Annotated in this window: 50 protein-coding genes and 1 pseudogene (1 of these 51 running past the window's edge); 17 read left to right on the top strand and 34 right to left on the bottom strand. The window is 66.7% G+C overall.

All coding sequences use genetic code 11. The features are described 5' to 3' along the window. The 14 genes from WS66_RS31935 to WS66_RS32000 form a co-directional block, all read right to left on the bottom strand. Nucleotides 1–409 carry the 5' end (the start) of an MFS transporter gene (locus WS66_RS31935; protein WP_059599620.1) on the bottom strand. Its footprint begins 923 nt before the window's first position, so the window shows 409 of its 1,332 coding nt (coding positions 1–409); the start codon lies at nt 407–409; its stop codon lies beyond the left edge, outside the window. A gap of 4 nt (nt 410–413) precedes the next feature. Continuing rightward, nucleotides 414–1,373 (bottom strand): amidohydrolase family protein, encoded by a 960-nt coding sequence (locus tag WS66_RS31940; protein WP_442859305.1) that lies wholly within the window; start codon nt 1,371–1,373, stop codon nt 414–416. Between the two features lie 196 nt (nt 1,374–1,569). Further along, nucleotides 1,570–2,250 (bottom strand): hypothetical protein, encoded by a 681-nt coding sequence (locus WS66_RS31945; protein ID WP_151047762.1) that lies wholly within the window; start codon nt 2,248–2,250, stop codon nt 1,570–1,572. 139 nt (nt 2,251–2,389) lie between these two features. Next, nucleotides 2,390–2,887, bottom strand: coding sequence for a cupin domain-containing protein (locus WS66_RS31950; protein ID WP_236872993.1), 498 nt, complete (start codon nt 2,885–2,887; stop codon nt 2,390–2,392). After that, the gene (locus WS66_RS31955) at nt 2,863–4,017 is read right to left on the bottom strand and encodes an alpha/beta hydrolase (RefSeq protein WP_236872994.1); all 1,155 of its coding nucleotides are present in this window, start codon (nt 4,015–4,017) and stop codon (nt 2,863–2,865) included. The genes WS66_RS31950 and WS66_RS31955 overlap by 25 nt, the downstream gene beginning before the upstream one ends. 32 nt (nt 4,018–4,049) lie before the next feature. Then, entirely contained in the window at nt 4,050–5,909 is a 1,860-nt protein-coding gene (locus WS66_RS31960) for a glycoside hydrolase family 3 protein (protein WP_236872995.1), read from the bottom strand. A 242-nt stretch (nt 5,910–6,151) separates the two neighbouring features. Further along, nucleotides 6,152–7,147, bottom strand: coding sequence for a porin (locus WS66_RS31965; protein ID WP_159086613.1), 996 nt, complete (start codon nt 7,145–7,147; stop codon nt 6,152–6,154). Nucleotides 7,148–7,974: 827 nt separating this feature from the next. Then, a complete protein-coding gene (locus WS66_RS31970; RefSeq protein ID WP_059599706.1) occupies nt 7,975–8,865 on the bottom strand; it encodes an alpha/beta fold hydrolase in 891 nt (296 codons plus the stop codon). 62 nt (nt 8,866–8,927) lie between these two features. Next, nucleotides 8,928–9,818, bottom strand: coding sequence for an alpha/beta fold hydrolase (locus tag WS66_RS31975; RefSeq protein WP_059599624.1), 891 nt, complete (start codon nt 9,816–9,818; stop codon nt 8,928–8,930). 32 nt (nt 9,819–9,850) lie between these two features. Next, nucleotides 9,851–10,636 (bottom strand): substrate-binding domain-containing protein, encoded by a 786-nt coding sequence (locus WS66_RS31980; protein ID WP_059599625.1) that lies wholly within the window; start codon nt 10,634–10,636, stop codon nt 9,851–9,853. Between the two features lie 79 nt (nt 10,637–10,715). Next, on the bottom strand, nt 10,716–11,552 hold the full coding sequence (locus WS66_RS31985) for an amidohydrolase family protein (RefSeq protein WP_059599626.1): 837 nt from the start codon (nt 11,550–11,552) through the stop codon (nt 10,716–10,718). Then, nucleotides 11,552–12,379: an SDR family NAD(P)-dependent oxidoreductase gene (locus WS66_RS31990; protein WP_059599627.1), complete on the bottom strand. Its 828-nt coding sequence runs from the start codon at nt 12,377–12,379 to the stop codon at nt 11,552–11,554. The genes WS66_RS31985 and WS66_RS31990 overlap by 1 nt, the downstream gene beginning before the upstream one ends. 11 nt (nt 12,380–12,390) lie before the next feature. Then, complete coding sequence (locus tag WS66_RS31995) at nt 12,391–12,951, bottom strand: carboxymuconolactone decarboxylase family protein (RefSeq protein ID WP_059599628.1); 561 nt, start codon at nt 12,949–12,951, stop codon at nt 12,391–12,393. A 23-nt stretch (nt 12,952–12,974) separates the two neighbouring features. Continuing rightward, a complete protein-coding gene (locus WS66_RS32000; RefSeq protein WP_059599629.1) occupies nt 12,975–14,300 on the bottom strand; it encodes a cation:dicarboxylate symporter family transporter in 1,326 nt (441 codons plus the stop codon). A gap of 254 nt (nt 14,301–14,554) precedes the next feature. Here WS66_RS32000 and WS66_RS32010 point away from each other — a divergent pair, with 254 nt between their 5' ends. Together WS66_RS32010 and WS66_RS32015 are read left to right on the top strand one after the other, a co-directional pair. Further along, nucleotides 14,555–15,493, top strand: a complete 939-nt coding sequence (locus WS66_RS32010; protein ID WP_059599631.1) for a LysR family transcriptional regulator — start codon at nt 14,555–14,557, stop codon at nt 15,491–15,493. A gap of 87 nt (nt 15,494–15,580) precedes the next feature. Next, on the top strand, nt 15,581–16,387 hold the full coding sequence (locus WS66_RS32015; RefSeq protein WP_059599632.1) for an IclR family transcriptional regulator: 807 nt from the start codon (nt 15,581–15,583) through the stop codon (nt 16,385–16,387). Between the two features lie 24 nt (nt 16,388–16,411). Here WS66_RS32015 and WS66_RS32020 read toward each other — a convergent pair whose 3' ends face one another. After that, complete coding sequence (locus WS66_RS32020) at nt 16,412–17,743, bottom strand: MFS transporter (protein ID WP_059599633.1); 1,332 nt, start codon at nt 17,741–17,743, stop codon at nt 16,412–16,414. A 273-nt stretch (nt 17,744–18,016) separates the two neighbouring features. Here WS66_RS32020 and WS66_RS32025 point away from each other — a divergent pair, with 273 nt between their 5' ends. After that, the gene (locus WS66_RS32025) at nt 18,017–18,793 is read left to right on the top strand and encodes an enoyl-CoA hydratase/isomerase family protein (RefSeq protein ID WP_059599707.1); all 777 of its coding nucleotides are present in this window, start codon (nt 18,017–18,019) and stop codon (nt 18,791–18,793) included. Between the two features lie 19 nt (nt 18,794–18,812). Continuing rightward, nucleotides 18,813–20,912, top strand: a complete 2,100-nt coding sequence (locus tag WS66_RS32030) for an acetate--CoA ligase family protein (RefSeq protein WP_059599634.1) — start codon at nt 18,813–18,815, stop codon at nt 20,910–20,912. A gap of 60 nt (nt 20,913–20,972) precedes the next feature. Here the strand turns inward: WS66_RS32030 and WS66_RS32035 are convergent, their stop codons facing one another. Further along, on the bottom strand, nt 20,973–21,848 hold the full coding sequence (locus WS66_RS32035; protein WP_059599635.1) for an aldo/keto reductase family oxidoreductase: 876 nt from the start codon (nt 21,846–21,848) through the stop codon (nt 20,973–20,975). A gap of 99 nt (nt 21,849–21,947) precedes the next feature. On the opposite strand from WS66_RS32035, the gene WS66_RS32040 reads away from it, so the two are divergent. Beyond that, nucleotides 21,948–22,850: a LysR family transcriptional regulator gene (locus WS66_RS32040; protein WP_059599636.1), complete on the top strand. Its 903-nt coding sequence runs from the start codon at nt 21,948–21,950 to the stop codon at nt 22,848–22,850. A 58-nt stretch (nt 22,851–22,908) separates the two neighbouring features. On the opposite strand, the gene WS66_RS32045 is transcribed toward WS66_RS32040, so the two are convergent. The 5 genes from WS66_RS32045 to xylA form a co-directional block, all read right to left on the bottom strand. Continuing rightward, a complete protein-coding gene (locus WS66_RS32045) occupies nt 22,909–24,108 on the bottom strand; it encodes a sugar ABC transporter permease (protein ID WP_059599637.1) in 1,200 nt (399 codons plus the stop codon). Continuing rightward, nucleotides 24,105–25,664, bottom strand: coding sequence for a D-xylose ABC transporter ATP-binding protein (gene xylG / locus WS66_RS32050; RefSeq protein ID WP_059599638.1), 1,560 nt, complete (start codon nt 25,662–25,664; stop codon nt 24,105–24,107). The genes WS66_RS32045 and xylG overlap by 4 nt, the downstream gene beginning before the upstream one ends. A 73-nt stretch (nt 25,665–25,737) precedes the next feature. Beyond that, nucleotides 25,738–26,766, bottom strand: a complete 1,029-nt coding sequence (gene xylF, locus WS66_RS32055; RefSeq protein WP_059599639.1) for a D-xylose ABC transporter substrate-binding protein — start codon at nt 26,764–26,766, stop codon at nt 25,738–25,740. Nucleotides 26,767–26,875: 109 nt separating this feature from the next. Further along, complete coding sequence (gene xylB, locus WS66_RS32060) at nt 26,876–28,354, bottom strand: xylulokinase (RefSeq protein WP_059599640.1); 1,479 nt, start codon at nt 28,352–28,354, stop codon at nt 26,876–26,878. Nucleotides 28,355–28,358: 4 nt separating this feature from the next. Beyond that, nucleotides 28,359–29,681, bottom strand: a complete 1,323-nt coding sequence (gene xylA, locus WS66_RS32065) for a xylose isomerase (protein WP_059599708.1) — start codon at nt 29,679–29,681, stop codon at nt 28,359–28,361. Between the two features lie 266 nt (nt 29,682–29,947). Between xylA and WS66_RS32075 the strand changes: the two genes are divergently transcribed. The 3 genes from WS66_RS32075 (at nt 29,948) to WS66_RS32085 (ending at nt 33,588) form a co-directional block, all read left to right on the top strand. Next, a complete protein-coding gene (locus WS66_RS32075) occupies nt 29,948–31,141 on the top strand; it encodes a XylR family transcriptional regulator (protein ID WP_059599641.1) in 1,194 nt (397 codons plus the stop codon). 27 nt (nt 31,142–31,168) lie between these two features. Next, a complete protein-coding gene (locus tag WS66_RS32080) occupies nt 31,169–32,257 on the top strand; it encodes an aldose epimerase family protein (RefSeq protein WP_059599642.1) in 1,089 nt (362 codons plus the stop codon). 170 nt (nt 32,258–32,427) lie between these two features. Further along, a complete protein-coding gene (locus WS66_RS32085; protein WP_059599709.1) occupies nt 32,428–33,588 on the top strand; it encodes a glycoside hydrolase family 53 protein in 1,161 nt (386 codons plus the stop codon). Nucleotides 33,589–33,632: 44 nt separating this feature from the next. Here WS66_RS32085 and WS66_RS32090 read toward each other — a convergent pair whose 3' ends face one another. From WS66_RS32090 to WS66_RS32115, 6 genes are all read right to left on the bottom strand, one after another. Further along, nucleotides 33,633–34,931, bottom strand: a complete 1,299-nt coding sequence (locus WS66_RS32090) for a sugar efflux transporter (RefSeq protein WP_059599710.1) — start codon at nt 34,929–34,931, stop codon at nt 33,633–33,635. A 4-nt stretch (nt 34,932–34,935) separates the two neighbouring features. Beyond that, nucleotides 34,936–36,906 (bottom strand): beta-galactosidase, encoded by a 1,971-nt coding sequence (locus WS66_RS32095; RefSeq protein WP_059599643.1) that lies wholly within the window; start codon nt 36,904–36,906, stop codon nt 34,936–34,938. 36 nt (nt 36,907–36,942) lie between these two features. Continuing rightward, entirely contained in the window at nt 36,943–37,794 is an 852-nt protein-coding gene (locus WS66_RS32100; protein ID WP_059599644.1) for a carbohydrate ABC transporter permease, read from the bottom strand. Between the two features lie 11 nt (nt 37,795–37,805). After that, the gene (locus tag WS66_RS32105) at nt 37,806–38,723 is read right to left on the bottom strand and encodes a carbohydrate ABC transporter permease (protein ID WP_059599645.1); all 918 of its coding nucleotides are present in this window, start codon (nt 38,721–38,723) and stop codon (nt 37,806–37,808) included. Between the two features lie 97 nt (nt 38,724–38,820). After that, on the bottom strand, nt 38,821–40,059 hold the full coding sequence (locus WS66_RS32110; RefSeq protein WP_059599646.1) for an ABC transporter substrate-binding protein: 1,239 nt from the start codon (nt 40,057–40,059) through the stop codon (nt 38,821–38,823). A gap of 63 nt (nt 40,060–40,122) precedes the next feature. After that, nucleotides 40,123–41,277 carry an ABC transporter ATP-binding protein gene (locus WS66_RS32115; protein ID WP_059599647.1) on the bottom strand — a complete coding sequence of 385 codons (1,155 nt, stop codon included), beginning with the start codon at nt 41,275–41,277 and terminating at the stop codon, nt 40,123–40,125. 234 nt (nt 41,278–41,511) lie between these two features. Between WS66_RS32115 and WS66_RS32120 the strand changes: the two genes are divergently transcribed. Then, nucleotides 41,512–42,525: a LacI family DNA-binding transcriptional regulator gene (locus WS66_RS32120; RefSeq protein ID WP_059599648.1), complete on the top strand. Its 1,014-nt coding sequence runs from the start codon at nt 41,512–41,514 to the stop codon at nt 42,523–42,525. 205 nt (nt 42,526–42,730) lie between these two features. On the opposite strand, the gene WS66_RS33980 is transcribed toward WS66_RS32120, so the two are convergent. After that, a complete protein-coding gene (locus WS66_RS33980; RefSeq protein WP_162499698.1) occupies nt 42,731–42,892 on the bottom strand; it encodes a hypothetical protein in 162 nt (53 codons plus the stop codon). Here WS66_RS33980 and WS66_RS34600 point away from each other — a divergent pair. The 3 genes and pseudogenes from WS66_RS34600 to WS66_RS32135 form a co-directional block, all read left to right on the top strand. Continuing rightward, nucleotides 42,825–42,983, top strand: a pseudogene (locus tag WS66_RS34600) (LysR family transcriptional regulator); the annotation flags it as partial. The gene WS66_RS33980 and the pseudogene WS66_RS34600 sit on opposite strands and share 68 nt — an antisense overlap. Before the next feature lie 111 nt (nt 42,984–43,094). Further along, nucleotides 43,095–43,370, top strand: coding sequence for a formaldehyde-responsive transcriptional repressor FrmR (gene frmR / locus WS66_RS32130; protein WP_059599650.1), 276 nt, complete (start codon nt 43,095–43,097; stop codon nt 43,368–43,370). 55 nt (nt 43,371–43,425) lie between these two features. Next, complete coding sequence (locus tag WS66_RS32135) at nt 43,426–44,535, top strand: S-(hydroxymethyl)glutathione dehydrogenase/class III alcohol dehydrogenase (protein ID WP_059599651.1); 1,110 nt, start codon at nt 43,426–43,428, stop codon at nt 44,533–44,535. 207 nt (nt 44,536–44,742) lie between these two features. On the opposite strand, the gene WS66_RS32140 is transcribed toward WS66_RS32135, so the two are convergent. After that, a complete protein-coding gene (locus WS66_RS32140; RefSeq protein WP_059599652.1) occupies nt 44,743–45,936 on the bottom strand; it encodes an NnrS family protein in 1,194 nt (397 codons plus the stop codon). 176 nt (nt 45,937–46,112) lie between these two features. Then, the gene (locus tag WS66_RS32145) at nt 46,113–47,138 is read right to left on the bottom strand and encodes an AraC family transcriptional regulator (protein ID WP_059599653.1); all 1,026 of its coding nucleotides are present in this window, start codon (nt 47,136–47,138) and stop codon (nt 46,113–46,115) included. A 354-nt stretch (nt 47,139–47,492) separates the two neighbouring features. On the opposite strand from WS66_RS32145, the gene WS66_RS32150 reads away from it, so the two are divergent. From WS66_RS32150 to WS66_RS32170, 5 genes are all read left to right on the top strand, one after another. After that, nucleotides 47,493–48,722 carry a dienelactone hydrolase family protein gene (locus WS66_RS32150; RefSeq protein ID WP_059599654.1) on the top strand — a complete coding sequence of 410 codons (1,230 nt, stop codon included), beginning with the start codon at nt 47,493–47,495 and terminating at the stop codon, nt 48,720–48,722. Between the two features lie 67 nt (nt 48,723–48,789). Beyond that, nucleotides 48,790–49,575, top strand: coding sequence for an SDR family oxidoreductase (locus WS66_RS32155; protein WP_059599655.1), 786 nt, complete (start codon nt 48,790–48,792; stop codon nt 49,573–49,575). 66 nt (nt 49,576–49,641) lie between these two features. Beyond that, nucleotides 49,642–50,880 carry a styrene monooxygenase/indole monooxygenase family protein gene (locus tag WS66_RS32160; RefSeq protein WP_059599656.1) on the top strand — a complete coding sequence of 413 codons (1,239 nt, stop codon included), beginning with the start codon at nt 49,642–49,644 and terminating at the stop codon, nt 50,878–50,880. Between the two features lie 5 nt (nt 50,881–50,885). After that, nucleotides 50,886–51,413 (top strand): flavin reductase family protein, encoded by a 528-nt coding sequence (locus tag WS66_RS32165; protein WP_059599657.1) that lies wholly within the window; start codon nt 50,886–50,888, stop codon nt 51,411–51,413. A 33-nt stretch (nt 51,414–51,446) separates the two neighbouring features. After that, nucleotides 51,447–52,406: a SphA family protein gene (locus WS66_RS32170; protein WP_059599658.1), complete on the top strand. Its 960-nt coding sequence runs from the start codon at nt 51,447–51,449 to the stop codon at nt 52,404–52,406. Nucleotides 52,407–52,629: 223 nt separating this feature from the next. On the opposite strand, the gene WS66_RS32175 is transcribed toward WS66_RS32170, so the two are convergent. From WS66_RS32175 to WS66_RS33920, 4 genes are all read right to left on the bottom strand, one after another. Continuing rightward, nucleotides 52,630–53,622, bottom strand: coding sequence for a hypothetical protein (locus WS66_RS32175; protein WP_059599659.1), 993 nt, complete (start codon nt 53,620–53,622; stop codon nt 52,630–52,632). Further along, the gene (locus WS66_RS32180) at nt 53,619–54,137 is read right to left on the bottom strand and encodes a (2Fe-2S)-binding protein (protein WP_059599660.1); all 519 of its coding nucleotides are present in this window, start codon (nt 54,135–54,137) and stop codon (nt 53,619–53,621) included. The genes WS66_RS32175 and WS66_RS32180 overlap by 4 nt, the downstream gene beginning before the upstream one ends. Next, nucleotides 54,134–56,866, bottom strand: a complete 2,733-nt coding sequence (locus WS66_RS32185; RefSeq protein ID WP_059599661.1) for a xanthine dehydrogenase family protein molybdopterin-binding subunit — start codon at nt 56,864–56,866, stop codon at nt 54,134–54,136. Before WS66_RS32185 ends, WS66_RS32180 begins: the two co-directional genes overlap by 4 nt. A 340-nt stretch (nt 56,867–57,206) precedes the next feature. Further along, entirely contained in the window at nt 57,207–57,611 is a 405-nt protein-coding gene (locus WS66_RS33920) for a hypothetical protein (protein ID WP_151047702.1), read from the bottom strand. Nucleotides 57,612–57,671 lie beyond the last annotated feature (60 nt).

Here is a 57,671-nt window from a genome sequence, read left to right on the forward strand (position 1 = left end):
GAAAGAAGCCCGCTTCGGCCGCACCGGTCAGCACGCGAAGTACGTAGAAACTGGTCGGCCCCTGGATGAACGCACAGGCGGCCGACAGCAGCCCCCAGCTGATCATGATGCGGGCCAGCCAGCGCCGCGCGCCGAACCGATAGAGTGCGAGATTGCTCGGCACCTCGAGCACGCAGTAGCCGACGAAAAACAGACCGGCGGCCATGCCGAACTGGCTACCGGTCAGGCCGAGATCGCGGTTCATCGTCAGCGCAGCAAAGCCGATGTTGGTGCGATCGATGTAATTGAAGAAATAGCCGATCGCCAGCAGCGGGACGAGACGGATCAGGTTCTTGCGCAACGCGCGCTGAAGCGCGGCGTCTTTCGTCACATCCGGCCGGTCGTGCGCAATAGAGAGCGTCGATGCCATGGGTTCACCTGAATCCGAAGAAGTGAGCGGGATTGTCGACCAGCATCTGCGTGCGGCGCGTCTCGTCCGGCACGATCCGTGCGATCAGATCGACCAGGTCGCCGTCGTCCGGCATCGGATGGCTCAGGTTGACGTGCGGCCAGTCGCTGCCCCACAGAACGCGCTCGGGCGCGTGTTCGGCAAAGCGGCGCGCGACAGGCAGCGTGTCCTCGAATGGCACCCCGGCCTTCGACATCCGGTCTGCGCCCGACAGTTTGACCCATACGTTTCCCGTATCGAGCAACGCGCACAACGCCCGCACTGACGGACTGTCCGCCCCTTCGTCGATGTCGAGACGCGCCATGTGATCGATGACCACCGGCATGTCGAGCGAACGGATGAACGGCGAAAACTCGATGATGTCCTGCCCGGCCACGTGAATCGCCAGATGCCAGCCGAGCGGCCTGATGCGTGCGGCAACCGTCCCGACTGCATTCAAATCCGGACGGCCGCCGAGATGCGCAAGGAAGTTGAATCGTGCGCCGCACACCCCATTCGCGTCGTACTCCGCGAGGAGCTCATCGGAATCGCCCGGCCGAACGAGTGCGACACCCTTGTAACGCCCGGCTCCGTCGCGCAACGCGTCGATCATCGGCCGATGATCGAACCCATGGCCCTGGCTCTGTACGATCACGGCGCGCGAGAAGCCGATGCGCTCGTGCAGTCGTCGCAACGCAGTTTCGGGTGCCGCAGACGGATCGAAACTGCGGTCGTCGGGCAGCGGATAGCGGTCGAACGGCCCGAACACATGACAATGCGCGTCGCAGCTGTTTGCCGGCAGGCGCAAGACCGGGCGGCGCGGTTCCGCCAGCGGCGGCGGAGAAAACTTGAGTGAATGCCCCGAGGAATTCGGAGAAGGCATGGTCATGTCGACAGATTCCTTGAAGGTAGGCGAAAGGTATGGGTACCGCACCGGAGAACGCATCGTTGGGCGCGCGCGTGTGGTGCGAATCCGGCATTCATACGCACGTAGTCGGGCGCGAGATTGCGCGTGTCCGATCGAGGCGATCGAGGCGATCGAGCTGTGCGATCAAGTCTTGACTGGCAGTTCGGAATCCTGTTTTCAAGGCCGAACTGGTTGCAGATCGGGCACTCCGATCCGACACAAACCCCATCTGCATTTACGGGTCGGCTGACAGGCCGGCATCACGCAGGTACGGCGCATAGACATTGAATACCGTCAGGGAGTGGCCGGCTGCGCCCCGGCGCGTCGCGTCGAGAAGTGCGTGCTCCAAGGGCGCGACGAGCGCGACAATGAACCATGCGATGCCTGCCGGTACTGCGCTTTGATGCGGGCCGTCGCGCGTCGGCTGAGCGCGTGATTCGAAAAATCCGCGAAGCTGAAGCACCTCGTTCGACGAGGCCAGTTGGCGTTGCAGCCCCCCGGCGACATCCAGCGCGTCGCCATGCGTCTCGACCGGAATGCCCATCACGACGAGCCGCGAAGTTTCCCATCCGGCATGCTGGGTCGCCGTGGTCTCGGCAAGCGCCGTGGCCACGACGCGGCGTCGGCCCACCGTGCGCGACAGGATCCGGCGTGTCCAGGGCGTCGATTGCCTGCCCGACATCGAGCGATACGCGTCGCTTCGCAGCACGTCGACGCTCGCCAGATCGTAAAGCGCCATCCAGCGGGGCCACCCGTGCACACATACCCATCGCGAAGCCGCGATGCATCCAGGCAGCGATCGGCGCTGGGGGAAATGCTCGGTGTCGTACCAGTCGTTGAACTCGTCCTCGAGATCGGACGGTGGTTCCATCATGACCATCAACATGGCGCTCGGCAGCGTCGTGGCATCGTGCAAGCTCGTCTCCTGTTTATGCCAGTCACTGTGAACACTTTTCCCGGGCTTGACCAAAACCTTTTATCGATAGAAACCTATAACCGGAATGAATAGGTCCGCACGGATCTGCCGTATGCGGACCGTCTCGACAAACGTCGAGCTATTTGGCAGGCGGCAGGTCGACCTCGAGAAACACCGCCGGAACCGAGCCGGTATTGCGCAGCGCGTGCGCGCGCGGGCCGGAAGTGGTGTAGGCCTGACCTGCCAGCGCTTCCCGCGGCGCCGGGGCGCCGTCGAGATACTCGGTCACGGTCCCGCTCAGAACATACGAGACGGACGGCCGATCGCGATGGCTGTGCATCGGTAGTACGCCGCCGGGCTGTATGGTGACTTCGCGCATTCGCAGCTCGCGACTGCCGGCCGCCGCCAGGAACTCGACGCTCAACGGGATCGACCCGAGCGTCTTCCCCTCGACGCCGACCCGCTGCGAGGGCAGCGCCTGCGCATGCGAGATGCTCCAGCCCAGTGCCAGTATCGCGCCGACGAGAGGGTGCCAACGCAGCTTGTCCAATTTACGATGCATGATCGATTCCTCAAATGGTCTTTCATTATCCGAATGCACGCGCGCGCGCATCATTGCATCGTCTTCGCGATCCACGAGTGGATCACGGCGGCGACGTCCAGGTTGTTTTTTTCCTGCATCATCAAGTGCCCGTTGCCGTGAATGCCTATTGCGTCGAGGCGCACGAATGTCGTCTTCACACCGGCCTGTTCGAGAAATGACGCCGTACAGTGGTCATAGGGCGCGTGATAGGACGCCTCGCTGGTCAACACCAGCACCGGCACATGCTGAAGATTCACGAGCTTGCGGGCTGGCTCCTTCTGGAGCCAGCATTTCGTCAGATCCCTTCCGTCTGGTGTGTCCTGCTGTTCGATCGCCAGCTGCGCCGGATCGGTGACGGGCGGGTCGTACTGAACGGGAATGTTCGTCAGCCCCCACGCGAGTTCGGGTTTCGCTTGCGTGGCGTTCTGGAACGGCGGTCCCGACGGCTCGACCGATACGATCCCCTTGACAAGCTGCGGCCTGGCGTCGGCAATCGACCAGCCGAACAGGCCCGCCTGTGAATGGACGAGCAGGATGGCGGGTCCGATCTTGTCCAGCAGCGCGGCCGCCGCATTTTTGACGAGCAGTTCACTCTGCACGTTGTCGGCAAGCGACGGCACGAGTCCGGCATAGAACGCATCGAACACCGGGTCGCCACGCCGCCCGGCATCGGGCCATTGCATGTGCTTTTCCGCCTGCGGCCACCCCTTGTCGCGCTCCGGCGACGTAAAGAGGCGCTGCGCCATCGCGACATCGGTCACCCGAAACCGGTGATCGGCGTCCGTCGACCAGGACGAGCGGCCGCGATCGGGCTGATCGACCATGTAGACCACGTAACCCTGATCGACAAAGTAGTCGGCCCACCCTTTTCGCCCGTCCGCCGTGCTCATCCAGTTCGTCGCCGTCTGGCCGAGACCGTGAAGAAACACGATCGGATACCGATGCGTGATGCGTGCGGGCGCCCAGCCCTCGACATACATCTGTCCGTCCATCGTCGTCTTGCCGTCCTTCTCGACATACCGCCCGCCGACATAGAACGACGCATGCCGTGTGACTTTCGTCGGGATGAACTGCTGCGGGCCGAACTCCGCCGCCGACGCCATACCGCCTGCGGCGGACGTGATCGCCACGGCCGTCGCCAGGCAGGCCAGCGTCCGGCATCGTCTGAGATGACTGAATACCATCGATATGTTCCTCGCTAACAATGCAAAACAGGTTAGTACTCGAGCCCTTCACCCATTCGATAGGACACCGGCTCGTTCGTTTGCTCGTGAAGGCGATCGCTCCATACCAGGTCGTACGGCAGGCGAGCGACAGGACTGGACTCGCCGGTCAGGACATCGACGATCGCGTCGGGCGCCGCACCGAAATTGGCGACGATCGCTGTCGCGCGGGTCGCGATACCGGACAGGTCGATCGGGCGCTCCATGTATATCGACGCGATGGTCGGCACGACGGCGGCGGCTTTCTCGAGCATGGCGAACGCCGGATCGTCCGCCCTGAAACGCGTGCTGCCTTCGCGGTACCGTGCACCGAAGAAAAAATTCGGATGCAGCACCTCGAACGGCGTCGCCATACCGACGACGGCAAAATCCGCTTCCTCCGGACGCTGCACGACCGTGAACCCGCGCCGTCGCATTACGTCCGCGTCGAATCCGTACACGAATACCTTCGTCATCCTCCGGCTCACCGGCAGCAGATGTCGGCCGTTCTTCAGCAGTACCTGCGAGCGATGCTGCGCATCGAGTGCGATCCGCCTGAATTCGGCATTTCCCACGATCGACGAGGCACGGCCGGCATCGACGTACGGATCCTCGAAGAGCCCCTGCTCGAACTTCTGCGTCATGATTCGCCGCACCGCTGCATCGACCCGCGACACGTCGAGTCTTCCGCTCCTGACGAGACCTACGACGATCTCCGGGTCGCTCGTGCCGCCGAACTGGTCGACCCCTGCATCGATCGCCTTCAGGAAGCGCCCGGCCTTGTCGAGTGCTTCGACACCCCACGGCATCGCGATGTCGGAGAACTGTGGCTTCTCGCCGGGATTCGCGCCGTTCCGGCATACCCGCGTGCAATCGTCAGTGATCTGCCAGTCGGACAGCACGACGCCGTCGAACCCCATGCGGCCGCGCAATACATCGGTCAGCATGGCTCGGTTGAATCCCATGCCAACCGGATCGACCGGTCCGGCGCTGCCGCGCACGCGAAATGGCGCCGCAGGCATCCCGTACGAAGGCATCACCGCGCCGACTCGCGCGGCGAATGCGCCGGTGAACGGCATAATGTGCCGCTCGATGTTCGCCCCGTCGATATCGAGCAGACGTCCGTAGTAGTTATGTGCGTCCGCCCCGTCGTTCATCGTCGCGCCATAGCCGACCCAGTGCTTGACGACCGACACGACGCTGCTCCGGTGAATCCCGGATTCGCCGTCCTGCATGCCGGCGACATAAGCGCGAACGAATCGAGCGGAGGCCGCCGGATCGCTTCCAAACGTTCCGCTGCTGCGATGCCAGCGCGGATTGACGGCCAGATCGGCTTGCGGCGACAACGCCATCCGGATACCGACTGCCAGGTATTCCCGGCGCACGCTGTCGGCGAACCGACGGACCAGTTCCGGATCGCCCGTCGCCGCCATTCCGGCGGGATCCGGCCATTTCGTGAAGGCGCCGGCGTCGACGCTTACACCCTGTGCATACGAGAACTGGCTGCGCGGATCGCTGCTGACCGTGACGGGAATCCCGAGGCGCCCCTGCTCTGCAATCGCCTGCAGCGCGTTTTGCTGATTCGCCAGGCTCGCCGGGTCGGCTTTGAGCCGGTTCAGAAAAAACGTCACGTGCCGGTCGAGCACGAGGCGGCCGACGGCAGCCATGTCCCATGCCGAGCCGGCTCCCGGCACGCCCGCCGCCTCTTTCGCCGGTGGATTCGCGTGCATCATCGCGCCGGCCTTTTCCTCGAGCGTCATTCTTGAAACGAGATCGGCAGCCCGCACTGCAGCGGGCCGGCGCCAATCCTTGTACGGCTCCAGCACGCCGCTGCGGTCCAGATCGCGGAACAGCAATCCGTCGGCGTGGATCAACGGAATTGCACCGCCGGCGAGTTTGACCTGCTTCGAGGATTCCGGGCGCGAGGTTCCGCACCCGGACGCTGCCAGAGTGGAAAGCAACAGTACGCCGACCACACCAGAGATGGATCTCGATCGAATCACCTGGATTTCATCCTTTTTCGAAAGGTACTGAAGGAGAAATTCGCCGAAGTGAACTGCAACCTGCCAGTCGCTCCGGCACGATATGCGCCGCCTTTACAATCGAATGCCGTACATCAGAAGCGATGGCTGACGCCGAGCTCCGCACCCACGAGCAGGCGCCCGACCGGCTGCGTGCCGAAGCCGAATGCATCGCCGCCCTTGTTGCTCAGTCGCACGACCGTTCCATACGTGCTCGTCCTCTTGGAAAGCGCGTACGTGTAGCCCACAGCGACCTGGGTGGCGTGATTTGCATCGATCGAGGTCTTGCCCAATGCACCGGATTCACTCACACGCGTGAAGTTGGCGCGAAGGGAAAGAAACGGATTAACGGGTACGATTACCCCGGCCTGTGCTATCAGGCGGGACGCTTCGAGATACTGATTGCGCACCGCCGACCCCAGTAATTTCAGGTACTTGAGGTCATAGCTGACCGCAAAACCGGTGCGCTTGAGCGGCCCCTGCAGACCGTCGAATACGCCGAACGCCGCCGTGACGTTGACGGTGTCGTTCGCATAGCCGACGCGGCCGCCTGCATACCGCTTCGCCCGCTCGCCTCCACCCAGCGCATAGGCAGCCTGCGCGTAAAACCCGCCGAGACCGGGCGGCGTGTAATACGCGATCATGTTGTCGGCACGAGCCCAAAGCCCGGTCGCCTCGATGCCACTGCCGAACGCCGTCGAATAGAATTTCCCCTGGTCGGCCAGACCGCTGACGCCGAAGGTGTCGAACTCCCCGAACGACGTGTAGCTCGGCGTCAGGTCGTGGCCCACCCGCAGTTCGCCGTAGCGGTCGATCACGCTCAACGTCGAACGACGGTTCCAGTAGCGGGACGGATTGCCCGTGCCGTTATTGAAGTTCACCGTGCCCTCCAGCCAGGCGCGCACCCTCGTTCCTCCTCCGATATCCTCGTCCGCCCGAAAGCCGAGCCGGCTCGCGGCAAGTCCCCCGCTTCCGATCGAGTAGACGGCATCCGCCCCGTTGCCTATCCGCCTGACCGACGCGTCTGCCACGCCGAAGAGTGTCGCACTGGATTGTGCGGCAGCAGCTCCTGAAATCATCAGCAGTCCCATTATCTCGATCCTTCGACGTTTCATCGACCATCCCCAAACATTTGTATCGCTGTACTAATTTATCTGATATCGCCAGCAGAACTTTGAGGTCCATGCGCCGATCCTGATCGACCATGCCACTGCACCTGAGAGTGCAAGGGGCATGCCATCTGCGCCCCATCTAATCCGATCACCATGCGATCAGGCCGGTGTCGCGCAGTTGCCGGCGCAAGCATCGAACTCCACCGAAACGTCGCTCGCCCTAGCTCGTCGACCGCGTGCCCGTTCATGGTGCGACATCGGTTTCCGGAACGTGCGCTGCGCACCGCAATTCACCGAGATACCGGCGCGCAGCATGTCTACAGTCCGCGGACGATACTCATGTCGAACTCGAACTGCATTTACTGACAATCGCAGCTCGAGTCAGAACGATAAACGATCCCTTATTTCTCTCAATGGTGCAGTTTCATTCCTTGAAACAACGGCATTGACTCTTATGTAGTTGCATAAATTAATCGGCGCCATACGCACATCTCCGTCGCTTGCGCGTTCGACACACGAGATCAATGGCGACGCACGACATTCGATATGGATACCTGACTGTGCTCCGTGGTGCCGCTCAAGGTCCGGCATCGCACAACGTGACGACGTGGCGCACCAATTTTCGCGCCCCTGTCGCGACAACAATCGAAATTAAGGAGGGTAGACAGCGTGACATGACACGTGAAGTCGTGTCGGGATACGCATACGGACAGGTCCGCACACGTGAGTTGGAAAGCTTGCGGGGGAGCACGGCGCACTCCCCTCGATCATGCACGGCGGCTCGATGGAGCCGCCATGCATGATCATCACTGCGCGGCGTTGATCTTGCGCGCAAAGGCTGCGATGGCGTCAGCCATTGCGGCCGGCTGCTCGGGTGCAAGCGCGTGGCCGGCATCCGGAATCCTCACGATCGTCACGCGATCGCCGAGCATCGACTTCAACACGTTGGAGAACCGGCGCGGCGCAACGGCGTCGTGTTCGGCCTGCAGGTCGAGAATCGGCGCGGTGCCGGCCGCGAAATACGCATCGACCGGCGTCGTCTCGCGCGCATGCGATTCGGCGTCGTGCGTGGCGGCATGCCAGCCGTCGAGCCAGACCCGCGGATCGTGGCCTGGTGCGAAGAATGCCTTCTTCAGGTATTCGATCCGCTTGGTTTTCGGCAGCGACAGGTCCCCGGCGCCGTCGATCGCCTGCCGAATCTCCGCGTTGATCGGCTTTTCCGTCGAACCGGGCGGCACCTTGCCCGCGGACGCGGCCGCGAGCACGACCCCGCGAACGAGATCGGGCCGATCGACGGCCAGCATGCGCGCCGGGAAGTTCCCCCATGCGTGGCCGACGACGATCGCCGGCCCGCGATGCTCGTTCTCGATCACTGTCGCTACGTCCGCCGCGAAATCATGGACCGACAGGTTTTCCATCGGCCCCTTGCTCTGTCCGATGCCGCGCGGCTCCGGGCGCAGCACGCGAAAGCCGTCCGCCACGAGCCGCGCGGCAACCACGTCGTAATCCCGGCCCGAGCGCCCGAGCGACGGCAGGATCACGATCAGCGGGCCTTGCCCCTGGCGCATCACCTCGATCTGCACATCGCCATGCCGGACGATCTCCCGATCGACCGCGGCCACGCCGGACGACGCAAAGGCGGACGCCGCCCACCACCACACGCATGCGGCAACGATGCCGCGCTTCGATACCTTCATGATTTGAATCTCCTCGTTGATTGACGAACACATTCGCTACTTGCTGTCCGTTCGAATGCAGCTCAGCGCGTGCCGTAGACCTTGCGCGCAAAGCCCGCGATCGCATCGCTCATCGCGCGCGGCTGCTCGGGCGCCATCGCGTGCCCGGCGTCCGCGACGACCTGCACGGTCACGCGCTCACCCAGCCACGGCTTGAACACGTTAGGCACGACGACGGCGTCGTACTGCGCCTGCAGGTCGAGCATCGGCACCTTGCCACCACCGAAGTACGCATCGATCGGGGTGACGTTGCGTGCATGGGCCTGTGCCGCGTGTACCGCGGGATACCAGCCGGTCAGCCAGGCGCTCGGATCGCGTCCCGGTGCGAAGAATGCCTGCCGCAGGTAGGTCAGCCGCTGCGCTTCCGGCACCCGGGGATCGCCAGCGCCGTCGATCGCTTCGCGCAGGCGTCCATAGGGCTTCTCTTTCGATCCCGGCGGCAACTTGCCCGCGGACGCCGCGGCCATCACGAGCCCGCGCACGAGGTCGGGGCGGTCGACTGCGAGCATGCGCGCGGGCTGGCTACCCCACGCATGCCCGACGACGACGACCGGCCCGGTGTGCTCGTGATCCAGCACGAGCGCGACGTCGGATGCGAATGCATGGAGGTCGAGGTCGCGCATCGGCCCCGTGCTGCGGCCGATACCTCGCGGTTGCGGACGCAATACGCGAAATCCGTCGTGCGCGAGCATGCGCGCGACCTCGTCGTAATCTTCCGCGCCGCGCGCGAGCGACGGCAGGATCACGACCACCGGGCCATGCCCTTGCTCGAGCGTTTCGATCCGGACGTCGCCTTTCGACACGAGCGTGCGTTGAACCGCGTTCGCGTCGGCAGGGGGCGTGGAGCAGGCGGCAACCGAGGTTGCCAGTGCGGCGGCAAGCACGAGCCGCGTCAGTATCTGGTTTGCTTTCATTGTCTCCTCGTGAATCGATACGGACCGTCGCCTCAAAGCGGATCGAGGCCGGTTTTCTGCAGAACGGCCACGGCGGGCGCCGTCTTCAGAAAAGCCGCGAACGCGCGCGACGCGTCGGCGGCCTGCGCATTCGCGGCGATCGCCGACGAGATCACGCTGGTCTTCTGCACGTCGGCAGGAAGCGGCCCCGCGAAGTCGATGCCCGGCGTCACCTTCAGTTCGCTGATCTGCTGCAGCCCCAGGTCGGCGTCGCCGCGCGCGAGTGCGGTGCCGACCAGTTCCTTGCCGCGAATCAGCACGCTCTTCGATTTCATCTGCTCGGCGATGCCGAGCCGGTTGAAGAGCGTGCCGACGATATAGGTGCCGCTCGCTCCTTCGGAAAAGGCAACCGATTTGGCGGAGAGCAACGCGCGACGCAGCGCGTCGTCCGTACTGATGTCGGGCACGGCGAGTCCCTTGCGCACCGCGACGCCGATCCCGGTGGCGGCGATGTCCGACAGCGTGGCCCGGTCGAATCGGCCCGCGTCGACTTCCTGCTCAAGCGCCGGCTTGATCATGAAGCAGATGTCGACCTTCTCGCCGTTGCGCAAGCGCATCGGCAATGCCTCGGCCGACTTGCCGTACGACGGCCCCCAGGCAATCTCGAGACGATGTCCCGACGATTTTTCAAACATCGGCACCAGTTGCCCGAACGCGCCGTGCAGCGCGCCGGTTGCCAGTACGTGAATGTCTTCGGCATGCGCGCCCGGCGACGCCGCGCACAGCGTTACCCATGCCGCGGCGGCCACGCAAGTCCGCCAGATCGATTTTTCCTTCACGTCTCCTCCTTGAGGGTCACTGTAAGTCGAATGTGTTTTCTGTTCGTCCGCCGGGCGGCGATTCGCGGGCTGCTTCGGCTCAGCCGTAGAGCCGCCGCGGATTGCCGGCCAGCACGGCATCCGCAAGCGCCGCGTCGCCGCACAAGGCGCGAACGAACGCGAGCAGTGCGGAGTCGTCCGGGGCCGCGCCTTCGATGTTCGGATGCGGCCAGTCCGATCCCCAGATCGACCGGTCGGGCGCGGCATCGAGCAGCCGGCGCGCGAGCGGCCGCGCATCCGGCCACGCATGCGCGTCGCCGCCCGCGAATCGATCCACACCGGACAGCTTGATCCAGCGATACGGATTGCCGAGATGCGCGATCAATGCGCCGCGTTCGTCGTCGGTCCACGGCGCTTGCATCGACGGGCGCGCCATGTGGTCGATCACCATCGGAATGTCGACCCCGGCCCAGGTGTCGAGCACGGGCAGCAGTTCGGCGAGCCTGCCGTGCAGCAGCACGTGCCAGCCGAGCGCTGCAACGCGCTCCGCGGTGCGCAGCAGCTTGTCCGTGTCACGCTCGCCGGGCAGGTGCCCCATGAAGTTGAACCGGATGCCGCGCACTCCACCTTCGTGAAGCTCGCGCAACGTGCCGTCGTCCATCGTGTCGTCGACGAGCGCGACGCCGCGATAGGCGCCGCCGGTCGCGGCGATCGCGTCAAGCAATGCGGCGTGATCGTGCCGATAGCACGCGGCCTGGACGATCACGCCATGCGTGACGCCGAGCCGTTCGTGCAGCGCGAGCAAGCGCGACATCGGTGCCGCCTCGGGCAGGTACGCGGCGTCGGCCGGCACCGGAAACCGCTCCCACGGCCCGTAGATGTGCGCGTGGCAATCCCACACAGGCGCCACCGGGCCATCCTGCCGAACGTGCACCATCAGTCGCACCGTGCGGTCATGCCGCCGTCGACGACGATTTCCGTACCCGTGATGAAGCGGGCTTCGTCGGAGGCGAGGAATAGCGCGGCGTTCGCCGTGTCGCGGCCGTCGCCCATGAAGCCGAGCGGAATGCGCGCGAGCCGGCTTTCGAGCAGCTTGTCGACATCGCCGCCGGAGCGTTGCCCGGCCAGACGCACCTCGACCATCGGCGTATGCAGTTGGCCCGGCACGACCGTGTTGACGCGGATGCCCTTCTTCGCGTATTCGACGGCCACCACCTTCGACAGCTGGATCACGCCGGCCTTGCAGGCGGCGTAGGCAACCTGCGCGGAGCCGGTCCAACGGATGCCGGAGGTCGACGCCGTGTTGACGATCGCGCCGGCGCCCTGTTGCTCCATGACCGGCAGCACGTGCTTGCAGGTCAGGTAGACGCTCTTCAGATTGAACGCGACCTGCTTGTCCCACGCTTCCTCGGACAACGCGACCGGGCCGCCCGCGGCCGAGCCGCCGACGTTGTTCACGAGAATGTCCACGCGCCCGTAGGTTTCGCGGCACGCGTCGACCATGGCCGCGACGGCGGCGCTGTTCGTGACGTCGCACGTGTGCGCAGTAATCTCCCCGCCGAGCTCGGTGACGCGGCGGACCGTTTCGGCCATCGCGTCCATGTTGATGTCGACCGCGAAGATCTTCGCGCCCGCGGCGGCAAACAGCGCGGCCACGGCGCGGCCGTTGCCCCAGCCGGGACCGACGCAGCCCGCGCCGGTGACGATCGCTACCTTGCCTTGCAGGCGGCCCGTGCCTGCCTCGTTGATGGATGTGTCGTTCATGATGGGTGTGTTCAACCGTGTGTTGCAGGGAGTTCGGGGGCGACGCCGGCTGGCGGCGGCACGTTGAAGACCTTGATCGTCATCGAGATCAGCGTGTAGTAGCCGGCGATGCCGACGAGATCGACGACCGCGCCTTCGCCGAGCGTGTCGACGAGCGCCGCATACAACGCATCGTCGATCTCGTGGCGTTCGTGCAATTGCGTGACGAAGGCGTGGACGAGCTTCTCGTCGTGCCGGACGAACGGCGGTTCGACGCCGTCGCGGATCGCGTCGATCACGTCGATCGTCAGGCCTGCCTCGAGCGCGAACGGCTTGTGCGCAGCCCATTCGTACTCGGCGAGCCAATGGCGCCCCATCGACAGGATGACCAGCTCGGAGAGCCGGGGCGACACGCTGCTGTCATAGCGACAGTACTGGCCGAGCGCCTGCGCGCAGCCTGCAAGCTTCGGGCGATGCAGCCAGACGGCCAGCGGACCGCGCACGCCTTTGCGGGGCCCGCTGGCGATCGCGTCGTACACCTGGCGCTGCGCGTCGGACATGTGCTCGGGGGCGAGCGTGGCAATACGTTCCATGAATGAAATCACCTCGACAGAATTCAGTTGGCTTCGGCGGGCGCGCCGGACCGTTCGGCTCGTGCATCGGCAGGCACGACGCGCGCGCGCAGCATCGAGCGTCGCGCCGTGCGGCCGGTTTCGCGGTTGAACGCGGCGGAATCGAACAGCCCTTCCCAGCGGGCAATCGCGAACACCGCCATCGTGTTGCCGACCACGTTCACGAGTGCGGTCGCGGTCGCCATGACCCGGTCGATGCCGAACAGCAGACCGAGCCCGGCGAGCGGCAACGAACGCACCGACTGAAGCGTGGCCGCCAGCTTGACGAACGCGCCGCCGGCGACGGTCGTGCCACCCTTGGACGTCAGGCTCAGAATCGCGAGCAGGCCAAGCTGCTGCCAGAGCGAGAACGGCGTGTCGGTTGCCTGTGCAATGAAGCCGATCGCGATCGCCATGTAGATGGCGGTGCCGTCCAGATTGAAGCTGTAGCCGGCCGGAAGCACGAACCCGACCACGACTTCGTCGCAGCCGGCGCGCTTCATCTTCTCGACGAGGCGCGGAAACACCACTTCGCTGGACGCGGTACCGAGCGTCAGCAGGAGCTCGTCGCGAATCAGGCGCATGATCCCGGCGAACGGCAGGCCGATCGACCAGCTGATCGCGCCGAGCACGCCGAAGACGAAGATCGCGGAGGTCGCGTAGTACAGAACGATGACCTTGAACAGGTACAGCAGCGTCACGCCGCCATAGCTGCCGACGGCGGCCGCCATCGCGCCGAACGCGCCGAGCGGCGCGAGGCGCATGATGAACGCGAGCATCCGGAACAGCACCTTCTGCGCTTCGTCGATGCCGCGCAGCACCACCGAATCGGCGCCGACCGATACGTTCAGCGCGAGCCCGGCCAGGATCGAGATGATCAGGACCTGCACGATGTCGCCTTTCGCGAACGCATCGACAAGCGTATGCGGAATGAGGCTGAGCAGATACGCAACCGCGGAGATCTCGCCGGCATTCGACGTCGTCTTCAGCGCTTCGGCACTCTCGGCGATGTTGGCGGCGTGCAGGCCCGTGCCCGGCGGAAACAGGTTGACCATCGCGAAGCCCAGCACCATCGCGATCGTGCTGACCACCTCGAAGTAGACGAGCGATTTCACGCCCATCCGGCCCAGCATCCTGAGATCCTTGACGTGCGCCATGCCCTGGACGAGCGTGCAGAAAATGATGGGCGCAAGCATCATCTTCAGGAGCGCGATGAACCCCTGTCCGAACGGTTTCATCGCGATCGCGGTCTTCGGCGCGAGCAGGCCCAGCACGATCGCGCAGGCCAGGCCGATCAGCACCTGGACGTGCAGTTTTTTCAGGCTTTTCATCAGTATTCCTTCATATTTCGGTTCGGATGGCGCTTCGATCGAACGACGAAACGCTCAGCGACGATGCGGCTGCGCGCTGCGACGCGACCGCGAATGAGGAACGGGATGGGCGGGGGGACGAGGATGCATGGTGTCTCCGGAATCGTTATTGGGTTGAATTGCTATCTAACCGCAGCATAGAATCTGGCGCCTTCTTTGACAAAGACCTTATGAACATGTATCTCTATGCCACGAAGGCATAGCTCAACACTGACATGGACATTCGAGAACTGCGCAGTTTCATTCACGTCGCCCGCGCCGGCAGCTTCAGCCGCGCAGCCGCGGAGCTGTATATCGCGCAACCGGCGCTGAGCCGCCAGATCGCCAAGCTCGAGGAAGAAATCGGCGTCGCGCTGTTCACCCGCTACGGACGCGGCGTTCGCTTGACGGCCGCGGGTTCGCGGCTCCTCGAGCATGCGGAGATGATCACACGAATGGTCAGCGAAACGGCCGATCAGGTGCGTGCCAGCGCCGACACCGAACGCGGCTATCTCGCGGTCGGCCTGCCGCCGACGATCGGCCGGCTGATCGGCACCGATCTCGTCCGCGACTTTCATGCACGCTGGCCCGGCGTCTCGCTGCACGTTCGCGAGGGGCTCAGCAATTCGCTGCAGGAATGGGTGCTCGATCGGCGCGTCGATCTCGCCGTCGTCTACAACCAGCCGCCACTCGATGCGTTCGATGTCGTTCCCCTTTTCAGCGAACCGTTGATCGTCGTCGCGCCGCCGGACGCGGCGCCCGCGCGAAAGGCGCTGAGTATTCGCGATCTCGCGAGCATGCCGCTGATCCTGCCCGGCCTCCCGCACAGCAACCGCCGACTGATCGACCAGGCCGCCGTTCAGCACGGCGTGCGGCTGCGCGTCGCGTTCGAAATCGACAGCGTGGCACTGACCAAGCAGCTCGTGCGCGCGGGCGTCGGCTATTCGCTGCTTACCTACGTTGCGATCCAGGAAGAACTGGCGCGCGGCGAGCTGAAAGCCATTGCGATCGAACGGCCCGCAATCCGCTCGACCGTATCGATCACCACGTTGCGCGAAAACCGCCCGTCGCGTCTGGTCGACGCATGGATCCGCATGCTCAAGGACACGCTGTTCCGCTTTACGCGCGAGCAGACCTGGAGCGATCAGGTCGTATGGCTCGCATCGGACTCTTGAACCCCGCGTGCCGGCCATGTGTGCGCGGCCGGCGCGGCGACGCATTCGACGCTTTCCCATTTCCCCACCCTCGCGAGCCACTGCACCATGCGTGAATCCCGCCCGTCGCACTCGTCAGACGCAACCGAACGCGGCCCGTCGTCGACGGTCTCGAACCGCTCGCTCGAACGCGGGCTCGACGTGCTGCGCGCGTTCGGCTCCGGCGCGACGCTGCTCGGCAACGGCGACCTCGTCGAACTCACGGGCCTGCCGAAGGCCACCGTCACCCGGCTCGCCCGCACGCTCGTCGAAGCCGGCTATCTCGAACACGATCCCGTGCATCGCGGCTACCGGCTCGGATTGCCGGTGCTCGGCCTCGCGCATGCGCTCAGGAGCGGTTCGACGGTGCTGCAAGCGGCCGCGCCGCGGCTGCGCGAGACGGCCCAGGCGCTGCACATCAACGTCGGCATCGCCGGCCCCGACCGCGACGACATGGTCTACCTCGAATCGATCCGCTACAGCCCGCGTGCGTCGCTTCGCACCGTCGTCAGCGGCCAGCGCGTGCCGATGGCGCTGACGTCGCTCGGCCGCGCGTTTCTTGCGTCGCTGCCCGGCGCCGATTACGCGCGTCAACTCGCCGAACTCGAACCGCATCGCGCATCGTGGCCGCGCATCCGTGCCGAGATCGACGACGCCGTCGCAGCGGTGCGCGCGCAGGGATTCTGCGTCGCGAGCTGGCAGCCGGAAGTCGTCGCACTCGCGACACCGCTCGAGATTGCGGGCCACCGCACGCTCGCGCTCAACTTCAGCGTGCGTACGCTCGATGCCCCGTCAGCCGTCGCCGCCCGCCTGTCGGCGGCATTGCTGGCATTGCGCGACGACATCGTCGCCGCGACGCTGCGCCTCGACAGCTGACGCGACGATCGGCTCCCCCCTGCATCAGCGTTCGCGAATCGCGCGAGCCGGGATGCCGAGCACGACGGCGAGCCCGCCGAGCACCGACACGATCGCAACCGTGTAGAGGCCGATCGCGCTGCTGCCGAATTGGGTCGACGTGTAGCCGATCACAGACGGTGCCGCAATGCCGCCGAACTGTCCCAGACTGCTGATCAGGCCAATCCCGCTCGCGGCCACGGTGCTCGACAGGTACGCGGGCGGAATCGTCCAGAACAGCGACAGCATCCCGAGATAGCCGGCCGTCGCGATGGTGAGCAGCACGATGAGTGCGGCCGGCTGCGACGCGGCGGCCGGCAGCAGCGCGACGCCGAGCGCGGCCAGCGCGGCACTGCCCATGAAATGCCAGCGCCGTTCCAGCTTGCGGTCGGAGTGCCGGCCGAGCAGATACATCGCGACCGCACCGAACACATAAGGAATCGCCGACAGCAGCCCGATGTACCAGAAGTTCGTGATGCCGCTCTTGCGAATCACGCTCGGCGCCCACACATGCACGACGATGCTCGCCCAGGGCACGCTGAAATACGCGAACGCCAGCAAGTAGAACTTCGGCTCCTTCAGCGCATCCCAGATCGAGCCGTGCGCGTGCGATGCCTTCAGCGCCGCGTCGTGTTCGAGTTCGCGCAGCAGCAGCGCCTTCTCATCCGCGCTCAGCCATTTCGCGTGCTCCGGGCGATCGGTCAGATAGACGTACGCGAACAGGCCGGCCACGACCGACGGTAACCCTTCGATCACGAACAGCCACTGCCATCCCTTCAGGTGAAGCACACCCGACAGGTTGTTCAGGATGAAACCGGATACCGGCCCGCTGACGATGCCCGATACGCAGATCGCCGTCATGAACAATGCGGTCACGCGGGCGCGCCGCGCCGATGGGAACCAGTACGTGAAGTACAGGATGACGCCGGGAAAAAAGCCCGCCTCCGCCGCGCCGAGCAGCACCCGCGCGATGTAGAACTGGGTCGGCGTCTGCACGAACGCGGTGCCCGCGGACACGAGCCCCCAGAGCGCCATGATCCGCATCAGCGTCTTGCGCACACCGACACGTGCGAGCCACAAATTGCTCGGCACCTCGAAAATCATGTAGCCGACGTAGAACAGCCCGACACCGAGGCCGAATGACGCTTCAGTCAGACCAATGTCGCGCGAGAACTGCAGATGCGCGAAGCCGATATTGGCGCGATCGATGTAAGCGAATACGTAACAGATGAAGAGGAACGGCAGCAGCCGTTTCGTCACCTTGGCATAAACCGCGTCGAGTGCCGGCCGGTCAGCGCCGCTTCGCTCGAGCGATTCCGTTGCAATGGCGGGTTGCATCTTGTCTCCAGTCTTGTTGAACGCGCCGCGACACCGAATCGGGTTTTGTCCGGTCGCGGTGAAGTTGATTATCGGCGGCTGGCGGCCAGCCGCAACCATACCGTTTCACTGGATGAAACAAACCTGCGTGGCTGACAGTTTCATTCAGTGAAACGACGTTGATGGCAGCCGCATGCGTTGGCGCTACGCTTGCTGCAAGCGGATCGGCCTTCGCGCATCGCGCCGCGCACTGCCGGTTCATCGCACCGCTCGTTTTCGACGCAGGAAGAAACCATGCAAACCATCGACGTCACGATTCAATCGAATATCGCGACCCTTACCCTGAACCGCCCCGACAAGCGCAACGCCGTCAGTGACGCGATGCGCACCGAGCTCATCGATGCGCTCGAATCGCTCGCACGGGCGCCGGAAGTTCGCGCCGTCATCATCACCGGCAGCGGCAAGGGTTTCTGCGCTGGCGGCGACATCGCCGGGATGGCGCAGCGCATGGATGCGCCGCCCGATGAAGTCGCGTTCAACGGGTGGTCGCGCCAGCAGCGTGTGCATCACGCCGTTTCGCTGCTGCACACGATGCCGAAGCCGACGATTGCCGCCGTCAACGGCGCCGCAGCCGGTCTCGGCGCCGACATGGCGTTGTCGTGCGATTTCGTGATCGCATCGGAGGCCGCGACGTTCGTGTGGAGCTACATCAAGCGCGGGTTGATTCCGGACGGCGGCGGCCTGTATTTCCTGCCGCGACGCGTTGGGCTCGCGGCCGCCAAGGACCTGATTTTCAGCGGCCGCAAGGTCGATGCACGCGAGGCGCACGCGCTGGGCATCGCCGACCGGATCAGCGCACCCGACACGCTGCTCGGCGACGCCACCGCGTGGGCGAGCGAGCTGATCCAGGGCTCGCCCACAGCGCTCGCGCTCGGCAAGGCGATCCTGAACCAGAGCTACGAGCTGTCGGCGCCGCAGGTGCTGTCGCAAGGCAGCCAGGCGCAGGCGATCTGCTACACGAGCCGCGAGCACCGCGATGCCGTGCGCGCATTCCTCGACAACGTGCGCTGAGCGCCGACAGGAGCCTCCGATGAACGCCATCGAAAAATTGATGCGGCCGGCCCGCGTCGCCGTCATCGGCGCGTCCGCCGATCCCGCGAAGACCGCCGGCCGACCCATCGCCTACTTGCAAAAACACGGGTTCGGGGGAGACATCTACCCGGTCAATCCGCGCTATCCGTCGATTGCCGGCCTGCGCTGCTACGAGGACGTCGAAGCGCTGCCGCACGCACCCGACGTCGGCATCGTGCTGCTCGGCGCCGAGCGCGCGCACCTCGCGGTCGAGGCGCTTGCGAAACGCGGGACCGCCGCCGCGATCGTGCTCGCGAGCGGCTACGCCGAAACCGGCGAAGCCGGTGCACGCCGCCAGGCGCAACTGAAGGAAGCGGCCGGCTCGATGCGGGTGCTCGGGCCGAACACGATCGGCGTCGTCAACCTCACGGATCGCGTCACGTTGTCCGCGAGCGGCGCGCTGGACACCGACGGCTTCGCCGTCGGCGGCGTGAGCGTCGTGTCGCAGAGCGGCGGCATTCTGGGTGCGCTGCTGTCGCGCGCCGCCGATCGCGGCATCGGCCTGTCGAAGCTCGTGTCGACCAGCAACGAAGTCGATCTCGACGTGAGCGACTTCATCGATTACTTCATCGACGACGATGCAACCTCCGTGATCGCGCTGTACCTCGAAGGGCTGCGCGATCCCGCGCGGTTTCGCGCGGCCGCGCGCCACGCGGCGCGTGCGGGCAAGCCGATCGTCGTGTACAAGATCGGACGATCGGAGTCCGGCGCGCGCTCGGCCGTCTCGCACACCGGCGCGCTCGCCGGCGAGGACCGGATGTACGACGCGCTGTTCCGCGACGCGGGCGTGATTCGCGCGCAGACGTTCGGCGATCTGCTCGACATGCCGAACGCCTTCGCGGCCGGCCGCACGCTGCGCGGCACGCGCGTCGCGATTCTCACGTCGACCGGCGGCGCGGGCACGCTCGTCGCCGACAACCTGGGGCTGGCCGGCTTCGACACGCCGGCGCCCGATGCGGACACGGCTGCCGCGCTACGCGCGCTGCAGTCCGGCGATCACGCGGTGCTCGACCGCAATCCGATCGACGTGACGCTCGCCGGCCTGCAGCCCGAGCTGCTGCGCCGCGCGATCGAGACGCTCGCGGCCAGCCCTTCATACGACGCAGTTGCCGTGATCGCCGGTTCGTCGAGCATCGGCATGCCCGAGCTGATGGCCGGCGCCGTGCGCGATGCGTTGCCCGGCACCGACAAGCCGGTGGTCGCGTTCGTGAGCCCGCATGCGCCGGCCGTCACGCATGCGATGAACCGGCTCGGCGTGCCGGCGTTCGTGTCGCCCGAGAGCGTCGCGAGCGCGATGGTCGCGATGCGGGACGCCGGCCTCTGGCGCGCGCGGGCGGCCGCGCCCACGCTCGATGCGGTTGGCGCGGCAACCGGCATCGACGTGCCGGACCTGCCGCGCGGGCCGCTCGACGAAGCGCAGGCGAAGGCGCTGTTCGCACGCTTCGGCGTGACGCCCGTGCGCGAGTGCGTCGTGCGCAATGCCGCGGATGCCGAGCAGGCGGCACGGCATCTCGGCGATCGCGTGGTGCTGAAACTGCTGTCGAACCGCGTCACGCACAAGAGCGACATTGGCGGCGTCGCGGTCGGTGTGCATGCCGATGCGATCGGCGAACGGCTCGGACGCATGCGTGTCGACGTCGAGACCGGCGCGGGGTTTGCGCCGGACGCGTTCCTCGTGCAGGAAATGATTGCGGGCGGCGTCGAGATGATCGTCGGCCTGCATCGCGACCCGCTTGGCATCGCGATCCTGCTCGGGATGGGCGGCGTGACCGCGGAGATATTCAACGACACGGTGTTGCGGATGCTGCCGGAGGACGCGCCGCTGTCGCGCGACGACGCGCTCGACATGATCCGCGCGCTTCGCACATGGCCGTTGCTGGACGGGTATCGCGGCCGCCCGAAGGCGGACGTCGACGCGCTCGCCGACGCGCTCGTCGCGTTCTCGCGGATGGCGCGCCAGCTCGGCGCGCGGCTCGTCGAAGCCGAAATCAATCCGTTGTTCGTGCTCGATGCCGGCCACGGCGTGCGGGCAGCCGACGGCGTCGCCGTGCTGGCCTGACGGCGAGCGCGCCGCTGCGGCACAAGCGTTGGGTCAGGCGCGCTGAGTCACGCGCCAGCCTCAACCGCGAACGGACGCGACACCGTCGAGTTCGCGCACGGCGTCCTCCGGCAACACCAACCCGCCGGCGGCGAGATTCTCGCGCAAATGCGCGACGGACGACGTCCCCGGAATCAGCAGGATGTTCGGCGCGCGCTGCAGCAGCCACGCGAGCGCGATCTGCATCGGCGTCGCACCGAGCCGGGCCGCGATCGCGTCGAGCGTGGACGACTGCAGCGGATTGAAGCCGCCGAGCGGAAAGTACGGGACGTAGGCGATGCCGTCGCCCGCGAGCGCATCGACGAGATCGTCGTCGTCCCGGTGCGCCAGGTTGTAATGGTTCTGCACGCACACGATGTCGCAGATCCGCCGCCCTTCGGCGATCTGCGCGGCCGTGACGTTGCTCAGCCCGATGTGCCGCACGAGGCCCTGCCGCTGCAGTTCGGCCAGCGCGGACAGCGGCGCCTCGATCGAGCCTTCTGCCGGGCCGTGCGGGTCGAACATGATCCGCAGGTTGACCACGTCGAGCACGTCGAGACCGAGGTTGCGCAGGTTGTCTTGCACGGCTGCGGCGAGCGCTTCACCGGAAAACGCCGGCAGCCAGGAACCGTCGTCGCCGCGCTTCGCGCCGACCTTGGTCACGATCAGCAGGTCGTCGCGATACGGATGCAACGCTTCGCGAATCAGCTGGTTCGTCACATGCGGGCCGTAAAAGTCGCTCGTGTCGATGTGGTCGACGCCCGATGCGACGGCCTCACGCAAGACGGCGAGCGCCGCGTCGCGATCCTTCGGCGGACCGAACACGCCGGGGCCGGCCAGTTGCATCGCGCCATAGCCGATGCGGTGAACCCGTCGGCCCGCGACGGAATACGTGCCGGACTGAACAATGGGGGACATGATCGTGCTCCTGTATCGAATGCGTCGCCGCAGGTTACGCCGTGTCGCGCTGCGCGATAACCGGTCATAATCTGCACGACCTGTACGAAAAGGCGAACAATGCAAGTCGATCTGGGCGATCTGAACGCGTTCGTGGCGGTGGCACGGGCGAAGGGCTTTCGCGAAGGTGCGCGCATGGTCGGCGCGAGCGCATCCGGTCTCAGCGAAGCGGTGCGCCGGCTGGAGGCGCAGCTCGGCGTGCGGCTGCTGCACCGCACGACGCGCAGCGTGTCGCCGACCGAAGCCGGGGAGCGCCTGCTCGCGCGGCTCGCGCCGGCACTGAGCGAGGTGGAGGCGGCGCTCGACGTGGTGAACACGTTCCGCGAGCGACCGGTCGGCACGCTGAAGCTCAATGTGCCGATGAGCGCGGCGCGGCTCGTGCTGCCGTCCATCGTTCCGCGCTTTCTCGACGCGTATCCGGAGATCCGGCTCGAGGTCGTGGCCGACGAAAACTTCGTCGATATCCTCGCGGCCGGCTGCGACGCGGGCATACGTTACGACGAGCGCCTCGAACAGGACATGATCGCCGTGCCCATCGGCCCGCGTACGCAACGCTTCGCCACCGCCGCGGCGCCCGCCTATCTCGCGCGCCGCGGCCGCCCGGCGCATCCACGCGATCTGCTCGATCACGCGTGCCTGCGCGGCCGGTTCGCGAGCGGCGCGATGCCGGCGTGGGAGTACGAGCGCGACGGCGAAGTGGTCCGCGTGGAGCCGTCGGGCCCGCTCGTCGTGCAGATCGGCGGCGCCGTCGATCTAGTCGTGGACGCCGCCTGCGCCGGGCTCGGCATCGTGCATCTTTTCGAAGACTGGCTGCGTCCGCACCTCGCGAGCGGCGCGCTCGAGCCTGTGCTCGGCGAATGGTGGCGACCGTTCTCGGGCCCGTATCTGTATTACCCGGGGCGGCGTTTCGTACCGGCTCCGCTGCGCGCGTTCGTCGATTTCGTCAAGGCGGATGCCGGGTAGAACGGCGTGCGCCGCTGCCCGGCGCCTCCGCCAGCGGCGATCGCGCCCGCACCGCCCGTCACCGCCGGTTCGAACGCGACACCACGTCGATCCACACGGCCAGCACCAACACCCCGCCCTTGACGATCATCTGCCAGTACGCGTCGACGTCGAGCATCGACATCCCGTTGTCGAGGCTCGCCATCACGAGCGCGCCGATCAGCGCGCCATAGACGGTGCCCGACCCGCCGCGCATCGACGTGCCGCCGATGAAGCACGCGGCGATCGCGTCGAGCTCGCCCATCGTGCCGGCCGACGGTGAGCCGGCCGCGAGCCGCGCGGTGTTGACGATGCCCGCGAACGCGCACATCAGCCCCATCAGCGCGAAGATCGCGAGCTTCACACGATCGGTGTCGACGCCCGACAACCGCGTCGCTTCCAGGTTCGAACCCACAGCATAGATGCGCCTGCCGAACACGGTCTGCGTCGCGATCCACGAGAACGCACCGAGCAGCGCGAGCAGCAGCAGCACGGGCACGGGAATGCCGCCGTAACGATCGAGCGTCGCGACGAACGCGAACAGCACGGCCCCGGCACCGACGACTTTCGCGACGTCCTGCCACAGCGGCACGACCGCAAGCCGGTAACGGTGCCGCGTACCGCGCTGCCGGAAGACCAGCAGCGCGACGAGCGCGAACAGCAGGACCGCGAGCCCGTCGCCGGCCGCGCGCGGCAGATAACCCTGCCCGATGAACACGAAGCCGTCGGACACCGGCGCGATCGTCGAGCCGCCCGTCACGCCGAGCAGGATGCCGCGGAACGCGAGCATCCCGCCCAGCCCGACGATGAACGACGGCACGCGCCGGTAGGTCGACCACCAGCCGTTGAACAATCCGACCAGCACGCCGAGCGCGAGCACGGCCGGCACCGTCGCGGCCACGGGCCAGTGGCGATTGACGTCGAGGATCGCCGCGACACCGCCGAGCAGCCCGAGCAGCGATCCGACCGACAGGTCGATCTCGCCCGCGATGATCACGAACACCATGCCGCACGCGAGCATCCCGGTGATCGACATCTGCCGCAGCAGGTTCGACACGTTGCGCGGCGTGATGAACGCACCGTCGGTCAGCACCGAGAAAAACACCCAGATTGCCGCGACCGCGAACAGCAGCGCGAGCACCTTGTAGCGCACGAAGACCTGGCGCAGCGGGTGGCCGTGCGTGCGGCGCGCGTCGGCGTCCGGCGGCACGGCGGTGGAGGAGGACAGTTCGGTATTCATGGGGCACTCGCTGCAATGGGTTCGGCCGGCTGCCGCGCGGATTTCAGCGCGGCGCCGAGGATCTGTTCCTGCGTGAGACCGTCATTGACGAAATCGCCACGCAGCTCGCCTTCGCCGATCACGAGCACACGATCGGCGAGCCCGAGCACTTCCGGCAGCTCGGACGACACGACGATCAGCGCGACGCCGCGTTTCGCGAGCGCAAAGATCAGCCGGTAGATTTCCGCCTTCGCGCCGACGTCGACGCCGCGCGTCGGCTCGTCGAGGATCAGCACCTGCGGATCGGCCAGCAGCATCCTGGCGAGCACGGCCTTCTGCTGGTTGCCGCCGGACAGGCTCGCGATCGGCAGGAACGGATGCGCGGCGCGCACCGACAGACGCTGCATCTCGGTGCGGATCGCGTCGAGTTCGGCGGCCGCGTCGATCCGCCCGTGGGCGGCGAAACGGCGCAGCACCGACAACGTGATGTTGTGGCCGACGCCAAGCTGCGGCACGATCCCGTGACGCTTGCGGTCCTCGGGCACCATCGCGATGCCCGCGCGAATCGCATCGGCCGGCGAGCGGATCGCGAGCGGCCGGCCGTTCATCCGCACGGTCGCCGTGCTCGCGCCCGGATACGCGCCGAAGATCGCCTGCATCAGCTCGGTGCGGCCGGCGCCGACAAGCCCGGCGACGCCGAGGATCTCGCCGCGCCGCACGCTGAACGACACGTCGTCGACGCGCTTTCGGCGCGGGTTCGCCACGTCGTGACAGGTCACGTTGCGCGCGTCCAGCACGACGTCGCCGATCTCGTGCGGCTCGCGCGGATACAGGTTGCGGATCTCGCGGCCAACCATCATCGCGATGATCCGGTCGGTGGTCATTCCGCGCATCGGCTCGGTCGCGACGTGGCGGCCGTCGCGGATCACGGTCACGGTGTCGCACACCGCGTCGACTTCGTCGAGCTTGTGCGAGATGTACACGCACGCGACGCCGCGGCGCTTCAGGTCGCGCACGATGTCGAGCAGGATGCGCGTCTCGGCGGCGCTCAGCGACGACGACGGCTCGTCGAGGATCAGCAGCTTCGCGCGCTTGTTCAGCGCCTTCGCGATCTCGATCAGCTGCTGGTGGCCTCCGCCGTAGTTCATCACCGGCTGCGCGACGTTGATCGCGTCGATCCGCAGCTCGCGCAGCAGCGCCTCGGAACGCCGCACCATCTCCGCGTAGTGCATGCGCCCGCCGGGCAGCGTGATCTCGTTGCCGAGGAAGATGTTCTCGGCGACCGACAGCTCGGGCACCAGCATCAGTTCCTGGTGGATGATCACGATGCCCGCGCGTTCAGTGTCGCGCACGCCGGACGCGACGAGCGGCGCGCCTTCCCAGCGGATCTCACCATCCCACGTGCCGTGCGGGTAGACGCCCGACAGCACCTTCATCAGCGTCGACTTGCCGGCGCCGTTCTCGCCGCACAGCCCGACGCACTCGCCGGGGCGCACGGTCAGATCGATTCCGTCGAGCGCCTTGACGCCGTCGAATGCCTTGACGATGCCGCGCATCGTCAGCAAGGGTTCGGTCATACGTTCATTGCCTCGCAGTGAGCACGCGGCCGGCCGCACCTGGCCGGCCACATGCATCCTGCCCGTCGTGCCGTTATTGGCTCGCGAGCTGGGCCTGGGTATAGAAGCCGTCCTTCACGACGACGTCGACGTTGCGCTTGGTCAGCAGCGTGGGCTGCAGCAGCACCGTGTCGACCTTCTTCTTCCCGTTGTCGTACTGCGCGTTGAACGCGGGCTTCGTGCCCTTCGCGAGATCGACCGCAAGCTTCGCGGCTTCGCTCGCGATCAGCTTCAGCGGCTTGTAGACGGTCATCGTCTGCGTGCCGGCGATCACGCGCCTGACCGCCGCGAGGTCCGCATCCTGCCCGGACACCGGCACCTTGCCGGCCAGGTGCTGCGCGGCGAGTGCCTGGATCGCGCCGCCCGCGGTGCCGTCGTTCGACGCGACGATCGCGTCGATCCGGTTGTTGTTCGCGGTGAGCGCATCCTCGACGATGCGCAGTGCGGTCGATGCGCTCCATTCGGGCACCCACTGCTGGCCGACGACCTTGATGTCGCCGCGATCGATCGCCGGCTTCAGCACCTTCAACTGGCCCTCGCGCAGCATCTTCGCGTTGTTGTCGGTCGGCGCGCCGCCGAGCAGGAAATAGTTACCCTTCGGCTTCGCGTCGAACACGCCCTTCGCCTGCAGTTCGCCGACCTTCTCGTTGTCGAACGAGATGTACGCGTCGACGTCGGCATCGAGGATCAGACGGTCGTACGACACGACCTTGATGCCGGCCTTCCTCGCTTCGGCGACGACGTTGCCGAGCGTCTTCGAATTGAACGGCACGATCACGATCACGTCGACGCCGCGCGAAATCAGGTTCTCTATCTGGGAAATCTGTCGCTCCTCGCTCGCGTCGGCCGACTGCACCGACACCTTCGCGCCGAGCTTCGTCGCGGCCGCGACGAAATAATCGCGATCGCGCGACCAGCGCTCGACGCGCAGGTCGTCGATGCAGAAGCCGATCTCGGGCTTGTCCTTGCTCGCATGCGCGAGCGGAGCGCCGAGCGCGAAGAGCGCCAGCGCTGCTGCGCCGGCAAGGGAACTCAATACGGTACGGCGCGTCACGGATTTCATGTCTCCACTCCTTGTTATTGGACAACCTCACGAACACCGGGCGGCCGCGGGAATGCGCCGCCCGCATCGAGTCACTGCAAAGCACGGGATCGCACCGGCGAAGCGCCGCTCACGCGCCCGTTGCAAACACAGGTTCGAGCGCGCGGTAAAGCGCGCGAAACGTCGGCCGCCGCGCATCGCGATACCACGCGTGTCGCGCGGGATCGGGCTCGCGCACCGCGACGATCGGCGGCTGCGGGCACACATCGTCGAGCGACGCATCCGGTTCGAGCGCGAGATGCGCGAGCCGTGCGGCACCGAGCGCCGGGCCGACCTCGCCGCCCGCGCGCAACGTCAGCGCGCGTCCGCTCACGTCGGCGAGCATCTGCGTCCAGTACGCGCTGCGCGAGCCGCCGCCGATCACCGTGATGCCGTCGGGCGCCAGTCCGGCCGCATGCAGCGCATCGATGCCGTCGAGCAACGCGAAGCCGACGCCTTCGAGCGTTGCGTTCGCGAGATCCGCGCGCTGCGTATCCGGCGTGAGCCCGTAGAACACGCCCTTCGCATTGACGTCGTTGTGCGGCGTGCGCTCGCCGCTCAGGTAAGGCAGGAACCACGGGCGGCTGGCGCGCGCGTTCGCCTCGGCATCGGCGAGCAGCGCCGCGACGCCGTCGTAACCGGCCAGTTGCGCGGTGAAGTCGATGCAGCCGGCCGCGTTCAGCATCACCGACATCAGATGCCATGTATCGGGCAGCGCGTGGCAAAAGCTGTGCACCGCCGATTCGGGGTTCGCGCGAAACCCGTCCGACACCGCGAAATAGACACCCGACGTGCCGAGCGACAGCAACGCGTCACCGGGCCGCACGATCCCGACACCCACCGCGCCGGCCGCGTTGTCGCCGCCGCCGGCCACCACCGGAATCTCGCGCAGCCCGAGCGCGCGCGCGACGGCCGGCAGCAGCGTGCCCGTTACGCGGTTGCCCTCGAACACGGCCGGCATCTGCGTGCGCGACAGCCCGCACGCGGCGAGCAGCGTGTCGTCGTAGTCGCGCTTCGCGACGTCGAGCCAGAGCGTACCGGCGGCATCCGACGGATCGGTCGCGAACGCGCCGGTCAGCCGGTAGCGCAGGTAATCCTTCGGCAGCAGCACGTGTGCGATGCGCGCGAACACGTCGGGCTCGTGGCGGCGCACCCACAGCAGCTTCGGCGCGGTGAAGCCCGGCATCGCGATATTGCCTGTCACCGCGCGCAGCGCGGGTGCGAGCCGCTCGAGTTCCGCGCACTCCGCATCCGCGCGGCCGTCGTTCCACAGGATCGCGGGACGCAGCACGTCGCCCTGCGCATCGAGCAGCGTCGCGCCGTGCATCTGCCCGGTCAGTCCCAGCGCGTCGATGGCGCGCGGATCGATGCCGCCCGCGCGTGCCTCATCGACGAGCGCGGCCAGTGCGCCGCACGCGGCGTCCCACCAGTCGCGCGGCGCCTGTTCGGACCAGCGCGGCCGCGGCCGGCTCACCGTCAGCGGGCGACTCGCGCTCGCCCGCACCGCGCCGTCGCGGTCGAGCAGCACCGCTTTCACGCCCGACGTACCGAGATCGAGTCCGATATACATGGCGTCAGCGCAGGCCGTAGATCGCCTGGTTCACGATGTTCTCCAGCCGCTCCTGCGCGCCGCTCGCATGCCGCGGGTCCACGCCGCGCGCGAGCGCGTCGTCCGCGAGCGACTGCAGCGTATAGCCGCCCGACAGGATCTTGCGGCCGAACGCGTCGTCCCACTGCGCGTAGCGCTGCCGGCGCAGCGCATCGAGCCGGTCGTTCTCGACCAGCACGGCCGCACGTTCGAGCGCGAGCGCGAGCACGTCGATCGCGCCGACGTGGCCGTAGAACAGGTCTTCCGCATCGATGCTCTGGCGCCTCACCTTCGCGTCGAAGTTCATCCCGCCGGTCGTGAAGCCGCCGTGGCGCAGGATCTCGTAGAACGCAAGCGTCAGTTCCTCGACGCTGTTCGGGAACTGGTCGGTGTCCCAACCGTTCTGCTGATCGCCGCGGTTTGCGTCGACGCTGCCGAACACGCCGAGTGCGAACGCGTTCGCGATCTCGTGATGGAACGAGTGGCCGGCGAGCGTCGCATGGTTCGCCTCGATGTTCACGCGAATCTCGTTCTGCAGTCCGTACTGCACCAGAAATCCGTGCACGGTCGCGACGTCGTAGTCGTACTGGTGCTTGGTCGGCTCCTGCGGTTTTGGCTCGATCAGCAGCGCACCCTTGAAGCCGATCCGGTGCTTGTGCTCGACGACCATCGACAGGAAACGCGCGAACTGCTCGCGCTCGCGCTTCAGGTCGGTATTGAGCAGCGTCTCGTACCCTTCGCGGCCGCCCCACAGCACGTAGTTCTCGCCACCGAGCCGGTGTGTCGCGTCGAGCGCGTGGCACACCTGGGTCGCGGCCCACGCGAACACGTCGGGGTTCGGATTCGTCGCGGCGCCAGCCGCGAAGCGCGGGTGCGAGAACAGGTTCGCCGTGCCCCACAGCAGCCGCACGCCGCTCGCCTGCTGGCGCTCGCCGAGATAGTCGACCATCCGCGCGAAATTGGCTGCGTACTCGCGCAGGCTATCGCCCTCCGGTGCGACGTCGGTGTCGTGGAACGTATAGAAAGGCGTGCCGAGCTTCGTGAAGAACTCGAATGCCGCGTCGGCCTTCATTCGCGCACGTTCGAGCGCGTCGCCAGGCTGCTGCCACGGCCGCTGGAACGCGCCCTGCCCGAAGATGTCGTGCCCCGGCCAGACGAAGGTGTGCCAGTAGCACACGGCAATCCGCAGATGCTCGGCGAGCGTCTTGCCGAGCACGCGCTTCTCGGGGTCGTAATAGTGGTACGCCAGCGGGTTGTCCGACTGCGGACCTTCGTAGCGAATCGCGGGAATGTGTTCGAAATACGACATGGCGTCTCCGTGCTGGGTCTTGGTGCAGCGCAACGCGCGTCGCGACGACGACGCACGCGGCCGAATCCGGTTGGCTGGATCGTGCCCGCGCGCCTGCCGGCCGGCAATTGCGAAATTGCGCAGCACGCTTAACGTTTCTTGCCAGCCGCTGCGCGCGGCGTGCGTTCCGTCCTACAATCGCCGGACACCAGAGAACCGCGCGGCACCGCCCGCGCGCCCCGGAGACAACGGCGAGACGCCCGAGCGGCGCCCGCCCCGAGACCGACATGACCCGTGCCTCTTCCGCCCAGACACCGCACCGCATCGCGCTGCTGTTCAACGCGAACAAGGTCTACGACCGCGAGATCATCAGCGGCATCGGCCAGTACCTGCACACGACGCGCGTCGTGTGGGACCTGTTCCTCGAAGACGACTTCCGCTGCCGGCTCGCCGGCATCGAACGCTTCGACGGCGACGGCATCATCGCGGACTTCGACGATCCGGCCGTCGCCGACGCGCTCGCCGGTTCGCCGCTGCCGATCGTCGCGGTCGGCTCGTCTTACGAGGATCCGGCGCAGTACCCGGACGGTGTCCCATATATTGCGACGGACAACCCGAAGCTCGTGTCGCTCGCCTACACGCACCTGATCGGCGCGGGGCTCGCGCATTTCGCGATGTACAGCCTGCCGGTCGCGCAGGAGAACCGCTGGGCGCAGCAGCGTGAGCTCGCGTTCGACCGGCTCGCGCGCGCGGACGGGCTCGACGCGCCGATCTACCGCGGCGTGTCGACGAGCGCATCGGGCTGGAATCACGCGATCGAGGAGTTGATCGGCTGGCTGCATGCGCTGCCGAAGCCCGTCGGCGTGATCGCGGTCACGGATGCGCGCGCGCGGCATCTGCTGCAGGCGTGCCTGCTCGCCGGCATCGCGGTGCCGGAACAGGTCGCGATCATCGGCATCGACAACGATCCGCTCACGCGCACGCTGACGCGCATTCCGTTGTCGTCTGTGATCCAGGGCACCGAGGAAATGGGCCGCACCGCCGCGCACCTGCTGCACCGGATGCTGCGCGGCGCCAGGTTTCCCGGGCAGCGCATCCTCGTGCCGCCGGTCGGCATCAACGTGCTCGAGTCGACGCGCCATCAGCCGCTCGCAAGCCCGCACGTGATGCGCGCGCGGCACTTCATCCGGCAGTACGCATGCCAGGGGATCAAGACCGAACAGGTCGCCGACTATGTCGGCGTGTCGCGCTCGCTGCTCGAAGAGCACTTCCGGCGCGAACTGCAGCGCACCGTGCACCAGGAAATCCTGCGTCACAAGCTCGAGGCCGCGCAGGCGTTGCTCGCGGGCCGCAATGCGTCGAGCGCGGAAGTCGCGATCCGTTGCGGCTTCACGTCGTTGCAATACATGTACGCGGTGTTCCGCCGCGAACTCGGCTGCACCCCGCGCGAATACCAGGAACGCGCGGCGGCGGCTCACTGAATTCACCGCCCACGAGCGAACCCACTCATGCATATCGATACCGACTCTTCCCGCCCGTCAGCCGATGTCGGCCGCATTCCGTCCGAGCCGTGGGGCGCGCTGCCCGGCGGCGATCCGGTGCGGCGCTACACGCTGCGCAACGCGCACGGCATGCGCGTCGTCATCAGCGATCTCGGCGCGACCGTCGTGTCGTGGCTCGCCCCCGACCGCACCGGGCGCTTCGCCGATATCGTGCTGGCGCACGACACGCCTGCCGAGTACGTCGAATCGGGCGCGTACCTCGGCGCGACGGTCGGCCGCTGGGCGAACCGGATCGCGAACGCGCGCTTCACGCTCGACGGCATCGACTACACGCTCGACCGCAACGAGAACGGCAACCTGCTGCACGGCGGCGCGAGCGGCTTTCACCGCGCGCGCTGGGACGTGGTCGACGACCGCGGCGGACTGACGCTGCGGCTCGATTCGCCGGAAGGCGATGCGGGCTTCCCCGGCAACGTGAGCGTGCAGGTGCGCTACACGCTCGACGACGACGGCACGCTGACGATCGACTATGTGGGCGTGACCGACGCGCCGACGCCGCTGAACCTGACGAATCACAGCTACTTCAACCTGAGCGGACGCGCGGGCAGCGACGTGCGCGGCCACCTGCTGCAGATCCACGCCGACGCGTTCGTCGAAGTGGACGATGCGCTGATCCCGACCGGCACCGCAGACGTGACGGGCAGCGCGTTCGATTTCCGGCAGAGCGCGCCGATCGGCGCTCGCCTCGACTGGCCGCATGCGCAGCTCACGCGCGGGCGCGGGTTCGACCACTGCTACGTGCTGCGCGACCATGAACGCAACGTGCGGCCCGTCGCGTCGATCTACGATCCGGAAAGCGGTCGGGAACTTGCCGTGTCGACGGATCAGCGCGGGTTGCAGCTTTATACGGGCAATTATCTGGATGGCGTGCGCGTGGCCGGCGGCATGCCGTGCGTGCGACATGCGGCGCTGTGCGTCGAAGCCGGGTTCTATCCGAACCAGGTCAACATGGATGCACTGCGCGACGAAACCATCCTTCATCCGGGCAACGCCTATCGCCAGACGACCCGGTATCGGGTCGGGGTGCGCGGGTAGCGGACATGCCGGTCGCCAGATAGTAGGCAACGCACGCGTTCTTTGCATCGGCATCGACGGCTGCGCTACGCTCGATCCGGCCTCGCATCGAGGTTGAAATTTAAGCGCTTAAACCGATGAAGCCCGCGATCCTGCGATCGATCGACCGGGCCCGATACTGGAGGATGACGATGAACAGACGATCGATGTTGCGCTGGAGTGTCTCGACCGCGGCGCTCGCATGCGTCGACCTGGCCGGCGCGCTGCCGGCCGTCGCGCAAGGCGTCGCGCGCGCGGCGGGTGGCATCCCGTTCGCGATGGGCGCCGACGTGTCGACGCTGCCGGAGCTCGAGGCGCACGGCGCGCGGTACTTCGACCACGGCCGCCCGACCGACTGCCTGAAGGTCCTGCACGCGCACGGCGTCGACTCGATCCGCATCAAGGTGTGGAACGATCCCGGCAATCCGGCATTCTTCCCGGCCAACCAGAGCGATGCGGCCGGCTACAACAACGCGGCCCATGTCATCGCACTCGCGAAACGCGCGGCCGCGCTCGGGATGCGTATCCTGATCGATTTCCACTACAGCGACTGGTGGGCCGACCCCGGCAAACAATACCCGCCGCATGCGTGGGCCGGCAAGAATCTCGCCGAAACGTGCGCGCTGCTGTCGGCCTATACGACGGACGTGCTGCGCCAACTGCAGCGCGCCGGCGTGCGGCCGGAGTGGGTGCAGATCGGCAACGAGATCACGGGCGGCATGCTGTGGCCGCTCGGCCGCTACGACCAGTGGGACAACCTCGCGCAGCTGCTGAAGACGGGCCGCGATGCGGTGAAGGCCGTCGATCCGCGCATCAAGGTGATGCTGCACATCGACAGCGGCGGCGACAACGCGAAAAGCCGCTGGTGGTTCGACAGCGCGACGCAGCGCGGTGTCGCGTTCGACGTGATCGGCCTGTCGTACTACCCGCAGTGGCAAGGCTCGCTCGACGACCTGCGCAACAACGCGAATGACCTCGCGGTGCGATACGACAAGGAACTGATCGTCGTCGAGACCGCGTATCCATGGACCACCAGCGACGGCGACTCGGAACCGAACGCGATGACGAACACCGGCTCGACCGCGTTCCCGCCGTCGCCGGCTGGCCAGGCGCAGTTCCTCGCAGCGGTCGTCGATATCGTGAAGGGCGTGCCGGGCAATCGCGGCAAGGGCGTGTTCTGGTGGGAACCGGAATGGATCCCGACGCCGGGTGTCGGCTGGAAGCTCGGCGCCGGCGATCAATGGGACAACAACACGTTGTTCGACTTCCACGGCAACGCGCTGTCGTCGCTCGACGCGTATCGCCAGCGCTGACGCATTCGCGTCGTCACCGCATCACCGCACCGACGCATCCCGCGTCAGTGCGGTGCATCGAAGCGGCCTCGGGCAGATGCCGTCGCGTCGCCTGCGCCACGCGCACCGCCCCGTTCGCCGTGGGCGTCCCGCGCGAGCAGCGCGAATGCGACGAGCGCGAGCACGCAGCACCCCGCGCACGTCGCGCGATAACCGAACAGGTCGACGCACGCGCCCGACAGCACGCCCGATGCGATCGAACCGACGCGCGCGGTGCTGAAGAACATCGCGGTCGCGGTGCCGGGACGCGTCGGCATCAGGTCGCACACGCGCGTCATGCCGAGGCACGACGTAATCGCGACCACGCAAGCGCTCAGCAGTTGTAGCGGCAGGATCATGTCCACCCGCGTCACCGCCGCGAGTCCGATGAAATACGCCGCATGCACGGCCGCGCACGCGGTCAGCCAGCGCGCCTTGTCGAGCCGCGTCGACCGGATGCCGAGCCAAAGCATCATCGGGATCTCGAGCAACGCGGCGAGACCCAGCGCGGCAGACACGTTGCCCGGTGATCCGCCGAGCCCGCGCACGATGTACAGCGGCAGCACGATCATCGTCGCGTTCGCCGCGAGCCCCATCAGCGTGAGCGCGACGAGGGTGCGCCGCACGCTTGCGCGCGGTGCGACGACGATCTCCGCCGGTGCCTCGGCGGACAGCGGCGCAGCATGGTCCACTGCGCGCACATGAGCCGCCGCCGGCCGCCGCGCGGGCTCCGGAATCCGCGCGATGATCGCCGCGCATGCGACGAAGCCCACTGAAGCAGCGAGAAAAAGCCCGACAAAACCCGTCTGCGCGAGGATCAGCGCGCCGAGCGCGGGACCGAACACCCATGCAACCGACAGCATCGTGCGCAGCGCCGCCGACGCGAGATCGCGCTGCGCATCGTCGTCGACCGGCAGCACCGCACGCGCGAACGCGAAGATCTGCGACAGCGACACGGCCCCCGCACCGAGCAGGATCGTGCCGGCCGCGATCACCGGCCCGTGCGCGCGCAGCACGCACAGCAGCGCGAAACCGAGCGCGGCCGCCGCGAGCGACACCACGAGCAACGGCCTGTGCCGGTCGCGGCGATCCGACCAGCGCCCGGCCCACGTGCTCGCGACGACACCGCTCGCCGCGATCAGCGTCATGAAGATGCCCGCGAGAAACGGCGACATCCCCGCCGCCTCCACGCCGAACAGCGACAGGTACGGCGCCGTAAAGGACATCGCGACGCCGAGCATCAGCGCGGCGGCGGACAGCGGCAAGAAATGCGCGATCCCGGCGAGGCGCGCGAAATGCGACCGTAGCGACCGCGGCGACTGCATCGCGTCAGTCCGGCTCGACCCATGCGGCGACGTCGACCGCGCCGAGTTCGGGGCCGCCGAGCACGAAGCGCGCACGGTCCGGCGCCGGCAGCGTGCATGGCGCGTCGCCATAGTTGAGCGCGAACACGAGACGCCCGCGCCGGCGCAAGCGCACGCCATCCGGCAACGCGCGGACCGGCAGTCCGGCGTCGCGCGCGCAGCGGGCGACGATCGCACGCAACAGCGCGTGGTCGAAGCAGGCGGTCGCCATCGTCACGCGGCCGCGCCGCACGAGCGCGGGCACGCCGTCGTCGCAGGCAGCAAGCACGTCGATGCCGGTCGCCGATTCCATATCGACGTGATCGCGCCATTTCAGCGCATGGCCATCGATGCCGTCGAACGTGACGCGCGGTGTGAGCGACGGCCGCAGCGACTCGACCTGGCCGATTCGCACCGGCAGCACGTTGCGCAGCTTGCCAGGTGCGAGGCCCGGCGCGATTGCGAATTCCGCCGTGCGCGAGCCCGTGCGCGGCCCGAACAGCCAGTGCGCGTCTCCGCACGCCGCCTGCTCGACGACACGATCCGGCACATCCGGCAGCGTCGGCGCGACGACGAGTGCATAACGCGACACGTCGGCATCGGCCGCGACGATATCGACGTCGAGCCCCAGTTCGCGCAACGCGCGATACCAGTCGAACGCGTGCTGCTGGTAGTCGAAGTCGGCGCTGTGCGGCTGGATCCGGATCATCCAGTCGGCCGCGTAATCGAACAGCAGCGCGACGCGTGCGGGCTCATGCGTGCCGGTGACGAGCCCGAGATCCAGCGCGGCCAGTTCGCGCGCGACGCGCGCCACTTCGTCGCCGCCCGGCGACAGCCGGTCGTCCGGCGCATTCAGTCCCGAGTGCAGTTGCTCCTGTGCATGCGGATACTGTCGCCAGCGGAAATACGACACGAGTTCCGCGCCATGCGCGAACGCTTCCCACGTCCACAGCCGCACCGCACCGGCATGCGGCACCGGGTTGTACGGCCCCCAGTTCACGGGCCCCGCCTGTTGCTCCATCACCCACATCCGCCCGTTGCCGACGCCGCGATACAGGTCGTGCGAGAACGCCGACACGTCCGGGTGGCCAGTACGTGCCCAGCGTCGCTTGTCCGCTTCGTCGAGCGGCAGCACTTCGGTGCGCGGCACCGGGTAGCTGTCCCACGCGGCGACGTCGAGGCCGCCATGCGCGAACGCATAGTGATCGAACTCGGTAAAAAATCCCATGAAGTTGTGCAGCACGTCGCGGCCCGGCGCGTGCGGACGGATCGCATCGACCTGCACGGCGTGGAACCGCGCGACCTCGTCCGACTGATAGCAGCGGAAGTCGAGCAGATGCGCGGGATTCGCATCGGTCGGCGTATGGCGCGGCAGTTCGATCTCGTCGAAACCGCGATACTCCATGCTCCAGAATACGTTGCCCCACGCGCGGTTCAGCGCGCCGATGTCGCCGTAGCGCACCGCGAGCCACGCGCGAAAGCCTTCGCGCGCCGCGCGCGTATAGCTCGGCAGCGTGTTGTGACAGCCGAGCTCGTTGTCGGTCTGCCATGCGATGACCGCCGGATGCGCACCGTAGCGTCGTGCCATTGCGTCCGCGATGCGCACGCAGTGCTCACGATACACGGGGCTCGCGATGTCGTAATGGCGGCGCGAACCGAACTGCCGCACCGCGCCGTCCGCGCCGACGGGCAGGATCTCCGGATGGCGATCGACGAGCCACTTCGGCGGCGCGGCGGTCGGCGTGCCGAGCACGATCTTCAGCTGCTGGCTGGCAAGCGTGTCGATCGCTTCGTCGAGCCACGCCCAGTCGTAGCGGCCCGGCTCCGGCTCCATCCGGCTCCACGCGAATTCGGCGATCCGCACGCGGGTCAGGCCCAGTTCGGCCATCCGCCGCGCATCGCGGGCCCATTGTTCGCGCGGCCAGTGTTCGGGGTAGTAGCAAACGCCGAGGTGCATCGTGGGTTCCTTGCAGAAGAAAATGGATGTGACGGATCAGCCTTTCGTCGCGCCGAACGTGAGCCCCGCGACGAAGTGCTTCTGCATCGCGAAGAACATCAGCACCGACGGCAGCGCGGCGAGCACCGAGCCGGCCGACACGATGTTCCATGCGGTCGTCCACTGCCCCTTGAGCGCGGCGACGCCGACCGTGATCGGCGCGGCGTCGTCGCCTTGCGTGAGGCACAGCGCCCAGAAGTAGTCGTTCCACACGAACGTGAACACGAGGATCGCGAGGGCGGCGAGCGCCGGCCGCACGAGCGGCAGCACGACGCGCCAGTAGATCGCCCACTCGGACGCGCCTTCGACGCGCGCGGCCTCGATCAGCTCGAACGGCAGCTCGCGGATGAAGTTGCGCAGGAACAGCGTGCAGAAGCCGGTCTGGAACGCGGTATGAAACAGCACGAGCGCCCACACGGTGTTGTAGAGGCCGACGCCGAGCATGATCTGTCGCACCGGGATCATCAGGATCTGGATCGGCACGAAGTTGCCGGCGACGAACAGCCCGAGCAGCACGAGATTGCCGCGAAACCGGTAGTTCGCGAGCGCGTGCCCCGCGAGCGACGCGAGCAGGATCGATGCGGCGACGGACGGCACCGTGATCAGGATGCTGTTCGAGAAGTAATGCAGCATCGGCGTCTGCGTGAGCGCAGCGCCGTAGTTGTCGAGCAGCGCGAACTGCTTCGGCCAGTCCCAGTAATGACCGGCCATGATCTCGTCGGTCGAGCGGACCGACGTGACGAGCACCGCGAGCAGCGGCACGAGCCACAGCGCCAGCGCGCACGGCAGCGACAGCCGGTACAGCCAGCGGGCGGGACGTCCCCAGCGGGACACGGGCATCGGATACATTTTCGTGATCCTTATGATTCGACGCGCACCAGCTTGCGTAGCTGCCACACGATATAGACGAGCATGATCGCGAACAGCACGACCGCGATCGCGGCCGAATAGCCTTCGCGGTAGTACTTGATCGCCTGATCGACCATGAAGTACGCGAGCACGGTGGAACTGTCGAACGGGCCGCCGCCCGTCATCACGGAAATCAGGTCGAAGCTGCGCAGCGCGCCGATCACGGTCAGCACCACTGCCATGAAGGTCGCGGGCCGCAACTGCGGCAGGATCACGTGCCACAGCAGCGTGAAGCCGCGCGCGCCCTCCATGCGCGCCGCCTCGACGATCTCGCCGTTGATGCCCGTGAGCCCGGTCAGGTAGAGGATCATGCAGAACGGAATCTGCGGCCATAGTGCGGCGGCGATCACGCCGAAGGTCGCATAACGCGGATCGCCGAGCACCGGGATCCCGTGCCCGACGATCAGCTTCAGCAGCCCGAACGTCGGGTCGTAGAACCACGAGAACACCAGGCCGACGACGACGCCCGGCAACACGAACGGCGCGAAGAACAGCGACTTCACGAGCCGGATCCCGAACACGTTCTGGTTCAGGTACAGCGCGAGCGCAAGGCCGAGCGGCGGTGCGGCGAGGAACAGCACGAGCCACAGCACGTTGTTCTTCAGCGCGACGTAGAACGTGTCGGACTGCAGCAGCTCGCGGTAGTTGTCGAGCCCCGCGTACGTCATCGGCGTCATCCCGTCCCAGTGATGGAAGCTCAGCCAGATGCTGCTGACGATCGGATACAGCACGAACACGGTGAAGAGCGCGAAACCCGGCAGCACGAACAGCAGGGCCGCGCGGTTGCGGCGGCGCGCCAGCGACGCACGCGCATGCCGCCGCGGGCCGGCTGCGCGGCGCACGGTGCTTTCGGACAGGCTGGTTGACATGAGATTACCTTCGACGAGACGGACGTAACTGACGAAACGGACGCGACGGTGGCAACGACACGCCGGGCCGGCGTGGCCGGCCCGGCCGCGCGGCGCGTTACTTCCGGTAGATGCGCTTGCGGGTCTGCTCGAGGCGCTGCAGGATCGCATCGAGCTGCGTCGGGTCGGACAGGAACTGCTGCATCGCCTTCATCCCCTCGTCCGCCATTTCCTTCGTCATGTCGCGGTCGTAGAACTGCGCGATGCCGCCCGGCGTGGTCGCGAGCGTGCGGAAGCCGATCTTCGAGATCGGGTCCTGCGGCTCGGGCGCCTTGTTGTTCGACGGCAGTTGCCCCATCCCCTTCGCGAACTCACCGTTGACCGCCGGTTGCCCCATGAACGCGAGCAGGCGACGCGCATCCGCCTTGTTGCGCGCCTTCGCCGGCACGATCATCACGTTGACCGGGCCGTCCTCGGCAAGCGGCACCGACGCGTCGATCACCGGGAAGCGGAAGAAACTGATCGGGTTGCGCGTCGCGCTCAAGAGACCCGCCGAATACCAGGTGCCCATCAGCGTCATCGCGGCCTGGCCGTTGACGATCAGCGGGCTCAGCGAATCGACGTCGTAGGACAGGGCGTTGTCGATGAAATACTTGTCGTCGATCAGCTTCTTCCATGCCGCGTACACGGCCCGCACGCGCGGATCGGTGTAGGCGACGTCGCCGGCCATCAGCTTCTGGTGGAATGCGTAGCCGTTGATCCGCAAGTCGAGGTAGTCGAACCACGCGGCCAGCGTCCAAGCATCGCGCGCGGCCACCGCGATCGGCGCGATACCGGCCGCCTTCAGCTTGCGGCACGCATCCAGAAACTGCGCCCAATCGGCCGGCTCACCGTGAATGCCGGCCTTCTCGAACAGGTCCTTGCGGTAGAAGAGGCCATACGCGTCATAGCCGAGCGGCAAACTGTAAAGCTTGCCGCCGTAGGTCGACGACTGCTTGACGGCCGCATACGTGTCGTTCCAGCCGTTCTTCTGCCAGTCCGCGCTCAGGTCCTCGATCAGCCCGCGCTTCGCGAAATACGCGAGCCGCTCGCCGTTGTTCCAGCTCAGCACGTCGGGCGGATCGGTCGCGAGCCAGCCGGACATCTGCACCTTGTACGCCTCCTCGCCGACGTAGCTGACCTTCAGGTCGACGTCCGGATTCGCCTTGTGGAACTGGTCGAACACGGCTTGCCACGTCGCGCGCTGGTTGCCGCGCGCGGCGACGTTCACCTTGAGCGTGCCCGCGTCGGCCGTCCCCGCGGCGAGCGCGGCGGCAGTCGTCAGGGCAAGCATCAGTCGGCTCGCACGAAGTTTCATCGTTGTCTCCTAGTATTGGTGTGATAGGTGCCGCGTCGCGCGCGGCGGGTCGGCATTGCGCCGCTATGCGAACGCCGCTTCGGCGTGGATGGCCGGCAACGCGATGCCGGCCTCGTCGAACAGGTGACAGCGCGACGACGGCACGTGGAACGCATGCCGCTCGCCGCGCCGCATCGCGGCCTGGCCGGGCAGTTTCGCGAGCAGCGGCACGCCGCCGGGCTGGTCGAGATGCACGTAGGCGGCTTCGCCGAGTTGCTCGACGAGCGCGATGTCGCGGACGATCGTGGGCGGGTCGGCATCGCCCGACGCGGCGACCGTCAGATGCTCGGGACGAATCCCGAGCGTCACGCGCGCGCCGCTGCCGATGTGGCGCGGCAGCGGGCGATCGCGCAGCGTCAGTGTTTCGCCGGTGCCCTCGAGCCGCAGCCGGCAGCCATGCGCATCGGCCGCCTCGACGACCGCCGGCAGGAAGTTCATCCGCGGCGAGCCGATAAAGCCCGCGACGAAACGGTTGGCCGGCCGGTGATACAGCTCGAGCGGCGCGCCGGCCTGCGCGATGCTGCCGAAGCGTGCGACGTCGTCGCCCGCATGCAGCAGCACGATCCGGTCGGCAAGCGTCATCGCCTCGATCTGGTCATGCGTCACGTAGACGGAACTCGATTGCGTGAAGCGTGCATGCAGGCGGGCGATTTCGACGCGCGTCTGGCCGCGCAGCGTCGCGTCGAGATTCGACAGCGGCTCGTCGAACAGGAACACGCGCGGCTCGCGCACGATCGCGCGGCCGATCGCGACGCGCTGTCGCTGGCCGCCGGACAACGCCTTCGGCTTGCGATCGAGCAGCGCATCGAGTTGCAGGACACGCGCGGCCTCGGTCACGCGGCGCCGGATCTCGTCCTTCGGCGTGCCGGCGATGCGCAGGCCGAAACCGATGTTGTCGAACACGGTCATGTGCGGAAACAGCGCATAGCTCTGGAACACCATCGCGACACCGCGCTCGGCGGGCGGCGTGTCGTTCATGCGCGCGCCGCCGATCCGCAACTCGCCTTCGGTCACGTCCTCGAGCCCGGCGATCATCCGCAACAGCGTGGACTTGCCACAACCCGACGGACCGAGAAACACGCAGAACTCGTGCGACGCGATCTCGAGGTTCACGTCGCGCAGCACCGGCGCATGGTCGCCGTAGCGCTTCGAGACGTCCTTCAATGAAATGGCGGTCATCGCGCTCTCCTTTCCTGGTCAGGCGCTTCGGGACGAGAAATTTAACCGCTTAAATTCCGGTGGTGCAATTCGCCCTGTTCGCCGTACCATGTCGTCTCCTTGATCTGATGTGTCGAGAAATTAGCGTATCGCTTGTCCTTGTGCAACTTGTGGGACGCACTCCCAGAATATGAGCAGACACTCCCTCGCTTCCCGTCCCTCGTGCAGCATTGCCCGCCCGGCCCGAGGCCGCGCATGGTGACGCTCGCGCAAGTCGCGCGGCGCGCGAACGTCACCGCGGCGACCGTCTCGAACGTGTTGCGCAATCCGCAGAAGGTGAAGCCGGCGACCGTCGAGCGCGTAATGGCGGCGATCCGCGAGCTCGGCTACCGGCCTAACCTGACCGCGCGGGCACTGGCCGAGGGCCGCACGTCCACGCTTGCGTTGATGCTGTCGAACATCACGAACCCGTTCTATCCGGAATTCGTGCTGGCAGCCGAGCGCGAGGCACGCAAGCGCGGCCATTACCTGCTGGTGTCGAATACCGACGACGATCCGGCGATCACGCGCAACTACCTCGAGCGGATCGCCGGCACGCTTGCCGCCGGCGCGATCGTGATGAACACCGACCTCGCGGAAGCCGAACTCGCCGACATCGCACGCCACGGCGCGTCAATCGTGCTGTGCATGTGGGAGCACGTGCATGCGTCGCGCACGCTGCCGTGCGTCACCGTCGATTTCGCGGCGGCGGGCGCGCTGGCAGCCGCGCATCTGTCCGGGCTGCGGCATCGCGCGTTCGGCGCGCTCGTCGGCAAGGGCTCGGGCGGTCCGCAATCGGTGCGCTTGCGCGGGTTCGCGGACGAACTCGCGGCATGCGGCCATCCGGCGGAGGCGTTGACGACGGTGTCGGCTCACGATTCGATCGAAGGTGGCTACGAAGCGGCCGCCGCGCTGCTGCGGGAGAAGCCGGGCCTCACCGCGCTGTTCGCGACCAATGACCTGATGGCGATCGGCGCGATGCAGGCAGCCGCCGATCTCGGGCTGCGCGTGCCGGCCGATCTGTCGGTGGTCGGCATGACCGATATCCAGCTCGCCCACCAGTTCCGCCCCGCGCTGACGACGGTGCGGTTTCCGACGTCGCAGATCGCCGCGCGGGCGATCGCGCTGACGCTCGACATGATCGACGGCGTCGAGCCCGCTGCCGCCGTGCATACGATCGGGGCCCCGGAGCTCGTGGTGCGGGAATCGACGGGGGTGGCGCCGGGTTGACGCACGGAGCGCGCTGCGTCGACGTCGCGCTCCGGCCGGCCGTTCACGCATTCGCGTGTCAGCATAAATGGCTGCCGCTCCCCGCTCAGAACTTCCACGACAGGTTGCCGTACGGCGCATGGTCGCTGACGTTGCCGGGATCCGCCAATTGTGCGAGCGGGTGACGCCAAGCCGGCCGCCCGTCCCGTCTTCGATTCCAATCCGGTCAGAACTCGTGCCGAATCCCCGCATGCACCATCAGTTGCTTCGCCGTCGACGACAGATCAGCAGCCCCCGTGACATATGCCCGGTCGAGCGACGAGCCGAGCGAACTCGGCATCGTCACGCGCCGCAGCAGCACGCTTAGCGGCGCCGCGCGCTGCTTCATCGACTGCCTGCTGCGGGTGATCCGTCGGCATGCGCGGTCGGCGCGCAACGAGGACCTTGCGCCGTTCCGCACACGCAAGTTGCTGATCTGACGGTGTGCCGGGCAGGCGCACGCGCACGGCACCTGCCCGGCAGCGATTCCGTATACCTCCGCGCCACATTGTTCTATACTGCCCCCCAGTATCCGGAAACCCACAGATCCCATGCCGCATTCCCCCGAAGAAAAGAAACGCGTCCTGACCCGCGTGCGCCGTGTTCGCGGGCAACTGAATGCGCTCGAGCAAGCGCTTGAGGAGGGCGCGGACTGTGGCCCGATACTTCAGCAACTGGCTGCCATTCGCGGCGCGATCAATGGCGTGATGGCCGGCGTGCTCGAAAGCCATTTGCGCGAGGAATTCACCCAGCTCGCGGACGCATCGCGCCCCGCTTCCGGGTCGATCGACGATATCGTGACCCTCGTTCGGTCCTACTTGCGCTGACCGGTGCGGAATCGTCGACCTATCGATCCATTCGATGATTTTTTAAAGGATTGCCATGAAATCACGTGCTGCAGTTGCGTTCGAGGCGGGTAAGCCGCTCCAGATCGTCGAAATCGACGTCGAACCGCCCCGCAAGGGCGAAGTGCTCATCAAGATCACCCATACCGGAGTCTGTCACACCGATGCCTTCACGTTGTCGGGCGACGATCCGGAAGGCATCTTTCCGGCCGTGCTGGGCCATGAAGGCGCCGGCATCGTTGTGGAAGTCGGCGAAGGCGTGACGAGCGTGAAACCCGGCGACCACGTCATTCCGCTGTACACCGCCGAATGCGGCGAGTGCCTGTTCTGCAAGAGCGGCAAGACCAATCTGTGCGTGTCGGTGCGCGCCACCCAGGGCAAGGGCGTAATGCCCGACGGCACCACGCGTTTCAGCTACAACGGCCAGCCGATCTATCACTACATGGGCTGCTCGACGTTCAGCGAATACACGGTCGTCGCCGAAGTCTCCCTCGCGAAGATCAACCCGGACGCGAACCCGGAGCAGGTCTGCCTGCTGGGTTGCGGCGTCACGACCGGCCTCGGTGCGGTCAAGAACACCGCGAAGGTGCAGGAAGGCGATACGGTGGCCGTATTCGGTCTCGGCGGCATCGGCCTCGCGGTGATTCAGGGCGCCAAGCTCGCGAAGGCCGGCCGCATCATCGCGATCGACACCAACCCCGGCAAGTTCGACCTTGCGCGCGTGTTCGGCGCAACCGACTGCGTCAATCCGAAGGATCACGAAAAGCCCATCCAGCAAGTCATCGTCGAAATGACCGGCTGGGGCGTCGACCACAGCTTCGAGTGCATCGGCAACGTCAACGTGATGCGCGCCGCGCTTGAATGCGCGCACCGCGGCTGGGGCCAATCCGTCATCATCGGCGTCGCGGGCGCCGGCCAGGAAATCTCCACGCGCCCGTTCCAGCTCGTCACCGGTCGCCGCTGGCTGGGTACGGCATTCGGCGGCGTGAAGGGCCGCTCCGAACTGCCGGGCATGGTCGAGGAAGCGATGGCCGGCACGATCCAGTTGGCACCGTTCGTCACGCACACGAAGCCGCTCACCGGTATCAACGAAGCATTCGACTTGATGCACAACGGCGAGTCCATCCGGACCGTCGTGCATTTCTGAAATACGCGCAACGAGATCGGCTGCAGTAACCGGTCTCGTTGCGCGATACCGCCGGCAAGCCGCGATGCTTGCCGGCGCGACGCATTCTCCGAACCATCGCTTATCAGACCGGCATCGGTCGACGTCTCATGACGCCGTGCCCGGCGCGCAAGGCGGCTCTGATGTTGCGCCCGACGCTTCCCGCAGCGATCCGACGACGCGCGAGCGTCAATCCTGGCGACCGTCCGCACGCGGCGACATCAGGAACGGCGCGTAGTGAACCGCGTACGCCGCGAACGCGACGATCCAGCACGCGCCCGACGCATCGAGCCAGACCGTGTACGGCACACCCGGCACGAGCGGACCAAACACGCGAATGACTGCCGCACCGATCACCAGCCAGTAACACAGCTGCTCCCACGGGCCCGCGACGAGCATGCGTCCCGTGTGGCCGAGCGCCGTGCGCGTGATCATCGCGATGATCGCGCCGCCGATCGCGCCGACGGTCAACGCGTGCACGGCGAGCGAGTGCGCGACCGCGCCAGCGAACGACAGCGCGAGCAGCACGAAGCCGACCGGAATCCACAGACAGGACACGTGCAGGATCCACACGATAGGCCGCTTGCCGACGCGCCATGAATGCCATCCGGCAAGGCGCCACGCGTGCAGCACGGCGGTCGCGAGCGCAGCGACGACCAACAGCGTATCGGGTGCGCCGAGCGCGTCCGCGAACAACGTCAGCGCGACCGCGGGAGCCGCGAGCGCATCCACGATCCTGAAGCGGTGAATCTTGAAGCCGGGAATCGCATTCATCGTGAACATCGGCACGATGCGTCCGGTGATCACCGCGACGAAGAACACGACCAGCCCCGTCGCCGCGTAGGCCGCACGCAACGCGAGATCGGCCCGACCCGTCGTCACCGATACATGGAACAGCGCATTCAGCGCACCGAACAGCAGCAGCGCGACCGGCAGGAACACGTTGTGACGGTTCTTCGCCGAAATGAGCACGCGCAACAACACGATGGCCGTCACCGGCAAGAACAACGAATCGACGACGGCCGCGAGCATCGGCGGCCCCGACCAGACGAGCACGCGTCCGGCGAGCCAAAGCAGCCACAGCGCCGCGAGCGCCGGGCCGCGCAGCGTCTCGCGCGAAGTCCAGGCCCGCGTGGCGGTCAGCAAGAAGCCGACGACGATCGCGGCGACGAAGCCGAAGATCATCTCGTGCACATGCCACATGAGCCCGGTCATCGGACCGGCACGCCCGGCGACAGGCACGCCGTGCCAGGCCGCAAGCCACAAGACGACGGCGACGCTCGCGAACAGCGCGCCGGTCAGATAGAACGGCCGCAGGCCAAGCTGCAGCAGCGGTGACGTATCGGGCGCCGACGGGGCTCGCATCGGCTCGCTGATTTTCATGTGCGTCTCCGGCAATCGAGGATGACGTCATTCATCCTAGCGCGGTGAGGCGCGAGACGGGAGCGTGCCCCTACGCGGCGCAGTGGCATCGCCCGCGTTCATGACATGCGTCAAGCGCGCGCTTCACGCATGTGCCAGACTTCAAAAAGTGAGCCTGCGTTGTGGCTGCCCTCCCGTCAGCACCGCGCACGCCGCATCCGGAGCGTGGCCGACGGCGATTCCCCGAACGCGCGCTTGTAGTCGATCGCGAACCGCCCGAGGTGCGCGAAGCCCCATTTCAGCGCGACGTCCGTCACCGATGCGAGCCCCGGTGTCGCGTCGTCGAGCAGTTCGTCGCGCACATGTTGCAGCCGCAACTGGCGCACGAATCCCATCGGCGTGATGCCGTGGCGATTGCGGAATCCGGCGAACAGCGTGCTCGGGCTGACGCCCGCGAGTTCGGCCAGCCGTTCGATCGTCAGCGGCTCGTCGAGATGCGCACGGATGTATTCCTCGACGCGCCGCACATAGAACGGCGCGAGCGGCGCCGGCGCGGGGCGTGTGCCGTTGCGTGCGCTGTTCGGGTGGCCGTACAGCAACAGGTTGAGCAGCGTCGATTCGAGTTGCTCGAATGCGAGCGGATGGCGCAGCGGATGCCCGTCCGTCGCGATCGCGTCGGCCAGCATCGGCAGCATTTGCGCGAGACACGCGCCCTGCTGCGACGACAGGCTGAATTCCGGCTCGAACTCCACCGGCACGCGCCGGTCATCGCCGACATGCCGCTGCGCATGCCGCTCCATCACCTCGCGCTCGATGCGCAGGATCACTTGCGGGCACGCCTCGCCCCACCGCATCCGGAGCGGCAGCGTCGGCGACAGCAGTGACGCGGTGTCGGGTGACGACACGAAGCGCGTCGCGCCGCACTCGATCTCGGCGTCGCCGCGCAGCGGAATCTGCAACAGATAGAAGTGCTCGAGCGGCCCCGGTTCGATCGACACTTCGCCGCCGTAGTCGAGCAGATTCAGCGACAGATTGCCCCAGCGCGCATGATGCATGCGGCCGTGCAGCGCGCGCGAATCGCCGGTCAGCGTAAGCCGATGCGGTTTGAACACGTCCGCAACCCGCGCGCGCACCTCGTCGACGTCATCTGACTGCAGCAGCAGCGTGTCGTGGTTGAAACAGGCAGCGTCACCCAGCCAGCCCGCTCCGCAAAATTGCCCCATCGAAGTTCTCCCGTCGTGCTCGATTGCACCTGCGCCGTGCACGTATTCCCGATTCCGGGGAACCCCGTCGCACGATCCGGATAGCGTCCGGAGTATCCGGACAGTCCGCCTCGTTACACTACGCAAGCCCTGCGCACATCACGCAAGAAGTGGACCGTTCGCGCATCGTAGAAAACTGTGCGGACCTTCCGCATCCGCACATACCCGCAGTGCGCCGCGTTCCGGCCCCGGCGCGGCGGGCCGATCCGCAGGTTTCCGGAATTCGCGGATACCGGCCGAAGAAAGCGGATAGAAGCGCGCGTTTCGTCCGCCAATACTGGGCCCATGCCAGTCACGAACAGAACGGAGGGACACATGAAAGGACGACACATCGACATCCCGTCGCCGGACGGCGGGACGTTTCGCGCATACCTGAGCACGCCGGCCGGCGGCACGGGGCCGGGTATCGTGCTGTGTCACGAGATCTTCGGCGCGAACGCGACGATGCGCGACGTGGCCGATTACTACGCCGAGGAAGGCTACACGGTGCTCGTGCCCGACCTGTTCTGGCGCCAGGCGCCCGCCATCGAACTCGGTTACACGGCGGCCGACTTCGAGCGCGCGATGGCGTTGTACCGCGAGTACGACGAAAACAAGGGCGTCGAGGACATCGCCGCCGCGCTGGCCGTGCTGACGCAACGGCCAGAATGCACGGGCCAGGCCGGCGTGCTTGGCTACTGCCTGGGCGGCAAGCTCGCGTATCTCGCCGCGTGCCGGCTGCCGGACGTGGCCGCCGCCGTCAGCTATTACGGCGTGGGGATCGAGCACGCGCTCGACGAAGCCGCCCATCTGCGCGGCCGGCTCGTGCTGCAGATCGCCGCGCAGGACCGCTTCTGCCCGCCCGACGCGCAGCAGCGCATCGCCGCTGCATTGGCCGGCCGCGACGGCGTCGAAGTGTACGTCTACCCGGGTGTCGATCATGCGTTCGCGCGCGTCGGCGGCGATCATTTCGACAAGGCCGCCGCGGTCATGGCGCACCAGCGCGCGATCGCCGCGTTCCGCGCGGCGCTCGGCCCGCACTACGATCTGTCCGCCCTGTGGGAAGAACACCTCCGGCACGAGTTCGACACGCGCAACGTCGACGCGACGATGGCCACGATGGTCGCGCAGCCTTACGTGAACCATATTCCGACGCTGACGGGCGGCGTGGGCTACGACGAGCTCAAGCGCTTCTACACGCATCACTTCGTGCATGCGAACCCGCCGGACACGACGATCACGCCGATCTCGCGCACGGTCGGCGCGAGCCAGATCGTCGACGAACTGCTGTTCTGCTTCACGCACACGACCGAGATCGACTGGATGCTGCCCGGCGTCGCGCCGACCGGCAAGCGTGTCGAGATTCCGCTCGTCGCGATCGTCAAGTTCCGCGGCGACAAGCTGTATCACGAACACATCTACTGGGACCAGGCGAGCGTGCTCGTGCAGATCGGCCTGCTCGACGCGGCCGGGCTGCCCGTTGCCGGTGTCGAAACGGCGCGCAAGCTGCTCGACGAAACCGTGCCGTCGAACAGGCTGATGCAGCGCTGGCACGACAGCGCGTGATCGACGGATACGCATGCGGCGCGCGCAACGCGCGCCGCCTTCACTCAATCATTCCAGGAGACACACCATGACTGCCCTTGCTGGCAAAGTCGCGATCGTCACCGGCGGCGCCACGCTGATCGGCGCTGCCGTCGCGCAGGACCTCGGGCGCGCCGGCGCGTGCGTCGCGATCCTCGATCTCGATGCGGAAAACGGCGCGCGCGTCGCCGACACGCTCGGCGAACGCGGGATGTTCATCGCAACCGACATCACCGACGACCGCGCGATCGACCGAGCGGTGTCGGCGATCGCCGAACGCTTCGGCGCGATCGACCTGCTGATCAACCTGGCCTGCAGCTACGTCGACAACGGGATCCAGGCCACGCGCAACGACTGGCTGGCGGCGATGGACGTCAACGTCGTGTCGGCCGCGATGCTGGTCAAGGCCGTTCATCCGTTTCTGAAGCGGCGCGGCGGCGCGATCGTCAACTTCAGTTCGATCTCCGCGCAATGCGCACAGACCGGCCGCTGGCTCTATCCGACCTCGAAGGCCGCGATGCGCCACCTCACGCGCAGCATGGCGATGGATCTCGCCGGCGACCGGATTCGCGTCAACTCGGTGTCGCCGGGATGGACGTGGTCGCGCGTGATGGACGAGCTCACGCACGGCGACCGCGCGAAGACAGACCGCGTGGCCGCGCCGTTTCATCTGCTCGGGCGCGTGGGCGATCCGTCGGAAGTCGCGCAGGTCGTCACGTTCCTGTGCAGCGACGCGGCGAGCTTCGTGACGGGCGCCGACTACGCGGTCGACGGCGGCTACTCCGCGATGGGCCCCGAGCAGGCGGTGCCGGCGATTCCGCGGCTGGCCGAATAACCGGCAGCCGCTTCTCGCCCCGCCCATACTTCGCCTCATGCAATTCGTTCTACCAAGGATTTCATCATGAAACGCATCGCTATCGTCGGCGCCGGCCAGGCCGGCCTGCAACTCGCCTTCACGCTGCTCGACCAGGGCTATCACGTCACGCTCGCGACCAACCGCGACGCGGAACAGATCCGCGCCGGCAAGGTCATGTCGAGCCAGTGCATGTTCCATACCGCACTGCAGATCGAACGCGATCTCGGCCTGAACACCTGGGAAGAAGCGTGCCCGACCGTCGAAGGCATCGGCATCGCGGTGCCGCATCCGGAAGGCAACGGCCGCAAGGCAATCGACTGGTCGTCGCGGCTGACCCGCTACGCACAATCGGTCGACCAGCGCGTGAAGATGGCCGACTGGCTCGACGCGATCCGGCGCCGCGGCGCGGACGTGCGCATCTGCGACGTCGGCGTGCCGGAACTCGAGGACCTCGCGCTCAGCCACGATCTCGTGCTGCTCGCTGCCGGAAAGGGCGAAATCGTGCACCTGCTGGGCCGCGACGACGCACGCAGCGCATTCGAGCGCCCGCAACGCGCGCTTGCGCTCACCTACGTGAAAGGCATGACGCCGAGCCAGCCGTATTCGCGCGTGCGCTTCAACCTCCTGCCCGGCATCGGCGAATACTTCGTTTTTCCCGCACTGACGACGACGGGCCCGTGCGAAATCATGGTGTTCGAAGGAATCCCCGGCGGCCCGCTTGACTGCTGGGCCGACGTCAAGACGCCCGAGCAGCATCTCGACCGCAGCCTGTCGTTCCTGCAGCAGTATGTGCCGTGGGAATTCGAGCGCTGCCGCGACGTCGAGCTCACCGATCCGAACGGCACGCTGTCCGGCCGCTTCACGCCGACCGTGCGCAAGCCATTCTTTCGCCTGCCGTCCGGCCGGACGGTATTCGGCATGGCCGATGCGGTGGTCGTCAACGATCCGATCACCGGCCAGGGTTCGAACAATGCGGCGAAATGCGCGAAGGTATACGGCGACGCCATCCTCGCACGCGAAGGCCAGCCGTTCGACGAAGGCTGGATGCACGACACGTTCGAACGCTACTGGTCCTATGCGCAGCACGTCGTGCGCTGGACCAACTCGCTGCTCACCCCGCCGCCGCCGCACATCCTCGAACTGCTCGGTGCCGCCGGCCAGTTGCCGTCGCTGGCCGCGACGCTCGTCAATGGCTTCGACGATCCGCGCCAGTTCGCGCCGTGGTGGTTCGAACCGTCGGCCTGTGCGGCGCTGATCCGCGACCACGCCGCACGTTCGGAGTAAGCGACATGGACACCACCGCGACCTGCATTTCGGGCCTCGACCCGCAGCAACTGCGCGCCGCGTTCGGGCAGTTTCCGACCGGCGTCACCGTGATCACGACGCGTTCGCCGGACGGGCGCAAGGTCGGACTCACCGCGAATTCGTTCTCGTCCCTGTCGCTCGACCCGCCGCTCGTGCTGTGGAGCCTGCGCAAGGTCGCGCCGAGCCGCCCGGACTTCGTCGCGGCCACGCACTTCGCGATCAATATCCTCGCGCACGACCAGATCGAGCTGTCGCGCCGTTTCGCGACACCGAGCGCCGACAAGTTCGACGGCGTGTCGCACGTGGAGGCCGATGCGGGCGGCGTACCCTGTCTCGACGGCGCGAGCGCGCGTTTCGTGTGCCGCAACGTGGGCCATTACGAAGGCGGCGACCATCTGCTGTTCATCGGACAGATCGAGCAGTTCGATGCGTTCGGAAAGGCGCCGCTCGTGTTCCATGCGGGCCAGTATCGCGCAATCTCCGCACATCCCGATCTTTCTCGCGCCGTTTGATTAGTTATACAAATAAATATTCAGGAGGTGGTGATGATGAAATTCGGCTCTCGCCTGCTTGCGATCGCAGGTCTCGGGTTAGTCGGCCTGACCGGCCCCGCGCCGGCGCATGCGACCGACCTGCCGTCGGTCAACCTGGGGATGACCAGCTTCCTCGACGGGATGCCGCCGGCCGGCTCCGGCTGGTACGGCACGCAGTATCTCGAGTACTACACCGCCGGACGCGTCAACGACAACGCCGGCAACAAGGTCGGGCTGCCGAAGCAGGACATCGACCTGTTCGCGGGGCTGAGCCAGATCGTCTACCAGTCGCCGCTGACGTTCGGCGGCATCCATCCGGGGCTCGACGTGATCCTGCCGTGGGTGGCCTCCGTGCATACGAACGACGGAATCGGCAACGTCGCGCTGAATTCGCGTGCCGGATTCGGCGACCTGCTGGTCGGACCGTTCATCCAGTTCGATCCGGTGATGGGCGCGCAGGGGCCGCGCTTCGCGCAGCGTCTGGAGTTCCAGTTCATTGCGCCGACCGGTGCATACGATCCGACGCGCGCGATCAATCCGGGCAGCCATTTCTGGTCGTTCGATCCGTACTGGGCCGCGACGTTCTGGATCACGCCGAAGTGGACCGTGTCGTGGCGTCTGCACTATTTGTGGAATGCGACCAATCACGAGCCGGCGACCGCGCTCGGGCCGGACGTGACGTCGACGCAGGCCGGCCAGGCCGTTCATGCGAACTTTGCTACCGAGTATGAAGTGCGGCCCGGGCTGCGGCTGGGTCTCAACGGCTACTGGCTGCGCCAGACCACCGACATGAAGGTGAACGGTCAGGACGTGTCCGGCACACGGGAAGCCGTGCTGGCGATCGGACCCGGTGCAATGTACAGCTTCTCGCCCCAGGATCACCTGATGTTCAACGCGTACTTCGAAGTCCATGCCCGTAACCGGCCGCAGGGTTCGCGGATGGTGCTGCGGTACGTGCATCACTTTCAGTAGGCGAAACGCCGACGCGTGACGCCGCACCGCGGGTACGTATGACGGATGGCAACTTCTACTACCCCGGTTTTTCTCGCGCATCGCTCATCGGCCGGCGCATCACATGACCGCGGCTGCACCGGCCGAGGCGATCCGCGCGTATCGTCGTGGGCGAGCCCGGCAAGGCCGCCGATGGGGCAAGCGAGAGGCGCCGTGGCAGTCCGGCGCGCAACCCGCGCGCGACCTATTTGGCCGCCTGCGCCGCCGGCGTGAAACTGCACTTCGGATCGTCCTTGCCGCGCGCCGAACAGCATTCGAGCAGGTCGCTCACCGACTTCGCGTTCGCCGCATTCCATTCATACAGGCTCTTGTTGTTGTCGATCGGCATCCAATGCGTCATCGGATACCGGCTCGCACGCGCGTTGCTTCCCTTCGGCGGCGGCAGCAAACCGGCCGCGAGCGGCACGTAGATCTTGCAGCTGTTCTGATCGCCGATCCGGTGACAGCCGATGCAGGTATTGCCCGGCGTGCTGATCGCGTGCGACGTCCACGACGCGAAGTCGGCGCCGAGATTCACGTACTTGCCCCACGGATCGGTCGGCACCTTGCTCCAGACCTGGCCGATCCACGGGCTGTACATGACCGGGCTCGCGTCATGACACGACACGCAGCGCTTCGTCGCGGTCGCGGCCGGCTTCCACCAGAACTCCGCCGCGGACGGATGGCCGGGCGGCGGCGTCGTCTCGTTCGGCGGCGGCACGCGCGCCGCGTTCATGCCGGCTGTGCCGCCCTGCTCCGCATGAAACCAGCAGGTCTTGCCGTTGCCCGCATGATGCAGCACGATGTCGACTTCGTCGTAATACGGGCTCCGATTCGCGCGGATCTGCTTGCGGCGGCAAAACGCCGAGATCTGCGTGTCGCCGTGCGAGAGGTCGAGGATCTTCGAATACGGTGTGCACTGTCCGGACGTCGGCGCGTCATAGGGCAACAGCGCCGGGCGATCGCACGTCATGTGTGCTGCGTAGCGCACGGGCACGCGGCCGTTGACGGTGATCGGCACATCGGTGCCGTCATTGCAGTCGAACGCGGGAATCTCGCCGATTTCGTCGGTGCACCGCTGCGCATACTCGTGCAACGACGTATCGCCGTTTGCCGCCGCGAGCGCAACCGGCACGACCGGTGCGATCTGTACGGCCAGCATCGTCGCCAGCGCGACGACGCAGGTTCTCATCGTCATGCCGCCCCCTTCGTGTAGCGTATCGCCACCTTGCGAATGGCCTCGATGTACTTCACGTAACCGGTGCAACGACAGATGTTGCCGCCCACCCATGTTTCGATCATCGCGTCCAGATCGCGCTCGTGCACCGGCTGCGCGCGCAGATGATCGAGCATCGCGGTCGCGGCCATCAGGAAACCCGACACGCAGTAGCCACACTGGAACGCGAACGACTCGAGAAAACTCTGCTGCAGCGGCGACAGCGCGCCACCCTGCGCGAGCCCCTCGATCGTGTACACGTGCATGTCCGCCATCGCGCTGACCGGGGTCGAGCACGACAGCGTCTTTTCCATCGGCGCATCGGGCGCATTGCGCACGCCGACCGTGCACGCGCGGCACACGCCGATGCCGCAGCACAGCTTGGTGCCCGTCAGGTCCTGCCGCTCGTGCAGGAAGTCGATGAGGTTCATGTCCGCGTCGGCCGCGTCCGCTTCGACGGGCTTGCCGTTGATGATCATCCGGACCGGATTGCTCATTGCAGTGCCTCCCGAATCTTCTCCGGCGTCACGGGCGTCACCCGGAACCGCCGCCCCGTCGCCATCGCGAGCGCATTGAGCAGCGCCGGCGCGATCGGACACATCACCGCTTCCGCGATGCCGCGTGCATTCGCGGGATCGCCGCCGGGCGGCGGTAAGGCGATCAGCTCCTGCACGGGGATGTCCGGCAGCCGCGTGACCTCGTAGCGATCCAGATTCCATCGGCCGCCGCCCGGCCCGTCCGGCCCCAGCGGACACGTTTCGGTCAGCACGTTGCCGATACCCATCGCGACCGCGCCCTGTGACTGCCCTTCGACGAGCTCCGGCGACAACTGCCGGCCGACGCTCACTGCCGTCACCACGCGTTCGACCTTCACGCGCCCGGTCGCGGAATCGACGGACACCGCGACGAGCGTCGCCGACGGCGCATAGGTCGTGCGCCCGTAAAGTGTCGTATTGATCGGCGGCGGCTGCAGCACGCGCTTCAACGGCGTCAGGTGATACGGATCGAGGCCGACCGCCACGTAGTCGTAGTCGATCTGCGCACTGCCGGACGCGAACGGATAGGTTCCCTTCCAGAAATACCCGGCATAACTCGCATGCACGGCCGCGGTCGTCTGCAGGCCGAGCTTCCTGATCGTGCCGAGCAGCGTCGCCCACGGAATCGGTGCGAGGCCGTTCGCGGCGAGTGCGCGATCGGTCCAGTGCACGTCCTCCGCACGCACGGGTACGCCCCACCATGCGCGCGCGGCTGGCAGCACGCTCTGCAGAAACAGCACCTGCGCGGCGCCCTTGACCGCGTGGTACTGATGAAATGCGCCGAGACAGGCGCTCGACGAGCCGTACGTGTAGCACACGTACTTGCTGTCGTCTGGCGGATTGCTCGAACGCTGCAACCCGAGCGAGTTGAACGGTCCAATCTCGCTCATCGCAATCGTTTGCGCGTTTTGCCCGAGAAACTCGGCCGGCGCGAGACCGAGCGTCGTGGCCGCGCCGTTGCCCATGTCGGTGTACGGCGTGACCACGCGCAGGTTGCCGTCGGGCAGGATCTGCACCATGCCGAACATGCCGTCGCCGGAGGTGCCGTACGCTTCGTTCGCCATCGCGAGGCCGACACCGTAGCGGAGGCTGCGCGCGCTGCGCTCGGCACGAATCTGCTCACGCTCGAGCCATAACGGATGACGTTCGAGCCGGTCGAGCAGCGCGTCCAGCTGCAGGTCGAACAGGATCGGCGCGCCCGTGATCGCGCGGCCCTTGCCGAGAGCGGGCGCCTTGCCGAGCAGATTGGCGCGCCGGATCTCGAACGGCGACATCCCTAGCCGGCGTGCAGCCTCGTCCATCAGCGTCTCGATCGCCATGAACGCCTGCGGCCCGCCGAAGCCGCGCTGCGAGCCGCCGAAGACTTCCCGCGTGTAGGTCGACGCGGCCTGCGCGCGTGCCCGCGGAATCTCGTAGCAGCTCATCGCGCTCAACGCGGCAAGCTGCGCGACGTACGGCGACAGGTTCTTCTTCCCGCCGCCGTTCATCAGGAAATCGCAGGTGATCGCTTCGAGCTTGCCGCGGCGGTCGAACCACAGCGATTCGGAGAACTGCGTCTCGCAGCGTTTCAGGCCAACCTGGAATTGCTCGTAGCGCGACTGCTGCCAACGCAGCGCGCCCTTCGCGAACGGCGCCGCAAGAGCCAGATACAGCGGGAAATAGGACTTGTCGCGTCCGCCGAAACCACCGCCCGGGTAGCACGCGATGACCTGGGCCTCCTTGACCGGGACGTTGCTGCCGTCGAACAGCGCACACGCACCGATCGCATCGTCGTTCGCCGACTGCGTGCCGAGGACGAGGCTGATCTTCGAGGCGGACGCGTCGTACCATGCGAGTCCCGCTTCGGGCTCCATGAACATCGGATCCATCGCCGGCGTCTCGAACCCGTCATCGCCCGTCGCCCGAATGCCGATCCACGTGCCGGCGGCCGCGTGGTGGGCAATCGTCGCATCGATGTTGGCGACCGCCGCCTCGCGTTCCTCCAGATACTTCGCGGTCGGCTTGCCGGTGCTGTCGGCCTCGTAGTTGTCGACGTAGTTGAACCGACGTGCGTCGTCGCGCACGTAGACGGTCACGGGCGAATACGGCACGACCGGTGCGGCCTGGCCGGTGCCGACCGGCGCGCCGTAGCGGATCACGCCGCGATTGAAATCGAGCAGCTTCCTCGCGCGACGATAGATATCGAAGTTCTCGAAGATCAACAGCGCGGCCGGTTGCCCGTAGCAGTCCGCCGGATGACCCACCCGCGCGAGCCAGTAGATGTCCTGGTTCGCGATCGGATCGGGGCGCGGTGCAAGATTGATCCTGCGCGCGCTCAGCAACGCGTTGTCGACAATGGCGATCGGCTGCAGTTCGTGCGGCAGCACGCCGAGATCGTAGCCCTGGTACACCGCGTCGACCCGGTCGCAGCGCAGCGCATAAAGCCAGTTCTCCTGCTGCGGCCAGCCGACGAAGTCGCGGGACTTGAAGTCGCGCGCGTAGATCTTCTGGCCCATTACCTTCGGCACGCCATCGATGCGCCAGCGCGCCTTTCCGGGCACCGGTGCCCAGCTCGGGCCGTCCGCATCGGCCTGCGTCTCGCCCGCGGCGAGTACGAGTGCCGGTAAATGCGTAACCGAAACGGCGACAACGGCGCCGCTGCCGGCGAGCTTCAGAAACGTCCGGCGTGTCACTGGCACACGGATGGCCATGCTGCGTCCCTCGTTCGAATTGTTATGTTGGTCGTCGAGTGCACGACGTGCGTCGCCACGCCGGCCGCGAGCGGCCCGATACGCGTGTGCGTCGGTGCACAGGATGTCGGTGAGAAAGCGGTGTTCCGGGCGCGGTTGCGCGCGCCGGCTGTCAGTAATCGGGAGGGAGACGACGCGCGCCGTAGCCCGGCGGCATCGCGGGTTCGGTCCACGCGGGTGGTCGCCTGCTCGATGAGGCGTCAGGCGGCGTGCATCGCGCTGCGTGTTCGTTCATGATTCCCCCGGCCCCGATCGTGCTTGACTGGCCTGTTGCCCGTATCGTCGGGCAGCCGCTTCAATTTCAGGCGTTGTGTTCGTTCTTTCCGCGACGCGGGGCGATCGTCCCGCTCGCAGCGTCATTCAAGCCTGATTTTGAATAATCGTAGAAATTCGAATCGACGATTTCAAGGAGATTTTCGGGCACGATGACGCGCACATCGGCAGCGGCATCCGTCGATACGTGCCGCGTCATCGGCTGACGCATGCCACCGCTGGCGGCCCGAGGGCGCTGCGGCCGGGCGGCGACTGCCTGCGCCGGCCGGCAATTCGGTAAACAATCGCTCGCGTTATCGACACGGATGGATTCAGCCGTGCAGATCGGACCTGTCGGATCGGCTTTCAGTCCGGTCGGCGCGCCGCCGCGACTGCGTTCGAGGTTAGTCGTAGGGGGCCACCCGCGCGGGCAGTGGACTACGGCTGTCTCCATGGTCGACCATGGGTCCGGGTTGCGTTGACGCCGCTATGATCGACCTATCTCGCGGCGCCG

It is taken from the genome of Burkholderia sp. LA-2-3-30-S1-D2, assembly GCF_001523915.2.
GTDB classification, from domain to species: domain Bacteria; phylum Pseudomonadota; class Gammaproteobacteria; order Burkholderiales; family Burkholderiaceae; genus Burkholderia; species Burkholderia diffusa.

Bases quoted from the DNA above. Each gene is read 5' to 3' on its own strand.
- WS66_RS31940 (WP_442859305.1), bottom strand. From the start codon at position 1,373: ATGCGTTCTCCGGTGCGGTACCCATACCTTTCGCCTACCTTCAAGGAA.
- WS66_RS31955 (WP_236872994.1), bottom strand. From the start codon at position 4,017: ATGGTATTCAGTCATCTCAGACGATGCCGGACGCTGGCCTGCCTGGCG.
- WS66_RS31965 (WP_159086613.1), bottom strand. From the start codon at position 7,147: ATGGGACTGCTGATGATTTCAGGAGCTGCTGCCGCACAATCCAGTGCG.
- WS66_RS31970 (WP_059599706.1), bottom strand. From the start codon at position 8,865: ATGAAGGTATCGAAGCGCGGCATCGTTGCCGCATGCGTGTGGTGGTGG.
- WS66_RS31975 (WP_059599624.1), bottom strand. From the start codon at position 9,818: ATGAAAGCAAACCAGATACTGACGCGGCTCGTGCTTGCCGCCGCACTG.
- WS66_RS31985 (WP_059599626.1), bottom strand. From the start codon at position 11,552: ATGGTGCACGTTCGGCAGGATGGCCCGGTGGCGCCTGTGTGGGATTGC.
- WS66_RS31990 (WP_059599627.1), bottom strand. From the start codon at position 12,379: ATGAACGACACATCCATCAACGAGGCAGGCACGGGCCGCCTGCAAGGC.
- WS66_RS31995 (WP_059599628.1), bottom strand. From the start codon at position 12,951: ATGGAACGTATTGCCACGCTCGCCCCCGAGCACATGTCCGACGCGCAG.
- WS66_RS32000 (WP_059599629.1), bottom strand. From the start codon at position 14,300: ATGAAAAGCCTGAAAAAACTGCACGTCCAGGTGCTGATCGGCCTGGCC.
- WS66_RS32010 (WP_059599631.1), top strand. From the start codon at position 14,555: ATGGACATTCGAGAACTGCGCAGTTTCATTCACGTCGCCCGCGCCGGC.
- WS66_RS32015 (WP_059599632.1), top strand. From the start codon at position 15,581: ATGCGTGAATCCCGCCCGTCGCACTCGTCAGACGCAACCGAACGCGGC.
- WS66_RS32020 (WP_059599633.1), bottom strand. From the start codon at position 17,743: ATGCAACCCGCCATTGCAACGGAATCGCTCGAGCGAAGCGGCGCTGAC.
- WS66_RS32025 (WP_059599707.1), top strand. From the start codon at position 18,017: ATGCAAACCATCGACGTCACGATTCAATCGAATATCGCGACCCTTACC.
- WS66_RS32030 (WP_059599634.1), top strand. From the start codon at position 18,813: ATGAACGCCATCGAAAAATTGATGCGGCCGGCCCGCGTCGCCGTCATC.
- WS66_RS32035 (WP_059599635.1), bottom strand. From the start codon at position 21,848: ATGTCCCCCATTGTTCAGTCCGGCACGTATTCCGTCGCGGGCCGACGG.
- WS66_RS32040 (WP_059599636.1), top strand. From the start codon at position 21,948: ATGCAAGTCGATCTGGGCGATCTGAACGCGTTCGTGGCGGTGGCACGG.
- WS66_RS32045 (WP_059599637.1), bottom strand. From the start codon at position 24,108: ATGAATACCGAACTGTCCTCCTCCACCGCCGTGCCGCCGGACGCCGAC.
- xylG (WP_059599638.1), bottom strand. From the start codon at position 25,664: ATGACCGAACCCTTGCTGACGATGCGCGGCATCGTCAAGGCATTCGAC.
- xylF (WP_059599639.1), bottom strand. From the start codon at position 26,766: ATGAAATCCGTGACGCGCCGTACCGTATTGAGTTCCCTTGCCGGCGCA.
- xylB (WP_059599640.1), bottom strand. From the start codon at position 28,354: ATGTATATCGGACTCGATCTCGGTACGTCGGGCGTGAAAGCGGTGCTG.
- xylA (WP_059599708.1), bottom strand. From the start codon at position 29,681: ATGTCGTATTTCGAACACATTCCCGCGATTCGCTACGAAGGTCCGCAG.
- WS66_RS32075 (WP_059599641.1), top strand. From the start codon at position 29,948: ATGACCCGTGCCTCTTCCGCCCAGACACCGCACCGCATCGCGCTGCTG.
- WS66_RS32080 (WP_059599642.1), top strand. From the start codon at position 31,169: ATGCATATCGATACCGACTCTTCCCGCCCGTCAGCCGATGTCGGCCGC.
- WS66_RS32085 (WP_059599709.1), top strand. From the start codon at position 32,428: ATGAACAGACGATCGATGTTGCGCTGGAGTGTCTCGACCGCGGCGCTC.
- WS66_RS32090 (WP_059599710.1), bottom strand. From the start codon at position 34,931: ATGCAGTCGCCGCGGTCGCTACGGTCGCATTTCGCGCGCCTCGCCGGG.
- WS66_RS32095 (WP_059599643.1), bottom strand. From the start codon at position 36,906: ATGCACCTCGGCGTTTGCTACTACCCCGAACACTGGCCGCGCGAACAA.
- WS66_RS32100 (WP_059599644.1), bottom strand. From the start codon at position 37,794: ATGTATCCGATGCCCGTGTCCCGCTGGGGACGTCCCGCCCGCTGGCTG.
- WS66_RS32105 (WP_059599645.1), bottom strand. From the start codon at position 38,723: ATGTCAACCAGCCTGTCCGAAAGCACCGTGCGCCGCGCAGCCGGCCCG.
- WS66_RS32110 (WP_059599646.1), bottom strand. From the start codon at position 40,059: ATGAAACTTCGTGCGAGCCGACTGATGCTTGCCCTGACGACTGCCGCC.
- WS66_RS32115 (WP_059599647.1), bottom strand. From the start codon at position 41,277: ATGACCGCCATTTCATTGAAGGACGTCTCGAAGCGCTACGGCGACCAT.
- WS66_RS32120 (WP_059599648.1), top strand. From the start codon at position 41,512: ATGGTGACGCTCGCGCAAGTCGCGCGGCGCGCGAACGTCACCGCGGCG.
- WS66_RS33980 (WP_162499698.1), bottom strand. From the start codon at position 42,892: ATGAAGCAGCGCGCGGCGCCGCTAAGCGTGCTGCTGCGGCGCGTGACG.
- frmR (WP_059599650.1), top strand. From the start codon at position 43,095: ATGCCGCATTCCCCCGAAGAAAAGAAACGCGTCCTGACCCGCGTGCGC.
- WS66_RS32135 (WP_059599651.1), top strand. From the start codon at position 43,426: ATGAAATCACGTGCTGCAGTTGCGTTCGAGGCGGGTAAGCCGCTCCAG.
- WS66_RS32140 (WP_059599652.1), bottom strand. From the start codon at position 45,936: ATGAAAATCAGCGAGCCGATGCGAGCCCCGTCGGCGCCCGATACGTCA.
- WS66_RS32145 (WP_059599653.1), bottom strand. From the start codon at position 47,138: ATGGGGCAATTTTGCGGAGCGGGCTGGCTGGGTGACGCTGCCTGTTTC.
- WS66_RS32150 (WP_059599654.1), top strand. From the start codon at position 47,493: ATGAAAGGACGACACATCGACATCCCGTCGCCGGACGGCGGGACGTTT.
- WS66_RS32155 (WP_059599655.1), top strand. From the start codon at position 48,790: ATGACTGCCCTTGCTGGCAAAGTCGCGATCGTCACCGGCGGCGCCACG.
- WS66_RS32160 (WP_059599656.1), top strand. From the start codon at position 49,642: ATGAAACGCATCGCTATCGTCGGCGCCGGCCAGGCCGGCCTGCAACTC.
- WS66_RS32165 (WP_059599657.1), top strand. From the start codon at position 50,886: ATGGACACCACCGCGACCTGCATTTCGGGCCTCGACCCGCAGCAACTG.
- WS66_RS32170 (WP_059599658.1), top strand. From the start codon at position 51,447: ATGATGAAATTCGGCTCTCGCCTGCTTGCGATCGCAGGTCTCGGGTTA.
- WS66_RS32175 (WP_059599659.1), bottom strand. From the start codon at position 53,622: ATGACGATGAGAACCTGCGTCGTCGCGCTGGCGACGATGCTGGCCGTA.
- WS66_RS32180 (WP_059599660.1), bottom strand. From the start codon at position 54,137: ATGAGCAATCCGGTCCGGATGATCATCAACGGCAAGCCCGTCGAAGCG.
- WS66_RS32185 (WP_059599661.1), bottom strand. From the start codon at position 56,866: ATGGCCATCCGTGTGCCAGTGACACGCCGGACGTTTCTGAAGCTCGCC.
- WS66_RS33920 (WP_151047702.1), bottom strand. From the start codon at position 57,611: ATGGAGACAGCCGTAGTCCACTGCCCGCGCGGGTGGCCCCCTACGACT.